Annotated in this window: 61 protein-coding genes (1 of these 61 cut by a window edge); 25 read left to right on the forward strand and 36 right to left on the reverse strand. The window is 68.9% G+C overall.

The window, feature by feature from the left end; all coding sequences use genetic code 11:
• Positions 1-360 precede the first annotated feature (360 nt).
• The 3 genes from ACIBVQ_RS37340 to ACIBVQ_RS37350 all read left to right on the forward strand — a co-directional run bounded on the left by ACIBVQ_RS37340 (position 361) and on the right by ACIBVQ_RS37350 (position 2,620).
• Positions 361-1,557, forward strand: coding sequence for an MFS transporter (locus ACIBVQ_RS37340; RefSeq protein ID WP_399183454.1), 1,197 nt, complete (start codon positions 361-363; stop codon positions 1,555-1,557).
• A 147-nt stretch (positions 1,558-1,704) separates the two neighbouring features.
• Entirely contained in the window at positions 1,705-1,995 is a 291-nt protein-coding gene (locus tag ACIBVQ_RS37345) for an antibiotic biosynthesis monooxygenase (protein ID WP_352014126.1), read from the forward strand.
• 151 nt (positions 1,996-2,146) lie between these two features.
• Positions 2,147-2,620: a diadenosine tetraphosphate hydrolase gene (locus ACIBVQ_RS37350; RefSeq protein WP_399183456.1), complete on the forward strand. Its 474-nt coding sequence runs from the start codon at positions 2,147-2,149 to the stop codon at positions 2,618-2,620.
• Here ACIBVQ_RS37350 and ACIBVQ_RS37355 read toward each other — a convergent pair whose 3' ends face one another.
• A complete protein-coding gene (locus ACIBVQ_RS37355) occupies positions 2,621-3,055 on the reverse strand; it encodes an NUDIX domain-containing protein (RefSeq protein WP_399183458.1) in 435 nt (144 codons plus the stop codon).
• Between the two features lie 393 nt (positions 3,056-3,448).
• On the opposite strand from ACIBVQ_RS37355, the gene ACIBVQ_RS37360 reads away from it, so the two are divergent.
• Positions 3,449-4,366 carry a hypothetical protein gene (locus ACIBVQ_RS37360; protein ID WP_399183460.1) on the forward strand — a complete coding sequence of 306 codons (918 nt, stop codon included), beginning with the start codon at positions 3,449-3,451 and terminating at the stop codon, positions 4,364-4,366.
• Positions 4,367-4,439: 73 nt separating this feature from the next.
• Here the strand turns inward: ACIBVQ_RS37360 and ACIBVQ_RS37365 are convergent, their stop codons facing one another.
• The 11 genes from ACIBVQ_RS37365 to ACIBVQ_RS37415 all read right to left on the reverse strand — a co-directional run bounded on the left by ACIBVQ_RS37365 (position 4,440) and on the right by ACIBVQ_RS37415 (position 10,394).
• Positions 4,440-5,069, reverse strand: coding sequence for a hypothetical protein (locus tag ACIBVQ_RS37365; protein WP_399183462.1), 630 nt, complete (start codon positions 5,067-5,069; stop codon positions 4,440-4,442).
• A 450-nt stretch (positions 5,070-5,519) separates the two neighbouring features.
• Positions 5,520-5,969 carry a DUF3180 domain-containing protein gene (locus tag ACIBVQ_RS37370; protein WP_399183464.1) on the reverse strand — a complete coding sequence of 150 codons (450 nt, stop codon included), beginning with the start codon at positions 5,967-5,969 and terminating at the stop codon, positions 5,520-5,522.
• Positions 5,966-6,463 (reverse strand): 2-amino-4-hydroxy-6-hydroxymethyldihydropteridine diphosphokinase, encoded by a 498-nt coding sequence (gene folK, locus ACIBVQ_RS37375; protein WP_352014132.1) that lies wholly within the window; start codon positions 6,461-6,463, stop codon positions 5,966-5,968. The genes ACIBVQ_RS37370 and folK overlap by 4 nt, the downstream gene beginning before the upstream one ends.
• Positions 6,460-6,822, reverse strand: a complete 363-nt coding sequence (gene folB, locus ACIBVQ_RS37380; RefSeq protein ID WP_399183467.1) for a dihydroneopterin aldolase — start codon at positions 6,820-6,822, stop codon at positions 6,460-6,462. Before folB ends, folK begins: the two co-directional genes overlap by 4 nt.
• Entirely contained in the window at positions 6,819-7,256 is a 438-nt protein-coding gene (locus ACIBVQ_RS37385) for a nuclear transport factor 2 family protein (RefSeq protein ID WP_352014134.1), read from the reverse strand. Before ACIBVQ_RS37385 ends, folB begins: the two co-directional genes overlap by 4 nt.
• Positions 7,253-8,104 (reverse strand): dihydropteroate synthase, encoded by an 852-nt coding sequence (folP, locus tag ACIBVQ_RS37390; protein ID WP_352014135.1) that lies wholly within the window; start codon positions 8,102-8,104, stop codon positions 7,253-7,255. Before folP ends, ACIBVQ_RS37385 begins: the two co-directional genes overlap by 4 nt.
• A gap of 471 nt (positions 8,105-8,575) precedes the next feature.
• Positions 8,576-8,800 carry a BldC family transcriptional regulator gene (locus ACIBVQ_RS37395; RefSeq protein WP_399181432.1) on the reverse strand — a complete coding sequence of 75 codons (225 nt, stop codon included), beginning with the start codon at positions 8,798-8,800 and terminating at the stop codon, positions 8,576-8,578.
• Positions 8,801-8,818: 18 nt separating this feature from the next.
• A complete protein-coding gene (locus tag ACIBVQ_RS37400) occupies positions 8,819-9,052 on the reverse strand; it encodes a hypothetical protein (protein WP_399183469.1) in 234 nt (77 codons plus the stop codon).
• A gap of 357 nt (positions 9,053-9,409) precedes the next feature.
• Positions 9,410-9,766, reverse strand: a complete 357-nt coding sequence (locus ACIBVQ_RS37405) for a hypothetical protein (protein WP_399183471.1) — start codon at positions 9,764-9,766, stop codon at positions 9,410-9,412.
• Positions 9,763-10,179, reverse strand: a complete 417-nt coding sequence (locus ACIBVQ_RS37410; RefSeq protein ID WP_399183473.1) for a hypothetical protein — start codon at positions 10,177-10,179, stop codon at positions 9,763-9,765. Before ACIBVQ_RS37410 ends, ACIBVQ_RS37405 begins: the two co-directional genes overlap by 4 nt.
• Positions 10,176-10,394 (reverse strand): hypothetical protein, encoded by a 219-nt coding sequence (locus ACIBVQ_RS37415; protein ID WP_399183475.1) that lies wholly within the window; start codon positions 10,392-10,394, stop codon positions 10,176-10,178. Before ACIBVQ_RS37415 ends, ACIBVQ_RS37410 begins: the two co-directional genes overlap by 4 nt.
• A gap of 1,130 nt (positions 10,395-11,524) precedes the next feature.
• Between ACIBVQ_RS37415 and ACIBVQ_RS37420 the strand changes: the two genes are divergently transcribed.
• Both ACIBVQ_RS37420 and ACIBVQ_RS37425 read left to right on the forward strand, forming a co-directional pair.
• Entirely contained in the window at positions 11,525-12,334 is an 810-nt protein-coding gene (locus ACIBVQ_RS37420) for a UTRA domain-containing protein (RefSeq protein WP_399183477.1), read from the forward strand.
• Between the two features lie 182 nt (positions 12,335-12,516).
• On the forward strand, positions 12,517-13,518 hold the full coding sequence (locus tag ACIBVQ_RS37425; RefSeq protein WP_399183479.1) for an ABC transporter substrate-binding protein: 1,002 nt from the start codon (positions 12,517-12,519) through the stop codon (positions 13,516-13,518).
• Positions 13,519-13,584: 66 nt separating this feature from the next.
• Here ACIBVQ_RS37425 and ACIBVQ_RS37430 read toward each other — a convergent pair whose 3' ends face one another.
• Positions 13,585-14,205, reverse strand: coding sequence for a DUF6461 domain-containing protein (locus ACIBVQ_RS37430; RefSeq protein ID WP_399183481.1), 621 nt, complete (start codon positions 14,203-14,205; stop codon positions 13,585-13,587).
• Positions 14,206-14,306: 101 nt separating this feature from the next.
• A complete protein-coding gene (locus ACIBVQ_RS37435; RefSeq protein ID WP_386188894.1) occupies positions 14,307-14,981 on the reverse strand; it encodes a hypothetical protein in 675 nt (224 codons plus the stop codon).
• Between the two features lie 109 nt (positions 14,982-15,090).
• Here ACIBVQ_RS37435 and ACIBVQ_RS37440 point away from each other — a divergent pair, with 109 nt between their 5' ends.
• Positions 15,091-15,858: a TetR/AcrR family transcriptional regulator gene (locus tag ACIBVQ_RS37440; RefSeq protein WP_352014760.1), complete on the forward strand. Its 768-nt coding sequence runs from the start codon at positions 15,091-15,093 to the stop codon at positions 15,856-15,858.
• Between the two features lie 97 nt (positions 15,859-15,955).
• Here the strand turns inward: ACIBVQ_RS37440 and dnaE are convergent, their stop codons facing one another.
• Positions 15,956-19,549 (reverse strand): DNA polymerase III subunit alpha, encoded by a 3,594-nt coding sequence (dnaE, locus tag ACIBVQ_RS37445; protein WP_352014761.1) that lies wholly within the window; start codon positions 19,547-19,549, stop codon positions 15,956-15,958.
• Between the two features lie 223 nt (positions 19,550-19,772).
• Between dnaE and ACIBVQ_RS37450 the strand changes: the two genes are divergently transcribed.
• On the forward strand, positions 19,773-19,976 hold the full coding sequence (locus ACIBVQ_RS37450) for a DUF397 domain-containing protein (RefSeq protein ID WP_352014762.1): 204 nt from the start codon (positions 19,773-19,775) through the stop codon (positions 19,974-19,976).
• Positions 19,977-20,102: 126 nt separating this feature from the next.
• Here the strand turns inward: ACIBVQ_RS37450 and ACIBVQ_RS37455 are convergent, their stop codons facing one another.
• Entirely contained in the window at positions 20,103-21,308 is a 1,206-nt protein-coding gene (locus ACIBVQ_RS37455) for an MFS transporter (RefSeq protein WP_399183484.1), read from the reverse strand.
• 72 nt (positions 21,309-21,380) lie between these two features.
• Here ACIBVQ_RS37455 and ACIBVQ_RS37460 point away from each other — a divergent pair, with 72 nt between their 5' ends.
• The 3 genes from ACIBVQ_RS37460 to ACIBVQ_RS37470 all read left to right on the forward strand — a co-directional run bounded on the left by ACIBVQ_RS37460 (position 21,381) and on the right by ACIBVQ_RS37470 (position 23,291).
• Entirely contained in the window at positions 21,381-22,358 is a 978-nt protein-coding gene (locus ACIBVQ_RS37460; RefSeq protein ID WP_399183486.1) for a GlxA family transcriptional regulator, read from the forward strand.
• A 160-nt stretch (positions 22,359-22,518) separates the two neighbouring features.
• Positions 22,519-22,923 (forward strand): YbaB/EbfC family DNA-binding protein, encoded by a 405-nt coding sequence (locus ACIBVQ_RS37465; protein WP_362780942.1) that lies wholly within the window; start codon positions 22,519-22,521, stop codon positions 22,921-22,923.
• A complete protein-coding gene (locus ACIBVQ_RS37470; RefSeq protein ID WP_399183488.1) occupies positions 22,920-23,291 on the forward strand; it encodes a hypothetical protein in 372 nt (123 codons plus the stop codon). Before ACIBVQ_RS37465 ends, ACIBVQ_RS37470 begins: the two co-directional genes overlap by 4 nt.
• Here ACIBVQ_RS37470 and ACIBVQ_RS37475 read toward each other — a convergent pair.
• From ACIBVQ_RS37475 to ACIBVQ_RS37485, 3 genes are all read right to left on the reverse strand, one after another.
• Positions 23,203-24,252 (reverse strand): hypothetical protein, encoded by a 1,050-nt coding sequence (locus ACIBVQ_RS37475; protein ID WP_399183490.1) that lies wholly within the window; start codon positions 24,250-24,252, stop codon positions 23,203-23,205. The two genes, ACIBVQ_RS37470 and ACIBVQ_RS37475, sit on opposite strands and share 89 nt — an antisense overlap.
• Before the next feature lie 6 nt (positions 24,253-24,258).
• Positions 24,259-24,435 (reverse strand): hypothetical protein, encoded by a 177-nt coding sequence (locus tag ACIBVQ_RS37480; protein ID WP_399183492.1) that lies wholly within the window; start codon positions 24,433-24,435, stop codon positions 24,259-24,261.
• A gap of 101 nt (positions 24,436-24,536) precedes the next feature.
• Complete coding sequence (locus ACIBVQ_RS37485) at positions 24,537-25,682, reverse strand: epoxide hydrolase family protein (protein WP_399183494.1); 1,146 nt, start codon at positions 25,680-25,682, stop codon at positions 24,537-24,539.
• Positions 25,683-25,734: 52 nt separating this feature from the next.
• Here ACIBVQ_RS37485 and ACIBVQ_RS37490 point away from each other — a divergent pair, with 52 nt between their 5' ends.
• Positions 25,735-26,736 (forward strand): helix-turn-helix transcriptional regulator, encoded by a 1,002-nt coding sequence (locus ACIBVQ_RS37490; RefSeq protein WP_399183496.1) that lies wholly within the window; start codon positions 25,735-25,737, stop codon positions 26,734-26,736.
• Positions 26,733-27,320, forward strand: a complete 588-nt coding sequence (locus tag ACIBVQ_RS37495) for a DUF3995 domain-containing protein (protein WP_399183498.1) — start codon at positions 26,733-26,735, stop codon at positions 27,318-27,320. The genes ACIBVQ_RS37490 and ACIBVQ_RS37495 overlap by 4 nt, the downstream gene beginning before the upstream one ends.
• A 94-nt stretch (positions 27,321-27,414) precedes the next feature.
• Here the strand turns inward: ACIBVQ_RS37495 and ACIBVQ_RS37500 are convergent, their stop codons facing one another.
• A complete protein-coding gene (locus ACIBVQ_RS37500) occupies positions 27,415-27,876 on the reverse strand; it encodes a peroxiredoxin family protein (protein WP_386188915.1) in 462 nt (153 codons plus the stop codon).
• A gap of 38 nt (positions 27,877-27,914) precedes the next feature.
• Positions 27,915-28,442, reverse strand: coding sequence for an RNA polymerase sigma factor (locus ACIBVQ_RS37505; RefSeq protein WP_352014773.1), 528 nt, complete (start codon positions 28,440-28,442; stop codon positions 27,915-27,917).
• Between the two features lie 76 nt (positions 28,443-28,518).
• Between ACIBVQ_RS37505 and ACIBVQ_RS37510 the strand changes: the two genes are divergently transcribed.
• Both ACIBVQ_RS37510 and ACIBVQ_RS37515 read left to right on the forward strand, forming a co-directional pair.
• Positions 28,519-29,289 carry an aminoglycoside adenylyltransferase family protein gene (locus ACIBVQ_RS37510; protein WP_352014774.1) on the forward strand — a complete coding sequence of 257 codons (771 nt, stop codon included), beginning with the start codon at positions 28,519-28,521 and terminating at the stop codon, positions 29,287-29,289.
• 124 nt (positions 29,290-29,413) lie between these two features.
• Positions 29,414-29,797, forward strand: coding sequence for a peptidase inhibitor family I36 protein (locus ACIBVQ_RS37515; protein WP_352014775.1), 384 nt, complete (start codon positions 29,414-29,416; stop codon positions 29,795-29,797).
• A 7-nt stretch (positions 29,798-29,804) separates the two neighbouring features.
• On the opposite strand, the gene ACIBVQ_RS37520 is transcribed toward ACIBVQ_RS37515, so the two are convergent.
• A complete protein-coding gene (locus ACIBVQ_RS37520; protein WP_362911145.1) occupies positions 29,805-30,917 on the reverse strand; it encodes a winged helix DNA-binding domain-containing protein in 1,113 nt (370 codons plus the stop codon).
• Between the two features lie 45 nt (positions 30,918-30,962).
• Positions 30,963-31,571: a TIGR03086 family metal-binding protein gene (locus tag ACIBVQ_RS37525; protein ID WP_399183501.1), complete on the reverse strand. Its 609-nt coding sequence runs from the start codon at positions 31,569-31,571 to the stop codon at positions 30,963-30,965.
• A 95-nt stretch (positions 31,572-31,666) separates the two neighbouring features.
• Here ACIBVQ_RS37525 and ACIBVQ_RS37530 point away from each other — a divergent pair, with 95 nt between their 5' ends.
• Both ACIBVQ_RS37530 and ACIBVQ_RS37535 read left to right on the forward strand, forming a co-directional pair.
• Entirely contained in the window at positions 31,667-32,644 is a 978-nt protein-coding gene (locus ACIBVQ_RS37530; RefSeq protein ID WP_399183503.1) for a helix-turn-helix transcriptional regulator, read from the forward strand.
• Between the two features lie 12 nt (positions 32,645-32,656).
• Positions 32,657-33,283, forward strand: a complete 627-nt coding sequence (locus ACIBVQ_RS37535; protein WP_399183505.1) for a class I SAM-dependent methyltransferase — start codon at positions 32,657-32,659, stop codon at positions 33,281-33,283.
• Positions 33,284-33,427: 144 nt separating this feature from the next.
• Here ACIBVQ_RS37535 and ACIBVQ_RS37540 read toward each other — a convergent pair whose 3' ends face one another.
• The 7 genes from ACIBVQ_RS37540 to dacB all read right to left on the reverse strand — a co-directional run bounded on the left by ACIBVQ_RS37540 (position 33,428) and on the right by dacB (position 41,669).
• Complete coding sequence (locus ACIBVQ_RS37540) at positions 33,428-34,204, reverse strand: SDR family oxidoreductase (RefSeq protein WP_362911143.1); 777 nt, start codon at positions 34,202-34,204, stop codon at positions 33,428-33,430.
• Positions 34,205-34,569: 365 nt separating this feature from the next.
• The gene (folE, locus tag ACIBVQ_RS37545; protein ID WP_352014780.1) at positions 34,570-35,151 is read right to left on the reverse strand and encodes a GTP cyclohydrolase I FolE; all 582 of its coding nucleotides are present in this window, start codon (positions 35,149-35,151) and stop codon (positions 34,570-34,572) included.
• 2 nt (positions 35,152-35,153) lie between these two features.
• Positions 35,154-37,127, reverse strand: a complete 1,974-nt coding sequence (gene ftsH / locus ACIBVQ_RS37550) for an ATP-dependent zinc metalloprotease FtsH (RefSeq protein WP_352014781.1) — start codon at positions 37,125-37,127, stop codon at positions 35,154-35,156.
• 285 nt (positions 37,128-37,412) lie between these two features.
• Positions 37,413-37,970: a hypoxanthine phosphoribosyltransferase gene (gene hpt / locus ACIBVQ_RS37555; protein WP_399183508.1), complete on the reverse strand. Its 558-nt coding sequence runs from the start codon at positions 37,968-37,970 to the stop codon at positions 37,413-37,415.
• Between the two features lie 13 nt (positions 37,971-37,983).
• Positions 37,984-39,018, reverse strand: coding sequence for a tRNA lysidine(34) synthetase TilS (tilS, locus tag ACIBVQ_RS37560; protein WP_352014783.1), 1,035 nt, complete (start codon positions 39,016-39,018; stop codon positions 37,984-37,986).
• A 116-nt stretch (positions 39,019-39,134) separates the two neighbouring features.
• Positions 39,135-40,253, reverse strand: coding sequence for a zinc-dependent metalloprotease (locus ACIBVQ_RS37565; RefSeq protein ID WP_352014784.1), 1,119 nt, complete (start codon positions 40,251-40,253; stop codon positions 39,135-39,137).
• 51 nt (positions 40,254-40,304) lie between these two features.
• On the reverse strand, positions 40,305-41,669 hold the full coding sequence (gene dacB / locus ACIBVQ_RS37570; protein WP_399183512.1) for a D-alanyl-D-alanine carboxypeptidase/D-alanyl-D-alanine-endopeptidase: 1,365 nt from the start codon (positions 41,667-41,669) through the stop codon (positions 40,305-40,307).
• A 107-nt stretch (positions 41,670-41,776) separates the two neighbouring features.
• On the opposite strand from dacB, the gene ACIBVQ_RS37575 reads away from it, so the two are divergent.
• A complete protein-coding gene (locus ACIBVQ_RS37575) occupies positions 41,777-42,271 on the forward strand; it encodes an inorganic diphosphatase (protein WP_399183514.1) in 495 nt (164 codons plus the stop codon).
• A gap of 34 nt (positions 42,272-42,305) precedes the next feature.
• Here ACIBVQ_RS37575 and ACIBVQ_RS37580 read toward each other — a convergent pair whose 3' ends face one another.
• The 5 genes from ACIBVQ_RS37580 to ACIBVQ_RS37600 all read right to left on the reverse strand — a co-directional run bounded on the left by ACIBVQ_RS37580 (position 42,306) and on the right by ACIBVQ_RS37600 (position 47,885).
• A complete protein-coding gene (locus ACIBVQ_RS37580; RefSeq protein WP_399183516.1) occupies positions 42,306-43,337 on the reverse strand; it encodes a C40 family peptidase in 1,032 nt (343 codons plus the stop codon).
• 399 nt (positions 43,338-43,736) lie between these two features.
• On the reverse strand, positions 43,737-44,540 hold the full coding sequence (locus ACIBVQ_RS37585; RefSeq protein ID WP_399183518.1) for a hypothetical protein: 804 nt from the start codon (positions 44,538-44,540) through the stop codon (positions 43,737-43,739).
• Between the two features lie 117 nt (positions 44,541-44,657).
• Positions 44,658-46,268 carry an ATP-binding cassette domain-containing protein gene (locus ACIBVQ_RS37590; RefSeq protein ID WP_352014789.1) on the reverse strand — a complete coding sequence of 537 codons (1,611 nt, stop codon included), beginning with the start codon at positions 46,266-46,268 and terminating at the stop codon, positions 44,658-44,660.
• Between the two features lie 166 nt (positions 46,269-46,434).
• Positions 46,435-47,037 carry an NAD(P)H-binding protein gene (locus ACIBVQ_RS37595; protein ID WP_362911139.1) on the reverse strand — a complete coding sequence of 201 codons (603 nt, stop codon included), beginning with the start codon at positions 47,035-47,037 and terminating at the stop codon, positions 46,435-46,437.
• Positions 47,034-47,885, reverse strand: coding sequence for an alpha/beta fold hydrolase (locus ACIBVQ_RS37600; protein WP_399183521.1), 852 nt, complete (start codon positions 47,883-47,885; stop codon positions 47,034-47,036). The genes ACIBVQ_RS37595 and ACIBVQ_RS37600 overlap by 4 nt, the downstream gene beginning before the upstream one ends.
• A gap of 83 nt (positions 47,886-47,968) precedes the next feature.
• Here ACIBVQ_RS37600 and ACIBVQ_RS37605 point away from each other — a divergent pair, with 83 nt between their 5' ends.
• The 3 genes from ACIBVQ_RS37605 (at position 47,969) to ACIBVQ_RS37615 (ending at position 49,841) form a co-directional block, all read left to right on the forward strand.
• Positions 47,969-48,538 carry a CGNR zinc finger domain-containing protein gene (locus tag ACIBVQ_RS37605; RefSeq protein WP_352014792.1) on the forward strand — a complete coding sequence of 190 codons (570 nt, stop codon included), beginning with the start codon at positions 47,969-47,971 and terminating at the stop codon, positions 48,536-48,538.
• A 10-nt stretch (positions 48,539-48,548) separates the two neighbouring features.
• Positions 48,549-49,061: an NUDIX hydrolase gene (locus ACIBVQ_RS37610; RefSeq protein WP_399183523.1), complete on the forward strand. Its 513-nt coding sequence runs from the start codon at positions 48,549-48,551 to the stop codon at positions 49,059-49,061.
• 90 nt (positions 49,062-49,151) lie between these two features.
• Positions 49,152-49,841, forward strand: a complete 690-nt coding sequence (locus tag ACIBVQ_RS37615; RefSeq protein WP_352014794.1) for a rhomboid family intramembrane serine protease — start codon at positions 49,152-49,154, stop codon at positions 49,839-49,841.
• Positions 49,842-49,946: 105 nt separating this feature from the next.
• Here ACIBVQ_RS37615 and ACIBVQ_RS37620 read toward each other — a convergent pair whose 3' ends face one another.
• Positions 49,947-50,573, reverse strand: coding sequence for a hypothetical protein (locus ACIBVQ_RS37620; RefSeq protein ID WP_399183525.1), 627 nt, complete (start codon positions 50,571-50,573; stop codon positions 49,947-49,949).
• A 481-nt stretch (positions 50,574-51,054) separates the two neighbouring features.
• Here ACIBVQ_RS37620 and ACIBVQ_RS37625 point away from each other — a divergent pair, with 481 nt between their 5' ends.
• From ACIBVQ_RS37625 to ACIBVQ_RS37640, 4 genes are all read left to right on the forward strand, one after another.
• The gene (locus ACIBVQ_RS37625) at positions 51,055-52,227 is read left to right on the forward strand and encodes an MFS transporter (RefSeq protein WP_399183527.1); all 1,173 of its coding nucleotides are present in this window, start codon (positions 51,055-51,057) and stop codon (positions 52,225-52,227) included.
• 482 nt (positions 52,228-52,709) lie between these two features.
• Positions 52,710-52,943 carry a hypothetical protein gene (locus ACIBVQ_RS37630; RefSeq protein ID WP_352014797.1) on the forward strand — a complete coding sequence of 78 codons (234 nt, stop codon included), beginning with the start codon at positions 52,710-52,712 and terminating at the stop codon, positions 52,941-52,943.
• Positions 52,944-52,961: 18 nt separating this feature from the next.
• Positions 52,962-53,186 (forward strand): BldC family transcriptional regulator, encoded by a 225-nt coding sequence (locus ACIBVQ_RS37635; protein WP_352014798.1) that lies wholly within the window; start codon positions 52,962-52,964, stop codon positions 53,184-53,186.
• A gap of 86 nt (positions 53,187-53,272) precedes the next feature.
• On the forward strand, positions 53,273-54,172 hold the 5' portion of the coding sequence (locus ACIBVQ_RS37640; RefSeq protein ID WP_399183530.1) for a hypothetical protein. Its footprint extends 15 nt past the window's final position; 900 of the gene's 915 nt are visible here — the first part of the coding sequence; its start codon is at positions 53,273-53,275; its stop codon lies beyond the right edge, outside the window.

A 54,172-nucleotide genomic window follows, 5' to 3' on the forward strand; every position in this document is an offset into this window, starting at 1 on the left:
CGCCCCGAGTCGGCGCTTTCCCTCGTCACTCCGTCGCTTCGCTCCTGCGTTCCTCAGTCCAAGCACCGACGCGCCCAAGCCGACACTCCTCACACTTGGGGCCGGTAACCCCAACCCCCTCACCGACGATGAGTTCGGGTCGGCTTTCCTCGGGTGGCGCGGGCTTCGGTGCTGATCGCCCTTGGTTGGTCAACGGCTGCTGGAGACCTCACCCGCTCAGCGACCACGACACCGGACGTCGAAACAGGACCTGACCCCCACTCCCGAGACCGTCACCCCGCCCCGAATCCGTGATCCGGCTTCGGACCGGAAGGCCCGTTCCTACGTAGGATCGAAGATCCATATGAAACGGGAGGGCCTTTGCCGGCGCCGTACCGTTCGATCCTGGCCCTGCCCGGAGCGCTCGCCTTCTGCGGGGCGGGGCTGCTGGCCAGGATGCCGGCCTCGATGATGGGGCTGAGCCTGCTCCTGCTGCTGTCCGCCGAGCGGGGGTCGTACACGTTGGCCGGGCAGGTCACCGCCGCCTACGTCTTCCTCGCCGCCGTCGTCAGCCCCTTCCAGGCGCGGCTGGTCGACCGGCTCGGGCAGCGGGCCGTACTGCTGCCGCTCACCCTGGTCAACCTGGTCGCCAAGGGCGCGATGGTGCTCTCGATCACCTCGGATCTGCCCTCGCCGTTCCCGCAACTGTGCGCGGCGGCGGGCGGCGCCACCTCCCCGCTGGTCGGCGCCTACGCGCGGGCCAGGTGGAGCGCGTTACTCAGGGACCGGCCCGAGCTTCGTGCCGCCTACGCCCTGGAGTCGCTGGTCGAGGATCTCTGCGCGGTCGTCGGCCCGCCGCTGGCCGCCCTCCTGGCCGACGCCTTCTCCCCGCTGGCCGGGCTCGTCCTGGCGATCGGCTCCGGCTTCGCCGGGACGGTGCTGTTCGCGGCGCAACGCCGTACGGAACCACCGTGTAGACCCCCAGGCCAGCGGACTCGCGAGCCGCTGGGTGTGGCGCGGCTCGGCCCGGTCTGCCTCACCACGGCCGGGCTCGGTCTCCTCTCCGGGAGCGTCAACTTCACGGTCGTCGCGTTCTGCTCGGAACAGGGCGTGCGCGGGCTGAGCGGCCTGGTGCTCGGGGCCGTCGCGGGCGCCTCGGTCCTGGCCGCGCTGTTCGTCGGCGCCGTAGGTCTCCCGCCCCGCCGCCTCGTACGGCTCGCCGCCCTGGCGACGGCCGCCCTCAGCGCCGCCCTGCCCCTCGCGGCGGCCGTCCCCTCAGGGGCGGTCGTCCTGGTCGGCGTGGCCGTGACGCTGCTGGCGTTCGCCGCCGCGCCCGCCACGATCGCGAGTTTCACCCTGGTCGAACGGCTCGTGCCCGCCTCACGACTCTCCGAGGGAATCGCCTGGACCACCTCGTTCCTCCTGGGCGGCTACGCCCTCGGCGGCGCGCTCACGGCCGTGGTGATCGACAACTTCCACGCCGGTTTCCTCGTCCCTCCCGCGGTGGCCCTGGCGACGGCCTGTTGCGCCTTCCTGATCCCGCGAACCCCTTCGGCCTCTCTTCAGCCGACTCGCTGAAGCCCGGCCACCCGCCGGAGGGAGCACCTGGACCCGGCGTGTGGTCACCTCGCCACAGAAATTTAGTCAATGATTTTGACTATCAATGATCCTTACTATAGCGTGATCGTCATCACCGGACGTGCTTCACCAGGGGAGAAGACGACAATGACGATCACCGTGGAACTCACCCGCTTCCGTGTCGCCGCCGACCGCGCCCAGGCGCTGCTCGACGCACGGCCCGCGATGCTGACCGACTTCGCCGCCGACCGCGCCGGATTCCTCGGCGCCAGGTTGATCCGCCTGTCCGACGACGAGTGGCTGGACATCGTGGACTGGCGCTCCCCCGAGGACTTCGCGGCCTCACGTGCCAAGGGCGCGAACCTTCCGGGAATCGCCGCCTTCTTCGCGGCGATCGACGAACTGGTCAGCATGGAGGAGGGCCGCCAGGAGACATGACTTCTCGGCGCCGGTGCCCGTACAGGATGGCAGGCCGCACCATGCCATGGCCGACGCACTCGTTGGCTTCGGGAAAGCCCCCAGATATCCCGGACCAACGCGATTCCGGGCGTTCGGGAAACGCATGATCGTGACCGCATAGGGTCCGGGCATGGCTGAGAACTGGCAGACGGACAGGATCGGAAGCGCTCTGCGGAATGAGAACCCCACCGTGCTGCGGCGGCTGGACGCCGGATTCGCAGTGATCGGGGATGTTCAGTTCCTGCCGGGATACTCGGTGCTCCTGGCGGACGACCCGGCCGTGGAGAGGTTGTCGGACCTGCCGAAAGGCAGACGGCAGGCTTTCCTGTCCGACATGGATGACCTGGGGGAGGCCGTCGAGCGGGCCTGCCGACGTCTCGACCCAGCCTTTCGCCGGGTCAACCTGGAGATCCTTGGCAATACCGACGCCTTCCTGCACGCTCATGTATGGCCAAGGTTCGACTGGGAGCCGGCCGACCTTGTGAGCAAACCCGTCTGGCTCTACCCCCGCGGCAACTGGCACGACAACCGCTTCGCCCTCGGCCCGCAACACGCTGCCCTGCGAGAAACGATCAGCGAAGAACTCGACCGACTACGCCTCTAATCAGTCGAAGAGCGCCCTGATCAGGGCGCCCTGGCCGGACTGGAGGACGTGGGCGTCTTCCAGCGGAATCCAGAAGCACTCGAAATCGGTGGGCTCCCGCTCGCCGTCGTGAAGCTCCTGGCTGGCCCACCGCTCCGGTGTGGGCTCGGTGAGCTCCAGTTGGAAGACGTGGCGGTGTTGGATCTCGAATCGGTAGGGGCTGATGTCGTAGACGACCTCGCCCAGCTTCCTGACGATCCCGAACCCGGTGAAGCCCGTCTCCTCCCGCGCCTCGCGAAGCGCGGCCTCCTCCGGAGTCTCCCCCGGTCTGACGCTTCCTGCGGGAACCTGAATTCCGATCTCCTCATAGCTGCAGCCGATGTGCCGGAAGACCAGCAACCGCCCGTCGCGAACGACGTAGCACAGGACCTTGTCTTTCACGACCTTGTCCGTCACCGATTTCCCCTCCATTAATGACGACCATTGGGGACGTCCAGATTAAGGACACCGGCAAAAAGAACTTGAACACCCCGACGCCAAACATGAAGAGTTCCAACCGAACGCCCCGGCCCCATGTGTGAGAAGTGTCGGCTTGGGCGCGTCGGTGCTTGGACTGAGGAACGCAGGAGCGAAGCGACGCAGTGACGAGGGAAAGCACCGACTCGGGGCGCCCAAGCCCGCGACGCCGAAGGCGGAGCAAAGAAACACAACTTGGGCGCGTCGGTGCTTGGACTGAGGAACGCAGGAGCGAAGCGACGCAGTGACGAGGGAAAGCACCGACCCGAAGCGCCCAAGCCCGCGACGCCGCCAGGCGGCGCAAAGAAACACAACTTGGAGAGAGGCGACGGAATGACGAAGGAAAGCTCCGACCCGGAGCACCAAAGGCGTCTGCCCAGGGTGCTCAAACCCATCGACGCCAGCGGGCATCACGAAGAGACGGAGATGCACATCAAGTCCCGGCCTGGGCTCGCGCCCAAGCCCGTGAGGCCTCCTGCCGTCGCCAACAGGCAGGACGAGCCCTTCACCCTCGGTGAGCTGACCCTGTGCACCGATGTACGGCCCGCCGACTGGGCCGTCTCCGCCACGCTCCCCTTCGACTGGAACATCGTGGCGTGCATGCTGCCGCCGGTCTTCGGGGCCTATGCCCGGCTGTTCCATCCGCCGCGCATAACCGTGGGTGACGTCGAGCAGGAGACCTCCTGGAGGAAGGTGGCCCTCGCCAACGGGCGCGTCCCGCATCCCGGGATGCAGTGGCCGTACATCACCGGTGCATGGAGCTTCTTCAACGACGAGCAGCCGGGCATCTGGAGCTATCCGCCCGAGGAGGGAACACTGCCGCTGCGGCAGGTCGCCCGGCTGGTCCACCTGCTCTCCCCGCGCACCACCACCCCCGAGCGGTGCTGGTTCGCCGTCTGGGAGGGCTTCGGCGACCTCAACCTCCCCGTGGAGGACGAGGAGATCCCCAGAGTCGAGATGCCCGCGCGGTCGATGCTGCTTCTGGAGGGTCCGCTGCGGGCCGCGACCACCTCGTTCTCCGACATCCCATGGTCGGGTCGGTACGCCAGCCTGTGGTGGCCGCAGGACCGGGCCTGGTGCGTCGCCACCGACGTTGACCTGATGACCACCTACATCGGCGGCAGTCCGGAGTGCGTCGCGGCCCTGCTGGCCGACGAGGAACTGGAGATCATGGAAATCCCCGTCGACCAACGCCTGTCCTGGGGCAGCGACACCGTCAACCCGCCTCCCACCGGCAAGAGCCCCTGGTGAGACAACACACGGCCGCCACATGGCGAGACGCCCAGCCGAACGTCCGGCTTGGATCAGCGATCTTGGACGACGGCTACGTGCCCTGCCCGTCCGGCGTTTCGGGAAGCCGGCCGACCATCTTGCCCTCGGAGTCCAGCACCTTGATCATCGGGTTGTCGTCGCCGTCGATCTCCAGCACGATCCTCGGGCGTCCTCGCGAGTCGCTGAGCACCAGGAAAGCCCCTTCCGGGGTGCTGTAGCCGAGCTGGACGCGAGGCGGCATGGCGGGCACCCGGTCGATCGGGAGCGCCGGATCGGGCATGTGCTTCATCTCCAGCATCGCCGCGCCGTGAACGCCCTCCCAGCGGGTGGCCAACGTGATCGCCTGCGCGTTGGTGTAGTCGAGCGAGATGCTGGCCCCGACGGAGGAGGAGACGATTCCTCCTTTCTCGTTGCCGTCGCCGTCATTGAAGATCAGGTAGGTGCCTTCTGGTCCCTGGCGCTGGTCGGCGGGATACGTCCTACCTCCGCTGATGATCGGGGGTTTGCTCGAACTCACCAGGAAACGCTGCCGGCCCCGGCGGTCCACCACCCGGAACGACTTCCTGGCCTGCTCCCCGGAGGTCTCCGCCTGGGCGGTTCCGCTGCCCGCCATCACGGTCGTGCCACCCACCAACAGCGCGGCCGCCGCTCCGATCGCAGCCCGCCGATCACACTGCTCCATCTCCCGTTTCCCTTCTCGCCGGAGGGCAACAGTGGATCATCCGGGCGCCGCCGTGTCCCTGCGGCCAGCATGAAGATCACGGGTAGGGACTACCCCCCCTGCGCCTGCCCCTTTGCGCGCTACCAGGCGAAGCAAAGAGATATGCCTTGTGCTTTCCCGGCCCCAAGTGTGAGGAGTGTCGGCTTGGGCGCGTCGGTGCTTGGACTGAGGAACGCAGGAGCGCAGCGACGCAGTGACGAGGGAAAGCACCGACCCGAGGTGCCCAAGCCCGCGACGCCGCCAGGCGGCGCAAAGAAACACAACTTGGGCGCGTCGGTGCTTGGACTGAGGAACGCAGGAGCGCAGCGACGCAGAGACGAGGGAAAGCACCGACCCGAAGCGCCCAAGCCCGCGACGCCGCCAGGCGTCGCAAAAGGACACAACCCGCGACGCCGCAGGCGTCGCAAAGAGTCACCGCTCCTCTTCGGAGTCCTTGGGTACCTTGCAGCAGTGTTCGAGGTAGAGGGCGGCGCCGATCAGGAGGACGCACGAGATGAACGAGCCGCCCGCGATCATGAAGTCCTGGCGGGGGATCTCCTGCTCAAGGAGTTCGGCGGTGTAGAGGGTGAACCCGGCGAACATGCCCCCGAAGACCGCCCCCGCGTACGCCGACGCCTTGGCCAGTGCCGCGAGGCGGGCGACCGCGAGCGGTTCGACGGGCTTGGTGTCCGGCTTCCGTTCGATCCTCGCCCGGGTCATCCACCCGCTGTAGGCCTCACCGATCGCCAGCAGCAAAACCGTGGGGATCGCCGTCCACGGCACCCTCGGCAGGATCGAGTAGAACGGCCTCAGCAACGCCCACGACACGATGGCGCACACGACGAGAACACCGACGAGCACCCCGGGACGGCTCGGCCTCACTCCGGCCTCTGGAGGGTCAGGTCTGGGCGAAGCCGTACAGAGGTCTGATCCAGGTCGGCGAGCAACTCCGTGATCCCACGCCCGCCGAGTACGGCGTCCGGGTCGATCTGGGCCCAGGGGACCAGCACGAAGGCGCGCTCGTGCGCCCTGGGGTGTGGCAGCGTCAGCTCGGGGGTGTCGGAGGTCAGGTCGCCGACCGCGATCAGATCGACGTCCAGGGTGCGCGGGCCCCAGCGTTCGGCGCGGACCCTGCCGAAGACGTTCTCCACGTTCAGAGCACGTTCGAGGAGTGCCCTGGGTTCCAGGGTGCTGGAGGCGATGACCACCACGTTGAGGTACGGCCCCTGCTCGGGCCCCCCGACCGGGTCCGTCTCGTAGACCGGGGAGACCGCGACGAACTCCAGCTCCGAGGAGTCGAACAGCGAGTCGAGCGCGCCCTGCAGCGTGTCGAACCGGTCGCCCAGGTTACTGCCGAGGGCCAGCACGATCTTCATGATCTGCTCCTGATGATCGTCACGACCACGTCGTCGAACGGCAGCGGGATGGGTGCGGCGGGTTTGTGCACACTCACCTCGGCCGACTGAACCGCCTCACGGGCCAGGCAGACGTCCGCCAGGCGCTGGGCCAGCGTCTCGATCAGGTTCACCGGCTCACCCTCGACGACCTTGACCAGGTCCTGGGCGAGCTCTCCGTAGTCGACGGTCTTGTCGAGGTCGTCGCCCTCGGCGGCCGGGGCGGTGTCGAGGAGGAGCGTGACGTCCACCACGAACTCCTGGCCGAGCTCCCGCTCGGCGGCCAGCACGCCGTGGCGCCCCCGCGCCCTCAGGCCCCTGACGCTGATCCGGTCCGTCACGCGGCTTCCTCCTCCTCGTCGTCGTCGGTTTGCAGAACGGGAGATCCGTGGTGCAGCCAGAGCCGCCATCCACCGGAGGTCCTGACGAAGGTGTTGCTCGCCACGACCTTTCCCGCCGCGAAGCTGGAATCACCCTCGTCGCCCGCGGTGAGGATGTTCTCCTCACAGGTGAGGATCGCCACGTCCCCGAGCACCATGACGCGGACGTCGGTCAGCACGAACTGGATGTAGGGCGTGTTGGCCATGATGAGCGCCCAGGAGCGCAGCACCTCCTGGCGGCCGTTGATGATCGGCCACCCCGGGTGCACGCAGCTCACCTGGTCACCTTCGAGGTCCTCGGCCCAGATCTCGGTCATGCGGTCGAGGTCGGCGTTCTCGATCGCGGTGTAGAACGCCTGGTTGACCGTCTCGACGGCGGTGGTGTCGACGCTCATGATCTCGCTCTCTGAACTGCTGCGGCCACGCGGACGGCGTCCGCGTTCGGGCGTACGTCGTGCACTCGAACGCACCAGGCCCCCGCCTGCGCGGCGAGGGCGGTCACGGCGATCGTGGCGTCGTCGCTCTGGCCGAAGGGTCGGGGGGTACCGTCCTGGTCGGCCAGCAGACGGCCGAGAAAACGCTTGCGTGATGCTCCGATGAGCAGGGGGTATCCCAGCTCGGCGAGGTGGTCGATGCCCGCGAGCACGGCCCAGTTGTGGTCGGAGTTCTTCGAGAAGCCGATCCCGGGGTCGAGCACGATCTGACTCTCCGCGACCCCTTCGGCGAGCACGGAGGCGACCCGCTTCGACAGCTCCTCGCGAACCTCGGTCACAACATCACCGTAGATCGCCCGGCTGTCCATCGAGTGGCTGTGGCCGCGCCAGTGCATCACCACGTACGGCACGCCGGCGGCGGCCACCACTCTCGGCATCTCCGGGTCGGCCAGGCCGCCGCTGACGTCGTTGACGAGCTTCGCACCCGCGTTGACCGCCGCCTGCGCGACCTCGGCCCGCATGGTGTCGACACTGACGGTGACGCCTTCTCGGCTCAACGCCCTGATGACCGGTTCGACCCTGGCCAGCTCCTCGGCGAGCGAGACCCTGGCCGCACCGGGCCTGGTGGACTCGCCGCCGACATCGACGATGTCCGCACCCTGTTCGACCAGCTCAAGCCCATGCCGTACGGCCGTCGCCACGTCGAACCACTGTCCTCCGTCGGAGAAGGAATCAGGGGTGACGTTGACCACGCCCATCACCAGGCAGCGGCCCTCGCTGGGCAGCCCCGGCACACTCCACGTAGTCATGCGGACAAGCCTAGGCGTTGTCCGCCCTTCGCCCATATCGCGGGTCCGGCTTGTGTCATACCAAGGGATCCCGCCCGGTGTGCGACGGGTGGCACAAGGTGCGAAGTGTCCGGACTGGAGGGGCTGGAGCAGGCTGGACCTTGGCAAGTCTGGCGATATCAGCCCGAGCACGATCAGAGACTAGCCTTCCCTCCCCCGCCTCGTCCTCCTTTCCCGCACCCCTTCCTTGGGCTCCGAAACAGATGCTGTTGATCCCGACGAACCGCTGGAAAACCTTGTGAACTTCCCCAGATCTCCCGTGGGGTAGCCCCGTTTGCGCAGGGAGCCCTCCGGTAGGGCGACTCACCGTGTTCCTTGCGGGGGACCATCCCCGCGTGCGCGGGGAGCACAGACGCCCCCCGCGGCCGTCACCACGACCCGCGGGACCATCCCCGCGCACGCGGGGATTGATCCGCCACCATCCAATGACGATCAAGGTGTGGTGTTGAGGAGGGCGTTGATGTCGGTTTCTCGGTAGCGGCGTTGGTTGCTGGGGGTTCTCACCGAGGGGATGCGGCCGGTGAGGGCCCAGCGGTTCACGGTCTTGGGGTCGACGCCGAAGATGCGGGCCACTTCGCCGGGGGTGAGGAGGCGTTCGGTGGTGCCGGCTCCGGTGGTGAAGGTGCCGTCCGGGGCGACGGCCTTGAGTGGGGACACGGGAGGCTCCAAAAGGGGTCAGGGGCGGGTGCGGTGGAGGATTTCGTCGTGGTGGGCCAGGGCGTCGGCGAGGCGGTGGAGGGTGGTTCGGCCGAGCATGTCCCGGGCTCCGGCCACGCGTTGGTCAGGCCGGAGCGGCTTGTAGCGGATGGCCCACCATCGGGGCAGGCCGGGCAGGTGGAGATGTTCGTAGCGCCAGGCGGGGTGGGCGCTGATGAGCAGGTCGATCAACCGGCGTTCGTACTCGGTCATGGTCGTCCTGGTTCAGAGGGCGGACAAGAAACCCGGACCGCAGGCCGGGGGCACTGGACCTTTCTTCGTGCAGGTCATGAGGGCGGTCGTAAGGCCCTTCAAGTCATAAGGCCCTTCGAGGGGGCGGGTGCCCGGCCCCGAGCCGGGGAGCACGACGGCCAGGCACCCTGGAGGAGGACCGGCCCCACACACTCGGGGCCGGTGCGCCGGACGACTCCCCTTCCCCAACACGCTCAGAACGTGCGTGGAAGCCGCCTTGCGAAGATGTGCGGCCCAGGTCCCTCCCACCTGAGCCGCACGCTTATGAGGTACGGCGAGCGACGGGTGGGATGACGTTCCACCGCCCGCCGTACCGGCTCAAGAGCGCAGCAACCTGCGCAACACCGTAGGTCGGCCGGGCGTGGCGGCCTGACCAGGGCATATAGCCGGGGAGGTCCGGGCCGACTGCCTATCCCGGGCGGTCTGCAGAGCGCGGGCGACGGCGACGGCCCGGATGCTCGGCGGCACCGTCGGAGACGCCTGGGCGGCCAGTTTGCGGTCCAGTTCCTCAGCCGACCCGGCCCGCACCAGCGGCGTGTCCCCGGGATCCGGCCTGCCGGGAAGAACGCGACGGTAGGCGCTCCACAGCCCGGTCGCCGAGTTGTGGAAGACCAGCCATCCGGAGTGGACCCGCTGCACGGCGTCGCAACTCCGCCGCGCGACACCCGACGTCATGCCGCCCTCCCACCCGGCGAAGGCCGTACCCCGACGGACACCGTCTCCTCACCCGGCGAACCCCGCTCCCCGCCGACCTCCCCGTTCCGCGCCCCGGAAGGCGGACGGCCGGTACCGCCCCTCCTACGCCGAACCGGCGCCGGGGAGGACTGCGGCGAGAGCCGGATGGCTCGGATCATCTCGGCCTCCCGCATCCGCTCCTCCAACCCCTCGGAGGTGGGATCCTCCACGATCACCGGCCGGGGACCGTCCCAGGCGGCCACCGCGTAGAAACAGCGTCGTCCCAGGCTGTAGAGCACCGTCCAGTCCGCCCAGGCCTGGTCGATCCGCTCGGCCTCCGCCCGCGCCGGGCCGTCCCACACCCGCCTGTACACCGGCGCGTACGGCAGGCCGTCCCTGTGCCGTCCGGTCACGGGGTCACCCCCGCGACGGCGTCGCGGGCGGTCCTCTCCTGCTCGGCCACAGCCGCCCGGACCTCCTCGAAGGTGTCGGCGTCCACAGCCGACTGCGCCCCGGCCCGTACGGCGATGCGGGGAAAGAGGTGGGTGCGGAAGGCCCAGAACCGGCCCGCGTCACTGATGATCAACCGCCAGCCCGGGATCACCGGAGCCGTGGGGATGTCGTGCATGATCTGGACCTCCGTGATCCGACCAGAGGCATGCCTGGCACGGGTGTTCGCCAGACGGGCCTGCCCTGCGGGACAAGAAAGAAGCCGCGCGCCGTACGGCACAGCCGAAGACCGAGGACCGCGAGCACCAGGCCGACAGGCCGTACGAGCATGGGGAACGCGACATCGGTCTCCACGCCGGTATGGCCCGCCGCTCGCAGGCCGTACACCATGGCGGTTGGGCTGGCGCGCCCTCGTCCAGGTGATCCCGGATCGAGGAACCCGGGGGAACGGACGCCGAACCCACCTGGGCAACGGCGGCCGGACAGGCCGCACCGACGCGACAGGCGTGGGCTCCAGAGCCGGAACCGGGTCATCCGCAGGAACCGGCTCCACGACACCATCCGGTACAGCGGCCGGGACCGGCGCGGGCGCTTCCACTCCAGGAGCAGACCGACCCTGACCAGGCACGACCGCCCCCACAGGACCATTCGGCACGGCGTTCGCGGCCGGAGCCATCGCAGGCGCCACCGGCTCAGGATCGGGACGACGCTGAGCAGGTACCAGCGGAATCACCTCGGCGGGCGCCACCTCCACCGGAGGCCGAGGCGAGGGAAGAACCTGCGGGCCGTACGCACGACGGGCCTGAAGACGGGCGTTCATCAGCAGCCCGGACGGCTGCACATACTCGTGCTCGTCCTGGTGCGGACATCCGTGGGCGTAGGGGGAATGGCCGCAGCGAGCGCATCCCATGGGCAGGGGTACGGCACCGGCGAAGCAGCCACAGCCGTCCCGGATCGACGTGTCCGGGCCGAAACCCGGAGCACTAGTCTTGCTCACGTCAGGAGTGCCTTCCTGATCAAGGCCCCGGCCGGTGTTGCCTCACCGCGATTCCGGGGCCGATCTCATGTCGAAGCTGTGACCGCGCGGCCGGTGACCGCCAAGTCCTCGGCCGCGCGGCGTATCACTCGCGAGTGCGACAGACTGGACGACGTGACCGCCACCAATCCACTCGCATTTGTCCGTTATGGTCTTAATGCCCTCTTGTTTATGGGGGCTAAAGTCCATGTGCTCGGACGATAGCCCGCCGTCGACAGGGACGCAATAGGGGGGCTAAATTTCGAGTGGACGCGATGTGAAGGACCGATACCTTGGATGCCAGGACGCTGCATGACATCGCAGCCATTTCCGACCCACTTGACCGTGCGCGCGCCGCATCCGCCGCTATGGCAACGCTGCAAGGCCAATCCGTAGAACTCTCCCGAATCCGCCGCGCCGCGATCATCGAGGCCCAGGAGTCCGGCATGAAACAGGACGACATCGCCCGCCACCTGGGAGTGACCCCGGGAAGGGTGAGCCAGATGAAGAAAGCCGGAGCCCCATCCCACCAGGCTCCGACAGGACTCATCGAGCCACGCCCGCGCGTCATCGTGGAGCGGGCGATCCCCACACCACCGGCGGTACGCGGCTCGAAATCCCTCTACCTCACCGAAGCCGCCAGCCAGGGGCTCAAACCAGAGCGCAAGATGCTCTTCATCGGCCCCGAGCCGGCCAGCGAACACGTGGCCGTCGCCCTACACGTCGCACCCGGCGACACCGTGATCGCCCGCCGCAAGATGTTCTGGGCCAACGACGTGCCCGTACGGATCTCCACCAGCTACTTCCGCCTCGACGTCGCCCAGGACACCAGGCTGGACAAGCAGGAATTCGTGCTGCCCACCCTCCAGGCCGCGATCGAAGACCTCGGTCACCGCTTCAGCCACGCCACCGAGACACTGACCTCCCGGCCACCGACACCGTACGAAGCCGACCTGCTGGAAGTACCCGGCGAATGGGTGGTACAGGTACTCCGGATCAGCATCAGCACCGACGACATCCCCATCCACGCATTGGAAACTGTCTGCGCGGCCAGCAGACACGTGTTCGTCATCGGACAAGTAGCCGGATTCGACCACTTCTGAGCATCCATCCATCGCCAGACCATTACGGCGGCCGAACAACACCATAAACAGGAGCCAAAACCGCTCCTCCGTGTTCGCCGCAATGCGGAGGGGCCTCTCAACACCGCCAAACGGTCACGCCTATGGGTCTCTGGAAGTCCAGCCGCAGACAGTCACGAGTTCCGATACGAGGTGAAAATGCGGTGACAACCCTCACCCTCGGCGCTTTCCTATCGCTGTCCGGCAAACACGCCCGCTTCGGACGCCAAGCCCGACTCGGCCTGGAGATCTGGCACACCGCCAACCCCGCCCTGAACCTCCTCATCCAGGACGACCACAGCGACCCCGCGGTCCTACGGGCGGGGTTCCGCGACCTGACCAACCGGTGCGACCTCCTGCTCGGCCCCTACTCCACCCACCTGACCCGCACCGCCGCCCACCTGGCCGCCGACCACGACCGCCTCCTGTGGAACCACGGCGGATCCGGCGACGACGTCGAAGCCTCCCACCCCGGCCACCTCGTCTCGATCCTCACCCCCACCAGCCAATACGCCACCCCCTTCCTGCACCACCTGGCCACCACCACACCCCTGCCCCTGTGGATCGCCACCGGCAAGGGCAGCTTCGGCCGACAGGTCAGCGACGGCGCCGAAACCACCGCCCACACCCTGGGCCTGCCCACCGTACGGCTCGCCCCCTCAGACGACCTGGCCAACGCGACCACGACCCAACCGTGGGCGCTGCTGTGCGCCGGAGCCTTCGAAGAAGACATCGAAACCATCGAACGCGCCAGGGCACTGCCCGTACCACCCCAGGTGGTGTGCGCGGTCGCGGCGGGCGTCCACGAGTTCGGCCAGGCCCTCGACAACCCCCAAGGGACCTACGGCATCGGGCAGTGGTTCCCCGGCACCACACCCACACCCCGCCTCGGCATGGACGAACCCACCTTCCTGACCGCCTACCACGACCGCACCGGAGTACTCCCCGACTACCCCGCCGTCCAGGCCGTGGCCGCCGCGACCATCGCCACCCACTGCGCCACAACCGCCGGAAGCCCCTCACGCACCGCTCTATGGCAGGCCGCCGCCGACCTGGAGACCACCACCCTGTTCGGCGCCTTCAAAATCGACCCCCACACCGGCACCCAACACGGCCACCAACCAGCCCTCATCAAATGGGGCCAAACCGGCCCAAACCCCCTCTGAACCAGCACCCCAGCCTGGCCGTCGTCAACCACAGCCAATTCACGGGACCGTGAAGGCGGGTTCCGCTCACCTCGATCTGGAAATGCCTCCCCACAGATAGGTGGACTCCTCCAGCAGTTGCGGCGTCATCGTGATCCCGGTGAGGCGTTCGGCCAGGAGGAACGCCGGTCCTGCGTGGGGGTCGGCGATCGGATAGACGGGGGAGTCGACCCGTTCCATGACTTCTGCGAGTTCGTCCGGCATCTCCTCCGAGTAGCCTTCCTGGGGCGGGAACTCAAGCTGGACCTTCCCGTCTTTGATCCAGTGGGAATAGCCCTCCTGGTGCAGAAACTCGAACCGGATCTTTCCGTCGTCGATCCAGTGGAAGTAGTCCATGCCCTCGATTTCGAGGTAGAAGTGGGAGACAAGACGGGTGCCCGCCGACAGCGGCACGATGACCTCTTCGGTGACGCCAAGCCCACTGTTGGCCTCGACGAGGAGCACCCAGTCTCCAACGGAGGCGGCGCCGAAGGTCTGCCGCCGGATCAGCTCATCAAGTGTTATGCGAGAGCAGTTCTCAACCCGGGCGCCGAGCCGGGCCATCAGTTCCTCGGGCGTCAGGCCATGGACGTAGGTGAAGCAGTAGGCGTCCGCCAGGTCGGGGAAGCGCTGGGAGAACCAGGAGTGGTCGCCAGGAGTCGTGATCATCCCACCAGACTCGCAGCGCCCACCGACACAACGTGATTGATCGTTCCTGAGATGACAGAACGAGTGGCGAGGCCCCCGTGGGCTCGCCACTCGTGTGGTGCCTAGGCGTGGGCGGCCAGTCTCCGCGGAGTCCTCCTCCTCAGCGTCGCGACGCCCACGGCCGCCAGCCAGGTGGCGGCGATGCCGTTGAACATCGCGACCGCGCCCCAGCCGTTGGAGGCGTAGAACTCGTCGGAGTTGAAGCCGAAGAACATCGACGGCACCCCGGCCAGGTGCAGGGCGGCGATGGCGAACGACGACCAGCCGACCCAGCCGGGAAGGGCGCGGGAACGCAGCACCGCGTATCCGAAGGCGACGCCGAAGACGACCAGCATCAGATGGGTGATGGAGCCGTAGAGCAGGTAGGTGGGCACGGTGCGGGTCGGGTCGATCTCCTCGACGGCCTTGATGGCGCTGCTGCCCTCGATCCCCTTGGCGACCATGTCGACGATCGTCCACGTCACGCCCGCCGTACCGGCGACCGCGCCGAACCATTCGAACCGGGCGTCGGCCTGCGCGATCAGGGGCCGGACGCCGGCCATGAACACCAGGAACAGCGTGAGGGCGAGGAAGTTGAAGAGCGTACGGGTGAGGATCAGCCAGTCCGGCATGAGGCTGCCGGTCTCGACACCGCAGGCCGGGGGGTCACAGGTGGGGACCACGAAGTACAGGGGGAGTTCGGCCATCGCGAAAACGGCGCCGAGGACCGCGGCCAGGCCGATCCAGCGGCGCGCCACAGACGGGAACTGAATCTGTGCATGCCATGAAGTGTTCATGGCATGCACAGTAGCAACAACTGTGTAAGCCGTCTACTATTTCTCTTGGATCTTCGAGAGGACGCAGGCCATGACCCCACGCAAGAGTCACGACCCCGTACCCGCCGACCTTGAGGCGCTGCCGCCGGGCCTGGCCGCGGCCTGGGGCGTGGTCGACACCGGGGGACGGCGCGGCCCCAAACCGGCGCACAGCGTCGAGAAGATCATCGCGGTGGCGACGGAGCTGGCCGACGAGGAGGGCATCGCCGCCGCCTCGCTGCCGAAGGTGGCCGCCCGGATCGGCGTGACCACCAACGCCCTGTACCGCTACGTCAGCTCCAAGGAGGAGCTCATCGTGCTCCTGGCCGACCGCGCCTGGGGCGACCCGCCCGCGTTGCCGGACGGCGACTGGCGGGAGGCGGCGGCGCTGTGGTCACGCCGGCTGTTCGAACGCTTCATCTCCCGCCCATGGCTGCTGGACGTGCCGACGACCGTCTCCCTGACCCCGCACAACGCGGCCTGGCTGAACGCGCTGATCACCGTGCTCGGATCGACCGGCATGGCGGCGCAGCAGACGCTGAACTGCGCGTATCTCCTCGACAGCCACGCCCGGTACGGTGCCAACCTGCGGCGCAACACCCCGACACCGGCCGCGTTGCGCCGGGCGAACCCCGACCAGCAACGGGCGGTGCGCGCGGTCCGCGTCTTCCTGGACGGCCAGCTCCGCTCCCGCGACCTGAACGCCGTCGCGGACGCGATGGAGGACCCGATGTTCCTCTCCGACGAACCCCCGCTCGACGGCTTCGAGTTCGGTCTCGCGAGGATTCTCGACGGCATCGAGGCATACGTGCGGCGATGAGAATGCCGTCACGGCCGGCCTGCCGGATGGGACGCCGTCGAAGCACGCAGGCCGTACGGCCTCCTCAGCGAACCGAGGAGGCCAGGCCGGTCAAGGGTCAGTAGTCGGCCAGGGCGTTGGGGCCCAGGAGGACCTTGAGGTCTCCGGCGAAGGCGCCGTTGGCGAGGTTGACCTTGTACTCCGGGGCGAGACCGACGAGGACCTTGCGCCGGTTGAGCCGTTCGACCATGAACTGGACCGGGGTGTCGCCCTTGTGGGTCCGGAACATCTGCTTCAGCTCGTCGACGAGCTTTCGGTCGATCTTGCTCTCCTGGAGGGAGATGACGATCGGGTCCTTGTCGCCGGGCTGGGGGACCTTGGAGATGTCGAGGAACTCGAAGGCGACGGCGTTGAAGCTGACGCTGGCGTCCTCGCCGTTCTCCCGGATACGGATCTTGCCGGTGCACGCGACGACGAGGTCGGGGGCGAGGTTGTCGCCGTAGAGCTGGTAGGTGGTCGGGAAACAGGGGACCTCAAGGCTGCCGTCGTGGTCCTCGATCTTGAGGATGGCCCAGACGTTGCCCTGTTTGGTGACCTTCTTCTCGACGCCGGAGATGATGCCGGAGATCTTGATCTCACCGCGTTCCCGGTCGGCGTCGCCGTTGAGGACCTGCGCGATCGAGTGGGTGCGGTTCTTCTCCAGAACGCGTTCCGCGCCGTTGAGAGGGTGGTCGGAGACGTAGAGGCCGAGCATTTCGCGCTCGAAGGCGAGCTTGGTCTTCTTGTCCCACTCGTTCGGCGGGACGACGACGGCGAAGGCCGCGTCACCGTCACCGGAGTCCTCGAAGGCGCCGAACAGGGAGTCCTGCCCCATCGCCTCCTTCTTCTTGACGTCGATGACGGAGTCGATGGCCTGTTCGTGGACCATGACGAGCCCGAATCGCGGGTGGTCGAGGTCGTCGAAGGCTCCGGCCTTGATCAGTGATTCGATCGTGCGCTTGTTGCAGACCTGGACGGGGACCTTGGTCAGGAAGTCATTGAAATCGGTGTACTTCCCGTGTTCCTTGCGGGCCGAGATGATCCCCTGGATGGGGCCGTCGCCGACGTTCTGAATGGCGCCGAGGCCGAACCGGACGTCCTCGCCGACGGCGGAGAACCGGAGGTTGGACTCGTTGACCGACGGCGGCAGGACCCTGACCTTCATCCGGCGGCATTCGGCCAGGTAGATGGCCATGCGGTCCTTGTTCGTGCCGACCGAGGTCAGGAGCGCCGCCATGTACTCGGCGGGGTAGTTGGCCTTCAGATAGGCGGTCCAGTAGGAGACGAGTCCATACCCGGCGGTGTGGGACTTGTTGAAGCCGTAGGAGCTGAAGGGTTCGAGGACGTCCCAGACAGCCTTGGCGTGTTCCTCGGTGAAACCCTTACTGATCATGCCGGAGGAGAACGTGGCCCACTGTTTGTCCATCTCCTCCTTCTTCTTCTTGCCCATCGCGCGCCGGAGGATGTCGGCGCCGCCGAGGGTGTAGCCGGCGAGCTGCTGGGCGATGGCCATGACCTGCTCCTGGTAGACCACCAGGTGGTAGGTGTTGCCGAGGATCGGCTCCAGGGCGTCCTTGAGGTCGGGGTGGATCGGCTCGACCTTCTGCGTCCCCGCCTTGCGCAGCGCGTAGTTGACGTGCGCGTTCGCGCCCATGGGTCCGGGACGTCCCAGCGCGAGGATCGACGAGACGTCCTCGAACTCCGTGGGGGCGATCAGCTTGGTGAGGTCGCGCATCATGGACGAGTCGAGCTGGAACACGCCCAGCGTCCACCCGGCGGCCAGCAGCTCGTAGGCCTTCTTGTCGTCCAGCGGCACCTTGAGCATGTCGAGTTCGATGCCGCGGTTGGCCTTGATGTTCTCGACCGCGTCCCCGAGCACGGTGAGGTTGCGCAGGCCCAGGAAGTCCATCTTGAGCGCGCCCATGCTCTCGCTGGACGGCCCGTCGAAGCCGGTGATGCGGGCGCCGTCGTCCTGCCGCATGAAGATCGGCATGACGTCGACCAGCGGCTGGGACGACAGGATGACGCCGGCGGCGTGGACACCGGTGCCCCGGGTCAGCCCCTCAAGGCCGAGCGCGGTCTCGATGACCTTCTTGACGTCGGCGTCCTCCTCGTACAGCTTGCGGAGTTCGCTGGCCTCGGCGTATCGGGGGTGGTCCTTGTCGAAGATGCCGCTGAGCGGGATCTCCTTGCCCATGACGGCGGGCGGGAACGCCTTGGTGATCTTCTCGCCGACGGCGAAGGGGTAGCCCAGGACGCGCCCCGCGTCCTTCACGGCCGCCTTCGACTTGATCGTCATGTAGGTGATGATCAGCGAGACGTTGTCCTCGCCGTACCGCTCCGTGACATAGCGGATCATGTCACCGCGCCGACGCTCGTCGAAGTCCAGGTCGACGTCGGGCATCGAGATTCGTTCGGGGTTGAGGAACCGCTCGAACAGCAGCTGGTGCTCGATGGGGTCGAGTTCGGTGATGCCGGTGACGTAGGCGACCATCGACCCGGTGGCCGAACCTCGTCCGGGGCCGACCCAGATGCCGTTGTCGCGGGCGTACTGGCAGATGTCGGCGACGACGAGGAAGTAGCCGGGGAAGCCCATCGTCTCGATCACGCCGAGCTCGTACTCGATGCGTTCGAGGACCTCGGCGGGGACCGGGTCCCCGAACCGGCGCACGGCGCCGCGGGCGCACTCCTTGCGCAGCCAGCTCATCTCCGTCTCCCCTTCGGGGACGGGGAACTTGGCGGCGAGGTCCCGGTGGGCGAACACCTCTTCGTAGGACTCGACCCGTTCGGCGATCAGCAGGGTGTTGTCGCAGCCCTGCCTCCACAGCTCGTCGTGGTCGAGTCCGCGCATCTCCTCGGCGGAGCGGATGTAGTAACCGGCTCCGGAGAAGCGGAAACGGTCGGGCGCGTCGATCTGGGAGTTGGTGCCGACGCACAGCAGCGCGTCGTGGGCGGTCGCCTGGTCCTCGGTGACGTAGTGGGAGTCGTTGGTGACCAGCGGCGGGATGTTGAGTATCCTGCCGATCTCCAGAAGCTGGTCGCGGACGCAGGTCTCGATGAGGATCTTCCCGTGGTCCATCAGCTCCAGGAAGTAGTTCTCCTTGCCGAAGATCTCCTGGTACTTCGCCGCGTGCTCCAGCGCCTTGTCGAACTGGCCCAGCCGCAGCCGTGTCTGGACCGCGCCGGACGGGCAGCCGGTCGTCGCGATGATCCCCTCGTGGTACTGGTCGAACAGCTCGTCGTCCATGCGGGGGTACTTCTTCATGTGGCCTTCGAGCGAGGCCAGCGAAGAGATCTTGAAGAGGTTCTTCAGGCCCTGGGCGTTGTAGGCCCACATCGTCTTGTGCAGGTAGGTGCCTGACGCCGACACGTCACCGCCGACCCCGCGCTGCTCGTCGAACTTGCGCTGGTGCGGCTCTCCCCAGAAGACGGGCTTCTTGTGGAAGCGGGACTCGGGGCTCACGTAGCCCTCGATCCCGATGATCGGCTTGATCCCGGCGCCGGTGACCTTCTTGTTGAACTCGTAGCTGCCGAACAGGTTGCCGTGGTCGCTCATCGCGATGGCGGGCATGCCGAGCTGACTGACCCGATCGGCCATCTTCCCGATCTTCGCCGCGCCGTCCAGCATGGAGTACTCAGTGTGAACATGCAGGTGCACGAACGAATCAGCCACGGTTGATCTTGGCCTTTCGGGGTCGAGCGGTCGGTGCCCCAACCTTATCGACGCGGCTCAGTGGGTGACCCTTGTTACTCCCGGAAGCGCATGATCGACTTGTATGTCCGGCCCCGCCCTTCCATGAGCCCCGGTATGCCCATACGACATGGAGGTCTTGCGCGTGTCGGGACCACCTCGCAGAGTGAGGACCAGACCGCCCGCCCTAAGGCAAGGAGCCCCCATGATTCCCGATCTGACCGGCGCCGAGTTCCACAAGAGCAGTCTCAGCGGCACCCACGACGACTGTGTCGAGGTCGCCGTGAACCTCCCCGGCCTGGTGGCCGTCCGCGACAGCAAAGATCCCTCCGGCCCGGCCCTGGCCTTCGGTGTCTCCGGATGGGACGCCTTCATAGGCCACGTGAAAATTGGAACGTTCGATTTCTGATCGGCGACAACGTCTTCGCCGGGTTCCGGCCGAACAGCGGGCCGTACCCCGGGCCACCGCGGACCACCGCGGGCCACCGTGGGCGCCCCCGCGTACCACGATGGCCCGGTCCTCCCGGGGCACCTGCTACGTCAGCGACTCGGCCGGGGCCACGATCGACGGGCCGCCGGTCTCCTCGGGGGCCCGGCCGAGCTGCCTGATCGGCCTGATCAGCAGGAGCGCCGCCGCCACGCCCAGCGTCACCAGGGCGGACCCCATGATGAAGGTGCGCGGTTCGATCAGCGTGGTGACCGGACCGGCGATCGCCTGCCCGACCGCCATGCCCGAGACCGACCCGGCCACCTGGTAGGCGTTGACCCGGTTCATCACGTCCGGTGCGACCTTCGTCTGGACGCTGGTCGACCACATCACCGACCAGAACGCCATCGCGACCCCGCCGACCAGGTGCCCGGCCATCAGCATCGGCAGCGGCAGCCCGAGCGCGACCGACAGGGGCGCGGCCATGTAGCCGCTCAGTGCCGTCGCCCCGGCGGCCAGCGGCTTGGCCGGTCTGAGCCTGATCGCCACCAGCCCGCCCAGTACGGTGCCGAGGCCGAGCGCCGCCATCACCCAGCCGTAGTCGGCCCCGATGACCTGCGACGACAGCGGCACGTACGGCCCGATCACCAGAACGCCCCAGAAGACCCAGACCAGGATGGTCGACCACATCCAGTTCATGGCCCTGAACTCCTCCCAGCCCCTGCGCAGGTCGCCCAGCACGTTGGAGGGGCCCGGCTTGGGTACGGCGACCCGGATCAGCAGCAGGGCCACCCCGCTGACGAGGAAGGTCGCGGCGTCGACCGTGTAGACGAAGACCGGGCCGGTGGCGACGATGAGGACTCCGGCCAGCGCGGGACCCGCCAGCTGGGTGATCGCCTCGGCGATCTTCAGTGTCGCGTTGGCCCGTTGCGGGTCCTTCGCGACCAGGGGGACCATGCCGTTGATGCACGGTTCGAACGTCCCGGCGCCGATGCCGGAGAAGAACGCCATCGTCAGCAGCAGGGCGAGCGGCGGGGCGCCGTCCAGGAAGGCGACGGCCACGCATCCCTGGGTGACGACCCTGAGCGCGTCCGCGCCGATCATCAGGCGCCGGGCGCCGATCCGGTCGGCGAAGACCCCGCCGAACAGCATGACCAGCACGGCTGACGTGGTCCAGATCGCGAGCGTGTAGCCGACACCCGCGATCCCGTAGACTTCTCCGACCGCCAGCGCCGAGGCGACGGGCATCATCGCGTCGCCGAGCAGTGAGATCGTACGGGCTCCGAAGTAGAGGCTGAAGTTCCTCGTCCACATAAATCCTCATTCTGAGTTTCTCCAATCCAGGGCGCCGGTGTCCCGAATGACATCATTGGGTACATTTGAGCCATGTCCCTGGACTGCCCGGAACCACCCCCGGCCTCTCTCAGCCTGCATCGTGTGGTCGCCCTGGTCGCTCCGAAGCAGGAGCTCTACCCGGTCACCTCCGCCTCGGCCGTCTTCGGCTACCACGGCTCGGCGATCCCCCAGCACTACAGCTTCAGCCTGTGCGCCGAGCACCCCGGCTCCCTGCCCACCACCCTCGGCGTCCCCATCCAGGTCGACAGCGGACTGGAGGCCGTCGAGGACGCCAAGACCGTGATCATCGCGGGCTGGAGCTGGGCTCTCACCCCCTCGCCCGCCGTACTCCGCGCGGTGTCCCAGGCCCACGCACGAGGCGCCCGCATCGTCGCCGTCGGCTCCGGGATCTTCGTCCCCGCCACCCTGGGGCTCCTGGACGGCCGCCGGGCCTCCGTCCACTGGGAACTCTCCCGCGAACTCGCCGCCCGCCACCCCCGCATCATCCTCGACGACACCATCATCTACGTCGACCACGGCGACGTCGCCACCGCCGGAGCCTCGGCCGCCACCCTCGACCTCTGTCTCCACCAGGTCCTCCAGGAGTACGGCGCCGCCCACGCCATGCGCATCGGCCGTCAGCTCGCCGCCGGTCCGCACCGCGAGGGCTGCCAGCGGCAGTACCCTCCCCTGCCGACCACCGGCCCCATGCCGGCTCCCCTGGCGCCCCTGCTCGAATGGCTGCTCTCGCGCCTGCACGACCCGATCACCGTCGAGGACATGGCCGCCTACTCGGGCGTCTCCCCCCGGACCCTCACCCGGCAGTTCGCCGACCAGCTCGGCGTCCCCCCGGCCCGCTGGCTGCTGGAACGCCGCCTGGCCGCAACCCGCGCCCTGCTTGAGGAGACCGACCTGCCCGTCGAGACCATCGCCACCCGCGTCGGCCTCTCCTCGGCGGTCAACCTCCGCCGCCGTTTCCACAGCGCCCTGCGAACCACCCCTGCCGCCTACCGCCGTTCCTTCCGCTGACGCCGTACGGCGCGGACCAGGACGCGCGGTGGCCGGTGCGCCAACGGGAGAGCGTCGTCCAAGGAGCCCTCGGGCGGCAGCGGGCCGGTAAGCGGCACGTTGGAGGTCGTTCATCCGGGCGACGGCCTGTCGTAGGGCGCCGTCCTTATGGTGATGGTTCATGACAGCGGGTTTCGAGGACTTCGACCGGTTCCTGGAGGAGGCCCGCCGGGCGCTCGACGCGGCCGACCGGCCGCCGTCCGAGGACGAGCCCCCGGGTGGGAGGGGAACGGCCGCGGACGGGCGGATCGTCGCCGAGGTCTCGCCGGACGGCCTGCTCAGCTCGCTGAGGGCCGACCCCCGGGTCATGCGGATGGGCCTGCAGGAGCTGTGCGACCAGGTCGTGCACGCCGTCAACGCCGCGCTCAACGACCTGCGCTCGAACCTCGACGCCCGTCACGGGGCGGTGGACGTGACGGGGCTGACGGAGACGCTGGGCACCGTCCAGGAGGAGTCGATGCGGAGGATGAACCTCTTCGTGGAGGAGATCGGCGAGCTGGCCCGCCGGATCGAAGGACGCGGATGAAGCCCCTTGAGGTCCGCTCACCCAGCCTCCGTACGGCGTCCGGCGGACTCGGCGGCGTGGGCGGAGATCTGGCCGCCCAGGGGCGCGACCTCGGGTCCTCGACGGCCGCGTTCGGTTCCGGGCCCGTCGGCGGGCTGCTGGGCGACCTCCTGGGCCGGACGCTCGGCGCGATCACCGAGTCGCTGGAGTCGGTCGTGGCCGACCTGGGCGACGCCGGGCAGGCGCTCGGCCGGATGGACGCCGGCTACCGGCGGGCGGAGAGCCTCAGCGAGGAGGCCGTCAGCCAGGCTTCGCGTGGGGGTTCTCCAGCCAGTCCCCCACCGTCACATCGCCCTTACGGGACACCTGGTACGGCCTGGCCCGCATGACGTACTCCGGGGAGACCCCACCGGGGAAGACGACCTCGTCGTAGCTGGAGTTCGGCAGGCGGAGACCGGTGCCGCCGGGGGTTCGGATGTCGTACACCCAGCCCTGGCGACCGTACTCGTGCCACTGGAGATGGATCCTGTCGGAGTAGCTGGTGCTGACGTAGGCGGTCTGGCGTGAACTCGGGTCCAGGTGCTCGACGTATCCGTTCAGGTCGGTGTTGTGCGGGTTCTTCGGCCGGAAGCCCGCGGAGAAGATCTCGTCGGGATGCCGGGTGTCCGACCGGTAGACGGGTTCGCTGTCCCGCCGCCACACCGGCCGGGTGCTGTTACGGAAGGGCGAGCCTCGGAAGCCGGGACGCGGCCGGATCGCCGAGATGTTCACCTCGCGGTTGGCCGCCGCCCTGAGCGGGTCCCAGTCCGCGGGCCGCCCACGCAGCCGGCCCGCGCCGGTGCGCAGCAGCGCCATGGCGCGCCTCATCGGTTCGACCACGCCGCGCGAGAGGAAGCGGACGATGTCGTCCAGCAGCGTGCGCAGGGCTCGGCGGGTCCTGGCGACGGCCGCGGGCAGCGTCGCCGGCGAGGCCACGGCTCGGGCTGCGACGACCACCAGCGCGACGAGCTGGGCGATCACCCCCAGCTTCCACAGCAGCGTGGCCACGGCCGCCGTCAGGAGGGCCAGGCCCACCAGCTCGGCGGCGTCGGCCAGCCGGTTCGCCCGGTCGGCGGGCGCGTTCTCCGCCATCCACGAGCGGTAGGCGTCCACCCCGTCGCCGGTGTTGTCCCGCCACACCTGGCTCGCGTACGCGTCGGTGTCGCGGACCGAGCCCCGCAACCGGGCGGCCATCGCCGTGTACCGCGTGCCCTCCGCGTGCAGGAGGTCCTCGTCGAACCCCTCCGGCCACGCCGCCACACCGGTCCAGGCGAGCGGGGCCGCCAGCGCCTGCGGTAACTGGAGGGACATCGACGCTCAGCGGTCGTTCGGGCCGCGGACGCCCGACGGGCCCTCCGCGCTGTTCCGCCGGGAGCCGACCACGCCGTCCGGGTCGAAGGACGCGTCGATCGCGACGACCGACCTTCCGGCCTCCGAACGCGCCTCGGCACGCACACGGTCAGCGATCAGGGATGATTCGGGCCTCTCGGACATCGCGTGGAGCCTACTGGATCGGCCGTCCATGATCCACGCCACCGGAGACCTTGGAAGGCTCCTTCCCCGCCTGAGCCGTGGTTCCGAAGGGAAGGGCCAAGTCAGCGCAGGGGGCGGAAGAAGGTCCTGATGTCCTCCGTCAGAAGGTCGGGGGCCTCCATCGCGGCGAAGTGGCCGCCTCTGGAGAACTCCGACCAGTGCACGACGTTGTGCTCGCGTTCCGCGATCCGCCTGACCCCCGCGTCGCCTGGGAAGACCGCCACCCCGTGGGGCAGCGCCGAGTGCTCGGCCGCCGCGCCCCAGCTCTTCTGCTCCTCCTTGTAGAGGCGGGCGGCCGAGGCCGCGGTCCCGGTGAACCAGTAGACGCTCACGTCGGTGAGCAACTGGTCGATGTCCACCGCGTCCTCGGGGAGTTCGTGGGCCGGGTCGGTCCACTCCTTGAACTTCTCCACGATCCACGTCAGCTGCGCCGCGGGTGAGTCGTGCAGCCCGAAGGCGAGGGTCTGCGGCCGGGTCGCCTGGATGATCGCGTAACCGGCCTGGTCCTGGTTCTGGTACTGGCCGAGACGGGCGAGTTCCTCAGGGGTGAGGCCCACGAACTCGGCCGGGTCGCCGGTCGGGAAGCCGAGCGCGCCGTTGACGTGCACGCCGACGACGTTCTCCGGAGCGGTACGGCCCAGCATCGGCGAGATGACCGCGCCGCTGTCGCCGCCCTGCGCGCCGTAGCGCCGGTAGCCGAGCCGGTCCATCAGCTCCGCCCAGGCCCGCGCGACGCGCCGCAGGTCCCAGCCGGTCTCGGTGGTCGGGCCGGAGAAGCCGAAGCCGGGGATGGACGGGGCCACGACGTGGAAGGCGTCGGACCGGGCGCCGCCGTACGACACCGGGTCGGTCAGCGGGCCGATGATCTTCATGAACTCGGCGACCGAGCCCGGCCAGCCGTGCGTGATGATCAGCGGAAGAGCGTCGGGTTCGGGTGAGCGGGCGTGCAGGAAGTGGATGTTCTGCCCGTCGACCTCCGTCGTGAACTGCGGGAACGCGTTCAGCCGCGCCTCGGCGGCACGCCAGTCGAAACCGGTGCGCCAGTAGTCGGCCAGCTTGCGCGCATAGGCGACGGGAACCCCGTACGACCAGCCCACACCGGGCAGTTCGTCCGGCCAGCGGGTCGCCGCGAGCCGACCGCGCAGGTCGTCCAGCCGGGTCTGCGGGATGTCGATCTGGAACGGGTGGATTCGCAGGTCGTTGTTCATGCCTCTCACCGTAGGCAGCGCCTAGGACAGCTTCGGTCCTAGGCTGGACGTCATGTTGGAGACATCGGCGCGGCTGTTGCGGTTGCTTTCGTTGTTGCAGACCCCCAGGGACTGGTCGGGCACCGAACTGGCCGTACGGCTCGGCGTCTCATCCCGCACGGTCCGCCGCGATGTCGAACGCCTCCGCGACCTCGGATACGTCGTGCACGCCACCGCGGGCGCCCCCGGCTACCGGCTCGGGGCGGGGGCCGGGCTTCCTCCGCTGCTGCTCGACGACGAGGAGGCGGTCGCGGTCGCCATCGGGCTCGGCACCGCCGCCGTCTCCGGGGTGACGGGCATCGAGGAGACCTCCGTCCGCGCCCTGGCCAAGCTGGAACAGGTTCTTCCCGCCCGGCTGAGGAACCGCGTCGGCGACCTGCGGTCGGTCACGGTCCCGCTGACGGACCGGGCCTCCGCCGTGGACCCGGCCACGCTCACCGCGATCGCCGCCGCCGTCCGTGCCCGGGAGAGCCTGCGATTCGACTACCGCTCCCACGACGGCACCGAGGACCGTCGTGCGGCCGAGCCGTACCGGCTGGTCAACTCGGGGCGCCGGTGGTATCTGGTGGCGTGGGACACCGGCCGGGGCGACTGGCGCACGTTCCGCATCGACCGGCTGCGGCTGCGCACCCCGAACGGGCCGCGTTTCACGCCCCGCGAGCCGCCCGGCACCGACCTCGTCCAGTACGTCGCGGAACGGATCTCCGTCAATCCGTACCGCTACCGCGGCCGGTTCACGGTGCACGCCCCGGCCGACGTCATCGCCGCCCGGATGCCGCCGACGATCGCGGTGGTCGAGCCGACCGGTGACGACACGTGTGTCCTCAGCACCGGGTCGAACTCCCTGGACGAGCTGGCCATGTGGGTCGCGGGGCTCGGTGTCCCCTTCGAGGTGCACGACCCTCCCGAACTCGTCCGGCACATCCACGCCCTCGCCGCCCGCCTCAGCGAGGCGACCCGGTACGGCCCCCGGCCGCCGACGGCGTCAAAGGATCAAGCAGAATCGCCGTCATGAGTCTGAGCCTTGACGCAACAGGCCATCCGGCACGATGGCCGGGATATGCCACCGCCTTCTGGGGATTCGCCTTCGCCGTCCCGAGTTTCTGCTGGGCGCTCGGTATCGGCCTGGCGGGGGCCTCGACCACGCTCTCACCCCAGCTGGTCGAATTGGCCGCGAGGCAGGACTCCGGCTTCATCACGGCGTTGTGGGTGACGGGTGCGCTCAAGGTCGTCGGCGCGGTGCTGGGCCTGGCGCTCATCCGCCGTCGTCCCTGGGGGCACGGCATGAACCTTCTCCTGCAACTGACGGCGTGGGGCGCGGGGGTCCTGCTCATCTGCCATGGCGCGGGATTCGTCGTGAACGGAATTCTCGTCGAGACGAACGTCGTCGGCATCGATCCCGAGCTGCGGTCGATCAGCCGCTGGTACACCTACCTGTGGGGACCGTGGTTCGTGGCCGGAGGGGTCGCCTTCCTCCTCGCCGCACGGGCCCACCTGCGCGGAGTCGCCGAACGCCGGAACGCCGTGATCGCGGGGATCATCGGCGGCCTCGGCGCGCTGGCGATCTCCGTCATGCTCCTGATATGGGGCCTGGGATAGTCCCGTTCCCTTGACGAACATGCCCAACCGGACAATGGCGATGACCGTCACCGGGCAACGATTCAACGACCGCGCCCTCGCGGGCGACCGACCCTCACACCCCGAGGGACCGTACGGCCCGCATGACACCCTTTCTGTCGTAGCCGCCGGTGGGGAGGGTGGCGCTGTGGACGTGCCGGATGACGCCGTGGACGTCGACGAGCAGGCTGCCCGACCGCTGCATCGCGCCGAAGACCCTCCTGTCGAGACCGACCATCTCGTGGGGGGTGCCGCCGCGGGCGGTGAGCACGGGGAACGGAACACGCTGCCTGGCCTTCCAGGTGGCCGCCCGCTGCCTGCTCTCGGGGACCGCGATGAGGACGCGGACGTTCTCGGCCTCCAGGTCGTCGCCGCTCCTGACGAGGTCCTGGACGTTCCTGTTGCAGACAGGGCACGAGGTGGAGCGCACGAAGTAGAGCAGCACGGCGTGCTCGCCCCGGTAGTCGGACAGGCGGACGGTGTCGCCCACGGTGTCTTCGAGCACCATCTCCGGGGCGGGCGATCCGGTTTCGAGCATGGTGGAACTTCCCTTCGAACGTTCGGGGTCTTCAGGAGTCACGGCCTCAGGCTGGTCCGGAGGGCGGTACGGGCTCGGTGCAGGTGGGACTTCATCGCCGGGGTGCTCAGGCCGAGCGAGGTGGCGACCGTACGCCCCGGGTAGCCCAGCACGTCCCGCATGATCAGGACACGGCGCTGGACGTCGGGCAGCTCCTGGATCGCCTGCGCGAGCAGGCCGGCCTCCAGCCGCCGGAGGACCTCCTCCTCGGCGGACGCGGCCAGACCCGCCCCGACCTCCTCGCCGTGGTGGTCGAGCAGCCGCCGGGCGCGGCGGACGCACTCGTTCCTGACGATCCTGAACATCCAGGACGCCAGCGCCGCCGAGGCCCGCAACGAGCCGATCTTGCGGAACAGGACGATCAACGCCTCCTGCGCCGCGTCCTCGGCGTCCTGCGGGGACGCGCACAGGTGCTCGGCGAACCGCCGTACATGCGGGTGGGCGCCGTAGACCACCGCGGCGATCGACTCCACGTCACCGCCCTGGGCGGCCTCGATGAGCTGCTCGCTCGCCCAACCACCGTCCACCTGGAACCCCCTTTCGGAAAAGGCCGTCCCCCATAAGAGGCTCCGACGTCCGAAAAGGATTCGCGAAACTGATGGGATGAACCAACTTCGGGAGATCGTGGGTCTGGTCGGCGACGTGCTGGGCTCCGGGGTCGTCGGCGGTTACCTCCACGGCTCCGCGGTGCTCGGCGGCCTCAGACCGGCCAGTGACCTCGACGTTCTCGTCGTCTCCCGGCGGAGCATGGACGACCGGGAGCGCGGCGCGCTCCTGCGGGGGCTGCTCGGCCTCTCGGGTTTCACCGCCGGGCTCCGGCCGGTCGAACTCACCGTCGTCGTCCAGTCAGAGGTCCGCCCGTGGCGTTTCCCGCCGACCGGTGACTTCCTGTACGGCGAGTGGCTGCGTGCGGAGTTCACGGCCGGTACGGTTCCCCGGCCGGAGCCGATGCCGGACCTGGCCCTGTTGGTCACCATGGTCCTGGCCGGTGACCGCCCGCTGACCGGCCCGCCACCGGCGCGGGTCCTCGACCCCGTCCCCCACGCGGACCTGGTCAGGGCGAGCCTGGCGGGCCTGCCCGGTCTGCTGGCGGAGCTGGAAACCGACACCCGCAACGTCGTGCTGACCCTCGCCCGGGTCTGGAGCACGCTCGCCACCGGTGAGATCAGGCCGAAGGACACCGCCGCGGACTGGGCTCTGCCCCGCCTCCCGCCGTCTCACCGTCGCGTCCTGGAGCACGCCAGGAACCTCTATCTCGGCCACCGCTACTCCGAGGAGACCTGGCCGGAGGGCCTGAGAACCCAGGCGGGGCCGTACGCGGAAGAAGTGCTCGCCGAGATCGACCGGCTTTCTCCCCGCCCGAACTCACCGTGAGGGCCGGGCCGTGCAGGAATCGTCAACAACGACTACCGGAGGCGTCAACGACACCCCGGTCGTATATCGGCAAAATGATTCTCCGTACGGCATGCGACATGGGTGAAAAAAGGGAGTGACACGGGTGAGAAAGCGAAGGGTTCTGGCCGCCACGGTGATGGCGGTGTCCACGATGACCACCGTGGTCACCGCGACGCCGGCGCAGGCCAAGGCGATGGACTGGGACAACTGCCCGGAGGGTTATGTATGCCTTTACGGCGACACCTACGGCAGAGGCCGTTACAGCAACACGCCGGGAACCGACAAAGCCAATGTCGGCGCATTCATCAACGACCTGACGAGTTCCATCTGGAACCGCACCAATGACGCTGTGTGTTTCTACGAGCACACGAACTGGGGCGGTAGGACCCTGATAGGCGTCGGGCCGGGAGAATGGGTGGACAACGTCGGGGCCGCCGCCAACGACAAGATCTCCTCATATCGCGGAAATGTGTGGTGCAGCTGGTGACGGCGGCTCACGGCCAACGCACTTCGGGGGTGCGTTCCACGAACCGCGCGTACCGCTCGAACGCCCGCTCGACCTCCGCCCGGTCGCTTCGGTGGAGTGGGGTGAGCGGCAGGACGGCGACCCGCACCTGGTTCTTCACGAGGGTGCGTTTCCAGGTGGCCACGACCCGGCCTGCGCGGACCACGGTGGCCTGGAAGACCCCGTTGTTACCGGGGATGATGGCCGCCTTGTGCTCGTCGGCGACCATGAGCGAACGGTCCTTGTAGCCCAGGAGGTATTCGTCGAAGCCCGGCAGCACGAGCACCTCGTCGTCACCGGCCGGGGTGGGGGCCGTGTCGAGGAGCGCGGCGTCGGCATATGTCTCCACCCCGTCGACGGTCACCCTGGCCAGCGCGTCACCGGCCACGGCGATGCCGCGTTTGGCGTCGGCCGCGGTCAGGCCGGTCCAGCCCGCGAAGTCCTGCCTGGTGGTCGGCCCCCGGCCACGGAAGTAACGCAGGGCGACGGTGCCCAGCGCCTCGTCACGCTCCGGCCGGTGCGGGTCGGGAACCCACTCGTCGAGCAGCACGAAGCTCTGCTCGTTGCCGATGTTGGGAGCGATGCACAGCACGCCCCGCTGGCTGGCGTACCACAGCAGGTGGTAGCCACGCTGGCCACCGGTGTCGATGCCCTTGTCCTCCAGCACGGCCAGGCACTCCGACCGGCTCAGCCGTCCGCCCCCGGCCAGGGCCGAACCCAGCACCTCCATGGCCTGGACGGCGGTCTCCTCCGAGAGGCCGAGTTGCTCGCGCCGCCTCGCCGCGCCGTTCAGCACCCGGACGCCCATCAGCTCGACCATCCAGCGGGCGTCGCGGGGCGGGACGAAGTGGATGGTGCCGCGCATCGGCCACGTGCGCAGTGCCTCACGCCGCTCCAGCGCGGCGGTGACGTCGGTGACGGTGTGCTCGGGCAGCCGCGCGCCGAACGACCACAACCCGCTGGCCAGGTCTTGAGCCTGCATCGCTCCGAGCCAGGTCACCACCTCGGCCACGGTCGTCGCCCGCGCCGCGCCGCCGGACGACCCGCGGAGCAACAGGCTGGACAGCCGCAGGCCGAGCGCCTGCCGAGGGGTGAGTTCCACCCGATCACCGTAGCCTTCGCCACCGACAATCCCGCCACCACACCGTCAGCGCGGGACACGGCCGAGGTAGCGGAGCAGGTCGTCGACGACCGGGGTGGCGGAGGGTCCGCCGACGGCCTCGACCACGGGGCCGTAGGCCCCCCACTGGCGCAGCGGTTCGACGATCTCCCGCGCGGCGGCGAGAAGGTGGCCCGCGAGCTCGTCGTCGAGCGGGGACGGCCTGCCCGTGGCGATCGCGATGTCCCACGCGTGCACGGCGGCGTCGAGCGCGCACATCACCGCGGCGACCGGGGTGGGCAGCTCACCGTGCGGCAGCGGCGTCGGGACGCTCTCGCTGTCGTCGGGCACCGCCGCCCACGCCGCGCCGGTCCTCTCGACGGCGTCCCTCACCAGCTCCGCCGCGGTGCCGTCGACGGCTCCTGAGGGCGTGAAGGGGTCGTAGGCCGGACCGTCTCCGACGCCGAGCATCTTCGCGTAGGCGAGCTGGTCGCCCGCGGCGTGCTGGATCACCTGGGTGACCGTCCACTCCGCACACGGGGTCGCGTTGTCCCATTCGCCGTCCCGCACACCCGCGACGCTGTTCTCCAGCGCCCGGTACGAGGCGGCCAGCACCTCACGCCAGACGGGCCGCAGGGAGGTGACGGTGACGTTCATGATCTTGCCCTTCGGTCTCTTCCTTGCCTGTGACATCAGCCTATGAGCCCATTAGGCTAGTTTTATGCCTAATTAATGCCGGGGGTGAGGGATCAATGGCTTCGACGACGGCCCGGGTTCTGCGCCTGCTGTCCCTGCTGCAGGACCGGTCCCACACGGGCCGTGAACTCGCCGAGCGCCTCGGTGTCGCCGAACGCACGCTGCGGCAGGACGTCCAGCGCCTTCGCGAACTCGGCTACCCGGTGCACGCCACACGCGGGGCGGTCGGCGGATACCGGCTCGGACAGGGCGCGAAGATGCCTCCGTTGCTGCTCGACGACGACGAGGCGGTGGCCGTCGCGCTGGCCGTCGGCCTGGCCGAGGACGGATCGACCGGGATCGAGGACATCGACGCCAGCCTCACCCGGGCGCTCGCCAAGCTCCAGCAGATCCTGCCGAGACACCTGCAGCGCAAGGTGACCGCCCTGCGTTCCGCCACCGCGGTCGGGCCCGCCACGGTCGGCTCCCGCGAGCCGGACGCCCCGGTGCCCGCCGCCATCCTCACCGTCGTCGCGGCCGCGATCCGTGACGGCGTGACCCTGCTGGTGACCCGCGACGGCACCGAGACCGAGGTGGAGCCCTACCGCCTGATCAGCTGGCGCCGCCGCTGGTTCCTGGTCGCCTACGACCTCGGCGCGCACGCCTGGCAGGCGTTGCCCGTCGCCGGCCTGGCCCGTGTCCGGTCCGCGTCCCGCCACTTCGCCGCCCGTTCCCTGCCCGACGACGACCTCGTCGCCTTCGTCCTGCGCGAGGTCGCGCGGACCGGCTGGAAGGTCCACGCCCGTGTCACCGTCCTGGCCCCCGCCGAGACCGTGATCGCCCGCATCAACCCGGCCGTCGGCATCGTCGAGGCCGTCGACGCCCACACCAGCGTCCTCGTCACCGGTGCCGACGCCCTGGAGACCATCGCCGTCTACCTCAGCATGCTGATGATGGACTTCCGCGTCGACGGGCCACCCGAACTCGTCACCCACACCCGCACCCTCGCCCGCCGCTACGCCGAAGCCCTACCAGGCGACGGCGAAGCCTCATAGGCTCTGGTGCCCGTGGCCGAATCCTCCTCATACCTCGACACGACGGCGAACGCCTACGACGCCGTCGCCGTCCTCTACACCGAACTCACCAGGAACTACCTCGACCCCCTTCCGCTCGACCGCGCGGTGCTCGCCGTGTTCGCCGAGCTCGTACGGGACTCCGGCCCCGTCGCCGAGCTGGGATGTGGTCCGGGGCGGACGTCCGCGCACCTCAGAGACCTGGGGGTGGACGTCTTCGGCGTCGACCTGTCACCGGTGATGATCGACATCGCCCGTGAGGCGTATCCGGACATGCGGTTCGAGGTCGGTTCCATGGACGCCCTGGCCCTGGCCGACGACGAGCTGCGGGGCGTCCTGTCGTGGTACTCGATCATCCACGTCCCGCCCAGGGAGGTGCCCGCGTACTTCGCCGAGTTCCGGCGGGTGCTCGCGCCCGGCGGGCACCTGCTGCTCGGCTTCTTCGAGTCAGAGGGCGATCCGGTCACACCGTTCGACCACAAGGTGACGACGGCCTACCGATGGCCGATCGACGACCTCGCGAAACTGGCCACCGACGCCGGATTCCTCGAAATAGGCCGAATGCTCCGTGAACCCCTCGAAGGCGAACGATTCCGCCGGGGCCACCTGTTGATGCACTAGTCACCTTAGAAAAAGACTTAAGGCCATATTTCGGGATTCGAGGCATGGGGCTGCCGGCTCAGCCCAGGTCGTTCACACCGCCACGGCCGAGATACGCCCGGCGCGGACACGGTTCCTACCGGGTCAGAACCGTATCCGCGAACTCTAGGGGCGCAGCACGGCCTCGGCGCCGCCGTCGGCGTAGAGGATCTGCCCGGTCATGAACGCGTTGCCGGGACTCACCGTCCAGGCGAGCAGCGAGGCGACGGCCTCGACGGGGCCGGGGAAGCCCAGTGGCTGCGGCATCAGGGCCTCTATCAGCTCCCTGGCGGCCGGGTCGTCGATGACGAACCTCCTGGCGGTCTCGGTGTCCACGACGCCCGGGGCGACGGCGTTGAGCGGGATACCGGCGCCCGCCCAGTCGGGGCCGACCGCGGCGCGGCGCAACCACCGGTTGAGCGCCAGCTTGCTCGACGTGTAGACGGTCTGGCCGTTCCCGGCCTCGACGATCTTGGCCGCCTCCTCGGCCGCGGCCTCCTCGTCCAGCGACAGGCAGGCCTCGACCAGGCCCTCGTCCGCCGCGACGATGGCGCCCAGCGAGGAGACGACGACGGCGCGGGGCCGTTCCGAGCGGGCCAGCAACGGCCGGACCGCGTCGAGTGTGGCGAGGGTGCCGAAGAAGTTCACCCGTACGGGGGCCGGGCTCAGGTCGCCGACCCCGGCCACGGCCACCAGGCCGTGCACGGTGCCACCGGAGGCGGCGGCGACGCCTTCGGCCAGTCGCTCCCGGCCTTCCCGCGTGCTCAGGTCGGCGAGCACGTCGGCGTCGTTCAGGTCACAGCGGATCACCCGATCGCCTCCCGCGGCGAGGAGGTCGGCTGTGACGGCGCCGATGCCGGAGGCGGCGCCTGTGACTACGTAGGTACGCGGTTCGTTCTTCACGTGATCACGGTAAACACATATTCACGTTGCCGGAGCAACTAGAACGGCCGAGGCTCCGTTGCCGCCTTCGTGAAACCGGAAACCCGTCCGGTCACGGCCATCGCGAAAAGGACTCACGCCGCTTATTCAAAAACCATGCCCGGGAGGTCAGGCGCCTCGGCCAAAGGAACGACATGGGCGATCACCCGGGAAGCCGGGACCCCGGGCCAGGCCTTTCGAGACACCGGCCGGCCCGCGTCCCGACAACGACTCCTGACATCGGCGACCTCCGCCCCCGAGAAAAGCCGAAGCCTCCGAGAAACGCTGAAGCCTCCGAGAAACGCCGAAGCCCCCGCCAGGAAGACAGGGGCTTCGGTGCGGAAAGATCAGCGGAGGATGAGGGCCATCGCTTCCGCGCGGGTCTTGTCGCTGCTGCGGAAGTCGCCGCGGACCGCCGAGGTGATCGTCTTCGCCCCGGGCTTGCGGACACCGCGCATGGTCATGCACAGGTGTTCGCACTCGATGACGACGATGACGCCCCTGGGCTCCAGCACGTTCATGAGCGCGTCGGCGATCTGGGAGGTCATCCGCTCCTGCACCTGGGGGCGCCGGGCGTAGACGTCGACGAGGCGGGCGAGCTTGGACAGGCCGGTGACCTGCCCCTTCTCGTTGGGGATGTAGCCGATGTGGGCGACACCGTGGAACGGGACCAGGTGGTGCTCGCAGGTCGAGTAGACCTCGATGTCCCTGACGAGCACCATCTCGTCGTGGTCGACGTCGAAGACCGTGGTCAGGACGTCCTCGGGGGTCTGCCCGAGCCCGGCGAACTGCTCCGCGTAGGCTCGCGCGACCCGTGCCGGGGTGTCCCGGAGGCCGTCACGGTCGGGGTCCTCTCCGATGGCGTAGAGGATCTCGCGGACGGCCTTCTCCAGCCTTTCGGAGTCGACCTTGAGGGGATTGACGCTCACACTCAGTTCCCGTCCCTGGGGACCACAGAGTCGGTGTGCCCGGCGCCCGCGGGGAGCGCTCCGTTACCCGACTGCTCCTTCGGGGTCAGGATAGGCGGCCGGTTGGAGGGCAGCCGCTTGCCGTACCCCGAATAGGAGGGGCGCTTCTCCTTGACCACGACGGGCGCGAAGATCTGCAGCACCTGCTCGCGGGAGAGGGTCTCCTTCTCCATGAGTTCGAGCACCAGGTTGTCGAGCACGTCACGGTACTCGACGAGGATCTCCCACGCCTGGTCGTGCGCGGACTCGATGAGGCGGCGGACCTCCTCGTCGATCGCGGAGGCGATCTTCTCGGAGTAGTCGCGCTCGTGACCCATCTCACGTCCGAGGAAGACCTCGGCGTTGCCCGCGCCGAACTTACGGGCGCCGAGCTGCTCGCTCATGCCGTACTCGGTGACCATGCGGCGGGCGATGGAGGTGGCCTTCTCGATGTCGTTGGAGGCGCCGGTGGTGGGCTCGTGGAAGACGAGCTCCTCAGCCGTGCGGCCGCCGAGCAGCATCGCGAGCTGGTCCATCATCTCGGAGCGGGTCGCCAGGAACTTGTCCTCCATGGGCAGCGTCATCGTGTAACCGAGGGCGCGTCCACGGGACAGGATCGTGATCTTGTGGACCGGGTCGGAGTTGGGCAGCGCGTGCGCGACCAGGGCGTGTCCACCCTCGTGGTACGCGATGATCTTCTTCTCCTGGTCCGACATGACGCGCGACTTGCGCTCGGGACCGGCCATCACGCGGTCGATGGACTCCTCAAGGGTCTCCATCGTGATGAGCTTCTGGTCGGCGCGGGCGGTGAGCAGCGCGGCCTCGTTGATCACGTTGGCCAGGTCGGCACCGGTGAAGCCGGGCGTCCGGCGGGCGATGACGTCGAGGTCGACGCCCTCGGCGAACGGCTTGCCCCTGCCGTGCACCTTGAGGATGCCCTTGCGGCCCTCAAGGTCGGGGCGGTCGACGGTGACCTGGCGGTCGAAACGCCCCGGGCGCAGCAGCGCCGGGTCGAGGATGTCGGGCCGGTTGGTCGCGGCGATCAGGATGACGCCGCCCTTGACGTCGAAGCCGTCCATCTCGACGAGGAGCTGGTTCAGCGTCTGCTCGCGCTCGTCGTGACCGCCGCCGAGACCGGCGCCACGGTGACGACCGACCGCGTCGATCTCGTCGATGAAGATGATGGCCGGAGCGTTCGCCTTGGCCTGCTCGAACAGGTCGCGCACCCGGGAGGCGCCGACACCGACGAACATCTCGACGAAGTCGGAACCGGAGATCGAGTAGAACGGGACCCCGGCCTCACCGGCGACCGCCCTGGCGAGCAGGGTCTTACCGGTTCCGGGCGGGCCGTAAAGCAGGACGCCCTTGGGGATCTTGGCGCCGATGGCCTGGAACTTGGCGGGGGCCTGGAGGAACTCCTTGATCTCCTGGAGCTCCTCGATGGCCTCGTCCGCGCCCGCGACGTCGGCGAAGGTGGTCTTGGGGGTGTCCTTGGTGATGAGCTTGGCCTTCGACTTGCCGAAGTTCATCACCCGGGAGCCGCCGCCCTGCATCTGGTTCATGATGAACAGGAAGAACAGCACGACGAAGACGATCGGCAGGAAGCTCATCAGCAGGCCGAGAAGGAAGTTGTCCCTCGGCACGTCGACGGTGTAGCCCTTGGCGAGCTTCCCGGCGTCCTTGGCGGCCTGGAGCTGGCCGGTGAGCTGGACACCCTGGCCGGTCACCCACGAGGAGTAGTAGCGCTTACCGTCGGTCAGAGTGACCTCGATGCGCTGGTCCTTGTCGATGACCTTCGCATTGGAGATCTTGCCCTCGTTGATCCAGCTGACGATCTGTGAGGTGTCGGCCTTGTCGATGCTGCCGTCGCTGTTCCACATCGTGGTGACGAGCAGGAGCAGCACGACGATGCCCAGGATCCACAGCAGTGGCCCACGTGTAAATCGCTTGAGATCCATCCGATGCGGAACCCCGGCGGGCCCGTCCCTTCCTGACCATGGCCTGGCAACCCCGGACGGAGCCCGGGGCTCGCGGTCTCCCTAACCGCTCCAACTGACGACCAAGAGTTGGCGGGCGAAGCCGCCCTCTTGATCGTCCGAAGGTACACCGGTGTGCCGCACGGAGTAACCGCCCGGACAGCACCGGCTTTGCCCTACCAACGTACGTCAGGTGGGCGTGTGTTCCCCTCCCCTATGGCGAATGTCGTACGCAGGAGGGGCAGACTTCGCCCAGGGCGTACTTTTTCAGCTGGCCCCATACACATGGGGCGCGAGGGTCCCAATGAAGGGAAGATTGCGGTATCGCTCTGCGTAGTCGAGGCCGTAACCGATCACGAACTCGTTCGGAATGTCGAATCCGATGTATTTCACGTCGAGCGGCACCTTGACCGCGTCCGGCTTGCGCAGAGCCGCGCAGATCTCCACCGAGGCGGGGTTTCGGGACTTCAGGTTGTGCACCAGCCACGAAAGGGTCAGGCCGGAGTCGATGATGTCCTCGACGACCAGCACGTGCCGCCCGGCGATGTCGGTGTCCAGGTCCTTGAGAACCCGGACCACGCCCGAGGTCTTGGTGCCCGCGCCGTAGGAGGAGACCGCCATCCAGTCCATCTGGACCGGCAGGTGGAGTGCTCTCGCCAGGTCGGCCATGACCATGACCGCGCCCTTGAGCACGCCCACGATCAGCAGGTCCTCTCCCGCGTAGTCCTCGTCGATGCGGCCCGCCAGCTCCTTGATCTTTGCCTGGAGCTCTTCTTCGGTGATGAGGACCCTTTCGAGGTCCTTGCCCATGTCGGCTGCGTCCACCTGGGATTTTTCCTTACGAGATGGGGCTTGCTGGGTGTCTGGCGAACACCAGGGTGCCATACCGGCGCACCACCCCAATCCCTCCGGGGACCTCTACGCGGCGCTGCCCCCGCCACGCGGTGACCAGGCGGTCCACCTGGAGGACGTGGGCGGCGGCGAGCGTCCCCGGCGGCGATCCGGCCTCGATCGCCGCCCTGCGCAGCACCCGGCGCCGCACCGCGGAGGGCAGATCCACCACCTCCCGTACGGCAAGCACCACCGCCCCGGGTTCGTCCGCGATATCGCTAAGAGCTGAATCGCCCGCGCCCCGGGCGACCGCCTCCGCGTACGCCCGTCCGGCCCAGCCGTCAAGGGCGTCGGCGTCGTCCCGGCACAGGTCGGCGGTCCTGGCGAGCGCCTCGGCGACGCCGGGCCCCAGTTCGTCCTCAAGGGCGGGCAGCAACCGGGTCCTGACCCTGACCCGGGTGTAGCGGGGATCGCGGTTGTGCGGGTCCTCCCAGGGGCTCAGCCCCATCCCCGCGCAGGCGGCCGCGGTCGTCCGCCTGCCCAGCCCGAGCAGCGGCCTCAGGTACAGCCCCGCCCGCGCCGGCATCCCGGCCAGTGAGCGGGTGCCGCTCCCCCTGGCCAGGCCGAGCAGGACGGTCTCCGCCTGGTCGTCCCTGGTGTGTCCGAGGAGCACGGCCGCCGCCCCGAGGCGCTCTGCGGCCTCGGACAGCGCGGCGTATCTCGCCTGCCTGGCCGCCGCCTCCGGCCCCCCTTCCGTCCCGACGCGGACGCGCACCGCCTCAGCCGGGTCGAGACACAGCGAGGGGGCGAGCCGTACGAGGTCGCGGGCGCGGTCGTCGGAGCCGGGCTGCAGGTCGTGGTCGACGGTGAGCAGTCCGGCGCGCAGCCCCGCGCGGGGGGCGACGAAACCGGTCGCCGCGGCCAGCGCCAGGGAGTCGGCGCCGCCGCTGCACGCGACCAGCACGAGAGAGCCCGGCGCCGTGCCGTCCAGCGCGAGCCGTACGGCCCGGCGGACGTCGGCGACGGCGGGAGGCGGACCCATGCCCGCCATTGTCCGCCCTGTGACGCCTCTCCCACGCCAGGCCGGGCCCGGGAACACTCCAGGCGAAGCTCGGGAGCACTCCGGGCGGGGCCCGGGAAGGGCTCAGGAAGGGCCTGTCAGGCCGCCGGGCCCTCCTCCGGGGCGACGGCGGTGCCGTTGGCGCCGGGCAGGGCCCGGGTGCCGACGACCCTGGCGATCCAGCGGCCGGGGTCGCCGATCTCGTCCTGGGTCGGAAGCGTCTGCGGGGAGGTCCAGATCTTGTTGAAGTCGTCCATCCCGACCCGCTCGACGACCGTGCGGACGAAGGTCGAGCCCTCGGCGTACTGCTTCATCTTGAGGTCGACGCCGAGCAGCTTGCGGACCGTGCGGTCGAGCCGGGAGCCACCCTCGCGGCGGTGCTGGAACTTGGCGCGGATGTCGGCGACGGTCGGCACGACGGCGGGGCCGACCGCGTCCATCACGTAGTCGCCGTGCCCCTCGACCAGGGTCATCACCGCGGTGAGCCGGTCGAGGATCTCCTTCTGCTCGGGGGTCTGGATCGCGTCGATCAGGTTGCCCTCGCCGCCCCTGACGGCGTCGGCGACCGCGTCGGCCGCCGAGCGGAGCCGGTCGAGGAGCGTGCTCAGGTCCATGTCGGAGGCGAGCAGGAAGTCCGTCATCTGGGAGCGGACGTACTCCCTGAGCCAGGGCACACCGGTGAACTGCACCCGGTGGGTCTCCTCGTGCAGGCAGACCCACAGCCGGAAGTCACGCGGGTTGACGTCGAGCTCCTGCTCGGCGTGGACGATGTTGGGCGCCACCAGCGTCAGACGGCCCGCGGGCTGCCTGCCCGAGGGGTCGGGGGGCAGGAACAGCTCGTACTGCCCCAGGACGCGGGAGGCCAGGAAGGCCAGCACCGCGCCGACCTCGACCCCGGTGATGCGGGAGCCGACCGCGGTCACGATCGCGGGCGTCTGCTCCTTGCGGGCGGCCATCCGCTGGGTCAGCGGTTCGAGCACCACCCGGAAGCCCTCGACGTTGGCCTTGATCCAGCCCGGCCGGTCGACGACGGTCGCGGCCACGGGCGCGGTCTCGGTGTCGATCCGGGTGAACTCGCGGACGTGTCCCTCGGCGATTCTGGAGAGTTGCCGCAGCTCGGCGACCGCCCTGCGGGCCTCCTCTCGGCTCACTTGCGGCCCGGGGCGCACCAGGCGCGTTCCGGTCGCGACGGCAAGGTCCCAGTCGATCACCTGCATACCGTCCACCGTACGTGGTATCCGTACCGCCCGCGCGGTCAGTGTCGTCAATCAGCCTGCGGCGACGATGGCGGCGAGCCTGTCGAGGGCCGCCTCCGCCTTGCCCCAGCCGGGCGGGACCTTGTCGGCCATGAAGGCGAAGGTCACCAGGCGTCCGCCGCGTGTCACGGTCGTCCCGGCCAGCGCGTTGACCCCGTCCAGGGTGCCGGTCTTGGCGCGGATGAGGCCGTGGACCGCGTCGTCCTTGACGAAGCGGTGCCCCAGCGTACCGGTGAACCCGGCGACGGGCATGCCGCTGATCACCGAGTGCAGGTGGGGGTTGGCCGGGGAGGTGGCCGCGGCGACGAGCCTGGCCAGGGCGGCCGGGGCGATGCGGTTCCTCGGGGACAGGCCGCAGCCGTCGAAGACCCGCACCCCCTGGGCCAGCTTCAGCCTGCCGAGCACCCCGAGCACGGCCTGCGCCGCCCCCTCGAAGGAGGCGGGCCTGCCCTCCTTGAGGGCCACCTGCCTGGCGAGGGCCTCGGTGAGGTCGTTGTCGCTGAGCGTCAGGGCCCGTTCGACCAGGGCGTAGACGGGAGCCGAGTCGACCCTGGCGATCTCCTGGGCCTCCTTGGGCGCCCTGACCCTGGCCTTGGTGACCTTGGCGGCCTTCACGCCGTACTTCGTCAGCAGCGAGACGAACGTGGCGTATGCCGTACGGGAGGGGTCGGAGACCCGCTGGTGGCTGCCCGGCGCGACCTTGCCCTCGTCGATCGCGAGCGCCGTCACGGGGGCGACGCTGCCCTCGGGCACGTAGCCGGGCTTCCAGGTCGGGGCGGTTCTCGGGCCGGTGTAGAGGCTGTCGTCGTAGGTGACGTTCACCGTGGTGATCCCGGTCGCCTTGAGCGCCCTGGCCGTACGCATGGCCAGGGCGGCCAGCGAGGCGGGCTGGGGGTAGACGCCGGGGGCCTTCCTGGCGCTCAGCGTGGGATCGCCCCCGCCGACCAGGGTGATCGACTTCGACGTCGGGCCGCGCACGACGCGGGTGCTGATCGTGGCGTCGGGGCCCAGTGAGGCCAGCGCCGCGACGGAGGTCGCGACCTTGGTCGTCGAGGCCGGGGTCACGCCCGTCTCGGCTCCGCTGCCGAAGAGCAGGGCGCCGGTCTCGACGTCGACGACCGCGGCGCCGACGCTGTCGCCCAGTGCGGGGTCCCCCAACGCCTCGGTGAGCTTCGCCGCCAAAGTACCCTTGGCAGGGAGAGGTCCGTTCCCCCGCGCGGCCAGCACCGGACCCGCGGTGATGACCGGGACGGGTGGAGGCGGCTCTGCCGAAGCGACCGGTTCGGGCGCCTTCTCAGTCAGCTCGTCGCTGGTGAGCAGGTGAGCACCGGCCGCGACGACGAACAGTTGCAGCAAGACGAGAGTGACCAAGGCCACCCCCCGCTCGCGCCGCATTATGTCGCCGACCTCTCATCATTCGATACTTCTACGAGACATTAACGCCCATCCGGGGGTGCCCGGGGGCTTGAGCGGAGGAACACGCGGTGGAGTTCGACGTTCTCGTTGAGATTCCCAAGGGGCAACGGAACAAGTACGAGGTGGACCACGAGTCCGGCCGCATCAGGCTCGACCGGATGCTGTTCACCTCCACGCAGTACCCCGCCGACTACGGCTTCATCGAGGACACCCTCGGCGAGGACGGAGACCCCCTCGACGCTCTGGTGCTGCTTCAGGAGCCGACCTTCCCGGGGTGCCTGATCAAGTGCCGCGCGGTCGGGATGTTCCGCATGACGGACGAGAAGGGCGGTGACGACAAGGTGCTGTGCGTCCCGGCGACCGACCCGAGGATGGAGCACATCCGCGACATCCACCACGTCCCCGAGTTCGACCGCCTGGAGATCCAGCACTTCTTCGAGGTCTACAAGGACCTGGAGCCCGGCAAGTCGGTCGAAGGCGCCAACTGGGTCGGCCGCGTCGAGGCCGAGGAGGAGATCGCGCGGTCGATTAAGCGCGCCGAGGAGGCCAGCCACCAGCACTGATCCGCCGCCTGTCTGACACTGCGGATCCGCGCCCTCAGGCGGGGCGGGTCGCGCCGATGAGGTCCTTGCGCCACATCGGCGCGACCCGGACCACGTCCCCGGTCTGCGGGGCGTGCACCATCATGCCGTTTCCGATGTAGATGCCCACGTGCCGGATGTCGGCGGGTCTACGGGTACCGCGGCCGAAGAAGAGCAGGTCCCCACGCTGCAGCCGGTCGTACGGCACGTGCCTGCCCGCGGTCCACTGGGTGCCCGTCCAGTGGTCCATCTTGACCCCGACCCTGGCCCAGGCCTGCATGGTGAGCCCTGAGCAGTCGTAGCCGGACGGTCCAGCGCTCGCCCACACGTAGGGCTTGTCGATCTGGGTCAGCGCCCAGTCCGCGACGACGTTCCCGCGTGTCTGCTCCGTGAGCGCGACGGCCTGGGTCGTCTGGACCGGCTGAACGACCTGGGCCGTCTGGGCCTTCTGCGCCTGCTGGGCCGCCGCGCGCGCCCTGGAGCGCCCCTTGGCCGCCCTTCGCCTCTTCCTGGCCGCCTCCCGCTCGGCGACCAGTCGCTGCGCGGTGGTCAGCGCCGTCTCGGCCTCCGTCCTGAGCCGGGCGCGTTCCAGGCTGAACCTGCGCACCTCGGCCGCCTGCCCGACCACGTCAGGGCCGAATCCGGAGACGGTCGTCCCGCTCTCGCCGTCCGGGCCGACGTTCCGCGCCTGGGCCAGGATCTCGTCCTCGTCCACCTCGGGGTCCGGCCTCACGGCCGTTGCGGCGGAGGCGCCAGGGGCGTCGGGGAGGGCCGGGGGCGCAGGGGTCGGCCCTCCCGCTCGTTCCAGGGCGACCAGTTCCTCCAGACGCCGTCTGGCCTCGTCCAGCCTGGCCGTGGCGTCGTCCAACTGTTTACTTCGCTCGACGGCCGCGGAGCGCGCCTCGGCGACCTCCTCGGCCGTGGGGCCGGTTCGGGTCTGGGACCAGGCCGTGGCTCCTGAACCGGCTTCCACGCCCGCGACCAGGCAGCATGCCAGTCCGGAGACCACCGCGACGACGTGACAACGCCTTCCGCGTACGGAGTGCATATTTCACCTCTCCCATAACGCCAACGAATCAGCGCATATCGCTATGTGTCACTGCATGACAGCTCGCTTGACTCCAGATTCCCCATAGTCACTCTTCGCACACATGTAACACACATAACGCGATCGGCGTCGTTCAGTGGGATTTCCCCTCAGGCGCATCAGGCATGGAAAATGCCGGGAACAACGCCCGAAGAAGGACCTTTCCCGCACAGATCACCTGGTTCTCCCCCAGCCTTCATTACTCCCACATTCCCCGAAATTTCCCCCACCTTTTAAAAAGGCCAGAAAGTCTGGAAAAATCACATCGAAAAGCGGGCACAAAAAAGGGCTCCGGGTCTGCGGAAGACCCGGAGCCCCACCAAAAAGGTGAAACACACTAAATGCCCGAAAGGCCCAACGTCACGGTCTGGCGTCCCCTGCGGCCATTCCCTGCCTGCCCCGGTCCCTGGCGAAGGCGGCCGTCGTCGGCTTGACCGTGTGCATCGGCACGCTGCCGCCCAGCGCGAGCTGCTCGTAGGGACGGCTGCTCGACCCCCAGGTGTGCGCCTCGACCTCGGCCTTCGCGATCTGCTTGGTGTTCGGGACGCTCTCGATGTGCATGACGAAACGCCGCGTACTGTCCGAGCGGACGTCGTCGACGAACGCGCTCCCGCCGCCGAGCAGCTTGCCGTCCTTGTCCCGCAGCAGCGCGGTGACCTCCAGGCTGCCCGCGGGCAGCCGGTACGGCGTGCCGACGTAGCCGACGACCACGTAGCCGTTCTCCCTGCGCACGGTCATCACGTCGGTGACCGGGAACGGCTGGAAGGCCGAGACGATCCGCCCGGCGAGCCGCCACTCGGCGGGCCGGTAGTCGATGTCGACCCGGGTCGGCTGCTCGGTGGCGACCACCTCACCGCTGAACGGCAACAGCCCGGCGGGCGGCACGGCGTCCAGGGGCTGCTGCAACCGGATGATCTCCTTGCCCGCGGCGTCCTTGGCGATCACCGTGGCCACCACGTTCTCCCCGAAATGCCAGGGATTGCTGTTGGCGAGCACGCCGGCCCAGTTCACCACGTACCCCCCGTCCTTCTTGACGACGGACGAGACCTGCTCCTTGACCGTGAGCGGCTTGAGCGGAGCCGCCTCCCGCTGTTCGGGACCGGTGGAGCATCCGGCCAGGAGCAGCAGGGCGATGGCGCCGACGATTCGGGTACTGTGCGTCACATAGCCGTGATAACCCGTGGTTATTCGGGCTCACACCGGACACGCACGCCTCGGGGGAATTCTTTAACTGAGATTCCCTATGCCGGATTATTTGTACAGAATCCCCAAAGGCATGTTTCAGCGCTTCCTGACCACCCGGGTCTCGTCCCAGACGGGCTCCGACGACTCGTAGACCCTGCCGTCGGAGCCGAAGACCAGATAGCGGTCGAAGTCCTCGGCGAACCAACGGTCGTGGGTGACGGAGAGCACCGTCCCGTCGAAGGCGTTGAGCCCCTCCTGCAGGGCCTCGGCACTGGCCAGGTCGAGGTTGTCGGTCGGCTCGTCGAGCAGCAGCAGGGTGGTCCCGGACAGTTCGAGCAGCAGGATCTGCAGCCTGGCCTGCTGTCCGCCGGACAGCGTCTCGAACCGCTGGTCACCCACGTCACCGGCCAGCTCGTAGCGCGAGAGCGCCTTCATGGCCTCGTTGCGCAGCTTCGCGTGCTCGGTCATGACGATCTCGCAGGGCGTCTTGCCGAGCAGCTCGGGACGGGCGTGGGTCTGCGCGAAGTGACCGGGCACGACCCGGGCACCGAGCCTGGACAGCCCGGTGTGCCGGATCTCCTCCCCGGCCAGCAGGCGCAGGAAGTGCGACTTGCCCGAGCCGTTCGAACCGAGCACTGCGACCCGCTCGCCGTACCAGACCTCCAGGTCGAACGGCTTCATCAGGCCGGTCAGTTCGAGGCTCTCGCAGATCACCGCGCGTTTGGCGGTACGGCCGCCGCGCAGGCGCATGCTGATGTTCTGGTCCCTCGGCGCGACCTCGGGCGGCCCGGCCTCCTCGAACCTGCGCAGCCGCGTCTGGGCGGAGTGGTAGGCGGCGGCCATGGTGTCCATGTACTTCGCCTTCTGGCCGAGCATGACGACCAGGCGCTTGAGCTTGGCGTGCTCCTCGTCCCATCGGCGCCGCAGCTCGCCGAGGCGCTCATTGCGGTCCTTCCTGGCCTGGGCGTAGGTGGCGAAACCGCCACCGTGGATCCAGATGTTTCCGGACTCGACGGTGACGATGCGGTCGGCGGCGTTGGCCAGGAGCTGCCGGTCGTGGCTGACCAGCAGGACCGTCTTGGGCGTCTCGCGCAGCGCCTGCTCCAGCCAGATCTTGCCCGGCACGTCGAGGTAGTTGTCCGGCTCGTCCAGCAGCAGCGTCTGGTCGGGCCCGCGCAGCAGCGCCTCAAGGACCAGCCGCTTCTGCTCACCGCCCGAGAGCGTGTTGACCTCGCGGTACTTGCACCGGTCGTACGGCACGCCGAGCGCGGCCATGGTGCAGGTGTCCCAGAGCACCTCGATGTCGTAGCCGCCGGCGTCCCCGTAGTCGGAGATGGCCTGCGCGTAGCGCATCTGGGCCTTCTCGTCCTCGCGTTCCATCATCACCAGTTCGGCGGCCTCAAGCTTCTCCGCGGCCTGCCGTACGCCCAGGGGGGAGACGCCGAGGAGCAGGTCGTGCACGGTGCGTCCGTCGCGGATGCTGCCGATGAACTGGCGCATCACCCCCAGGCCGCCCGAGCTGGCGACGCTGCCCTCGACGGGCTGGAGGTCGCCGGAGATCAGGCGCATCAGCGTCGTCTTGCCCGCCCCGTTGGGGCCGACGAGCGCGGCCTTGACCCCCTCGCCGACACGGAACGACACGTCGTCGAGCAACGGCCGTCCGTCCGGGAGAACATAGGTCAGATGGCCAACCTCAACGTGCCCCACGCAAACCCCTCCTCAGGTCCTCGCGCAGGGTATCCGCCGATGTGAGAGGTTCGCACATCATTAATCCGCCGGGTACGGCGCCCGTACCCGGCGGCGGTCGGAGACCCTCGTCCCTGATGACCTCGGGGACCGTCTCCCGGCGCCCCCGCAGGCCGGAGAACAGGCCCTAGTAACCGGTGCTGAAGCGCTCCCTGACGAAGGAGCCGTTCTCCAGGACGTCGATCAGGGCCGCGGCGTAGTCGGGAACGGTGATGCGGGTGGCGATGCCGTCGATCGGGGTGTCGCCGCCCCTCACCTGGTAGACGCCGGTCCGCTCGCCGTCGACCAGGTAGGCCGGGGGCGGGCTGCCGTAGGACCAGTCGAGCGCGTCGCCCTCGGCCCGCAGCAGGTCGAGCGCCTTCGCCTGGGACGTGGCCTCCTCCAGATACTCCTTGGGGAAGTCGGGGCCGTCGACGAAGCGCTGTCCCGGGGCGGCCTCAAGGCTGCCGCCGCCGCCCACGACCAGCACCCGTGTCACACCGGCTCCGGGCAGCACGTCGATCAGGTTCCGTACGGCCCCCGGCACGTCCCCCTTCACGGCGAGGACCACCGCGTCGTAGCCGGACAGTTTCTCGGCGACCGAGGCGGGGTCGAGCACGTCGATCGCGACGCCGTTCTCCAGCCCGGAGACGTTCCTGGCCAGACCCACGGCCTCGTGGCCACGGTCACCGGCCTCCTTCAGTACGGCCGAGCCGATGTGGCCGGTCGCTCCGACGACTGCGATCTTCATCCGTTGTCCTTTCCGACACGCTCAAGGAAGTCGGCGATAAGAGGGGTTATTTCCGGAAGTTTCTCTTCGAGAGCGAAATGGCCGGTATTGAAAAGGTGCAGCTCGGCCTCGGGCACGTCCCGCAGGTACGCCCTGGCCCCCTCCGCGACGAAGAAGGGGTCGTTGCTCCCCCAGACGACCAGCGTCGGCGGCCGGTTGGCGCGCAGCCACTCCTGCCACTCGGGGTAGCGCGCCACGTTGCTCCGGTAGTCGAAGGCCAGCGCGACCTGCGCCTCCTTGCGACCGGGCAGATCGAGGAAGTGCTGGTCGAGGGTCCAGCCGTCAGGAGAGATCGTCTCCGGGTCCGACGTCCCGCCCTCGTACTGCCCCCTGGTCGCCTCCAGGGTCAGCAGCCCCCGGACCTGGTCCTCCTGACCCGGGCCGAGCGCGATGAACCCGCGCGCCTGCTCGCTCAGCCCCTCCTCGTAGGCGTTGCCGTTCTGCACCACCAGGCCCGCGACCAGTTCGGGACGCCGTACGGCCAGCCGGAAGCCGACCGGCGCGCCGAAGTCGAACATGTAGACCGCGAACCGCCCGAGCCCGAGCCGGTCGACGAAGCCCTCGACCACGTCGGCGAGCCGGTCGAAGGAGTAGACGAACCCGTCGGGGGCCTGGGTGTGCCCGAAGCCGGGGTAGTCGGGAGCCACGAGGTGGAACCGGTCTCCCAGGGCGTCGATCAGCCTTCTGAACTGGTGTGACGCCGACGGAAAACCGTGCAGCAGGAGCAGCGTCTGAGCGTCGGCGGGACCGGCCTCACGGTAGAAGACCCGCACCCCGTCCACGTCGACGAACCGGTGGGCGATGTTCATCACATGCTTCTTTCGCTCGAAGACGCATTAGTTATAGCGCTCGATCATCTAATGCGTCAACGCGACGAAGTACCATTAGAGCCATGGACCTCCCGCTGACCGGCGAGCCCCTCGCCCTCGACCTGATCAACACCAAGGGCGGCTCCCCCGAAGGGCCCGTCGACCACCTCGCGACCCTCGACGGCCTGCGCCGGTGGCTGGCCTCGCAGGAGCACCGCCTGCCCCAGCCCACCGCCGCCCTGACCGAGGCCGACCGCGCGGCCGTCGTCGAACTGCGCGAGGCCGTCGCGACCGTGGTGGATCTGGCGCGCCGGGGCCTCGAACCGCCGGAGCGGGCGCTGCGGGCGCTGAGCGACGCCGACCGGCTGGCCTCGCCGTACCGGACGTTGGACTGGCGGGAGGGGCGGGTGGTCGTGGGGGCCGAGCGGGAGGGCGACTACCGCTCGACGCTGCTTTCGCTGCTGGCGGGCGCCACGATCGACCTGCTCGCCGGGCCGATCGGGACCGTGCGTGACTGCGACGGGCCGGGCTGCTGCATGCTGTTCCTGCCCGCGCACCCCCGGCGCCGCTGGTGTTCGCCCGAGCTGTGCGGCAACCGGGTGCGGGTCGCGCGCTACTATCGCCGCCACGCGGGCCGGGAGCCCCAGGCGTAGGATCACCGGCATGCCCGAGGTGATCGTCCGGCCGTCCGCACGGATCCTGCTGGTCGACGACCGCGACCGCGTCCTGCTCTTCCACGGACCCGGCATGGGGAAGGACTCCAGCCACGCCTGGTTCACCCCCGGCGGGGGCCTCGCGGACGGTGAGACCGCGCCACAGGCCGCGGCCCGCGAGCTGTTCGAGGAGACCGGGCGGCGGGCCTCGCCCGAGGACTTCGGCCCCGTCGTGGCCACCAGCTCAGGGCACTGGGTCCACAAGGACGGCAGGCTGTTCCTCTCCCAGGACTCCTTCTTCTTCCTGCGGACCGGCGGGGGCGAGATCGACGACTCCGGCATGGAGGACCTCGAACGCTCGATGATCGACCGGTCCCGCTGGTGGTCGCTGCCCGACCTGCGCGCGACCCGGGAATCGGTCATCCCCCTCGGTCTGGCCGCCCTGCTCGGAGACCTGCTCGCCGGCGCCGTGCCCGCCGAGCCCGTCGTCTTCCCCTGGCACCACCCGGAGCCGCCGCTCTGATCCTCGCCCCGGATCATCCAGGCGAAAACTGACATACCTGGCTATTACAGTGTTGATCCTTGTCGGGTGATCGCCTCGGGGAGACGTCAGATGCAAGCCAAGGGGCAGTCAGCCGAAATCATGGTCGCCGAGGCCCGCAAGGCCTTCTGGACGATGGTCGGCTTCCTGGCCCTCATCTGGGCGGTCCAGGTCGTCAACTGGATCTCCGGTTACGCCCTGAGTTACCAGTACGGCGTGCGCGGCTGGACCCCCTCCACCCTGCCCGGCATCGCGACGTCGCCGTTCCTGCACTGGAGCTGGGAGCACATCGAGGCCAACTCGGGACCGCTGTTCGTCTTCGGTTTCCTGTCCGCCTACCGGGGAGTCGTCAGGTTCCTCGGCGTGACCGGCCTCATCATCCTGGTCAGCGGCCTGGGCGAATGGCTCACCGCCGGCTCGACGAGCGTCGCCGTGGGCGCGAGCGGCGTCGTCTTCGGCTACTTCGGTTACGTGCTGGTGCGCGGCGCCTTCGACCGGCACCTGATCGACATCGTGGTCGGCGTCGTCATGGCGCTGTGCTTCGCCTACCAGATCACCGGGGGGCTGCTGCCCCAGGAGGGCGTCGCCTGGCAGGGCCACGTGTTCGGCTTCCTGGGCGGTCTGCTCGGCGGCTGGCTGTTCCGGAACCGTGCCCACGCCGCCGCCTCCGCTCCCGCCTCCAGGGCGGGCGCCGCCAAGCCCTCCTCCCCTGAGGACTCCCGAGCCGCCCTGCTGAAGGAACTGGACGACCTCGGCCTCTGAGACACCCCGCCGGGCGTCGTCGTGCGCATGGTGGTCAAGGGGTTCCCCATCGTCACGAAGACCAGGGGTCGCCTGGCCGGCGTCACCCGCCCGGACCGTCGCCGGTCATTCGGTCACCTCGATTTCCCCCGTCTTCCAGAAGCGCCGCAGCGGGCCGCAGCAGTACCACACCAGGAAACCGGCCGCCGCGCACATGAGACCGGCCGTCGGCACGTCGCCGCTGAAAAGCGTGACGATCCCACCGATGGCCAGGCCCAGCGTCATCGGCACCAGGAGAAGGAGAGCGAGCACGACCCAGAACCGCCGCATGCCGCGCACGGTGTCGCCGGTCGTGGATTTCACCGCCGCCCAGACCTCCCCGTGATCCGTTCGCTCGGAGAGACCGTCCGGGGAGGCGGAAAGCGGTGAAGGGTTCCCGGGCGGCGACGGGGGATTCGTCGGCGCCCGAAGCGCGGAGTCAGGGAGAGTGGGCGGGGCCGGCTGGGCGGTGACCTGCGCCTGCGGAGAGCCGGGCTTTCCCAGAAGGGCCTGGAAGCCCTTCCAGGTGAAGGACGCGGCACCGAACCACAACACGAGTTTTCCGAACAGGTCCAGCCACCAGAGCCAGCCTGCCAGGGCACATATTCCGGCCAGCCCGAAAAGCGAAAGGCCGATGTAAACCCGTTCCTTCTTCACGCCGCACCCCTCAAAAGAGTCGGGACCTTCCTGTTGAGACGAACGGCGGCCGCTCATTGTTCTGAGAGAGCGGGCAATGACCGACAGCGTTTCTGAGGGCCGGTCGTGAAGCCGCCCCACAGCGGGCAGAAAACGGAAACGACACGACGCCCTTTTCCATCCCCCTGATCTCACGGATGAGCGGTGGGCGCTGATCGAGGCACCGCTCCCGGCGCGCGCCGGACGGCCGCGGGCGCCGGGACATCGTGGATGCGACCCCGTCCGCGGTGCGGACCGGTCGCGCCCGGCCGATGCCCTGGGCCAAGCCGGGGCAGGGGTTCGCGACCCGGGCCACGGTCGCTCGAACGGGTCCGACGAGACCGGCGATCGACGCCCGAACGCCCCCCGGCCCGGCGGGACGAACCGGGGTGCAAACCACCGCCAACCCCATCGAACTGGTCGAGTTGCCCTGGCCTCACTAAGGCCGTCAACAAAGCGGTCTCTCCAAAGACACGGAAAAGAACGCGCCAGTACTTGGTCAGGTTCTAACTTGCACCCCATGCCTCCACGCGAAGAAACCGCCCTGCTCCTTGATGGGCGGCCGCCATTACTGTCCAGAGCGCTTTTGTTGCGCTTTGTAACCGTGGTCGGCGCTCTGGGAAGTCTGTTCCTCCTGATGTCGGTCGTGCCGCTGCGCGCGACGGCCTCCGGTGGGCAGGACGCCGCCGGGCTGACCACGGGAGCGCTGATGCTGGCCACGGTGGTCGGCGAACTGGCCGCCCCACGCGTCGTCACCCGGTACGGCCACCGCCTCCCCCTGGCCGCGGGACTCGTCCTGCTCGGCGTGCCCGCCCTGCTGCTGACCGTCTCCGACGACCTCACGTGGACCGTGGTGATCTGCCTGCTGCGCGGCCTGGGGTTCGCGCTCACGATCGTCGCGGGCGGCACGCTGACCGCCGCGCTGATCCCGCCGGAGCGCCGCGCCGAAGGGCTGGGGCTCGTCGGCGTCGTGTCCGGGGTGCCGTCCCTGGTGGGACTGCCGCTCGGGATCTGGCTGGCCAACCGCGTGAACTACGAGACCGTGTTCGTCCTGGCGGCCCTCGTCGCGCTGGCCGCGCTCCTGGCGGTGCCCGGCCTTCCCGAGGGCCGGGACCTGCCGGGGCCGACGATCGGGGTGGCCGCGGGCTTCCGCACCGGCGCCCTGGTCAGGCCCGCGACCGTCCTGGCCACCACCGCCCTCGGCTCGGGGATCGCCGTCACGTTCCTGCCGCTTGCCGTACCGGACGAGCTTGACGGTCTGGTGGCCACGGCCCTGTTCGTACACCCTGCCGCCGCCACCGTCGCCCGCTGGCTCGCCGGCCGTCACGGCGACCGGTACGGCTCCGCCGGGCTCGTGGTGCCCGCCCTGCTGGCCTCGGCCGCCGGGATGCTCCTGACCGCGCTGACCAACGACGCCGTCGCCGTCGTCACCGGGGTCGTGCTGTTCAGCGCGGGCTTCGGGATCGCCCAGAACGCCACCCTGACGTTGATGTACGCCCGGGTCACGGCCTCCGGGTACGGCACGGTCACCGCCCTGTGGAACTTCGCCTACGACGCGGGCATGGGGATCGGCGCCGTCGCCTTCGGCATGGTCGCCCAGCGGACCGGCTATCCCCTCGCCTTCGCCCTGACCGCCGTCCTCACCATGACCGCCCTTCTACCCGCCCTCACCGATCGCGCAGCCAACGGCTGAGCCGGAGACCCCCGCGCCGGACGAGCCCGTCAAGCCTGCCGCGCGGGGCTGAGGAGACCCTCCCACCGTTCGACGGGTACGGCACGGCCTGGCCCTGCCGCCGCGCCGTCGATCTCTCTCATCGGCCCCGGACGCCTGTGCGCTCACCCGTAGACGGCGGAGAGCGCCCCGCCCCGGGAACGCACGCCGTACCTCGTGAGAACCACACTCCGCCACGGCGATTTCCGTGCGCCGAAACTGGGGTTTTCGGTGCGTCCAGGGAAGGAAACCGCCCCATCGTTTCTTTAGTGGCTGTTCGGGAGGGTTCAGCGGATTCTCACACTTTTGCCTGGTGTCTGCCGTGTTCGCATGACTTGGCCATCGGATAAATCCATATGTGTCCCATTACACACGCCATATCCGGCAACCCTCACCCGGGTGTCAACCGTCCGTCTTCTGGCCCCTGCCCGCCCCTGCCCCATGCCCCGCGAACGGAGACGACCATGACCGACCATGAGCGGCGGCTGATCGACCTGCTCGGCAGCATTCATCGCGGCTGGCGCTACGAGGCACGCGACCTGCCCGGCCTGCCCCGGTGGTGGGCGCACCGCTACCAGCCGGTCACCCCCACCCAGCACGCCGCGGGGGCGCGTGACTCCGTCGCTCGCACCACCATCCACCGTCTCGCCCGGGCCCTCGGCCACCAGGACGAGATCATCCACCTCATCCGCAACTGACCCGTACAGGAACCCTTCATGACCAGCATCGTCAGCCCCGACGGAACCTTCACCACCGAAACCGGCGCCACAGAACGGCTTCTCACCCCCGCCGAGGTCGCCCGCGTCTTCGGCGTCGACCCCAAGACCGTCAACCGATGGGCCCTGACAGGAAAGATCCCCTCCGTCCGCACCCCCAGCGGCCAACGCCGCTACCGCGAAGGCGACATCCGCGCCCTGCTCCACCCCGACCGCCAGGGGTGACCGCCGGAACGGCCGCAGAACCGGATCGCGGCTGACACAAAAATCGATGTTCATGAGCGTCGAAAGAATGCGCTGACGCCGGAGAATTGAGCGGGGCCCGCTCGGGTGACCATGGGGGGAGCCCACGAGTCGCGCCCCGCGCAATCATCGTCCGGCAGACATCCTCACGAATCCAGAATATGAGTTGCCGAAGCCGCCGGGAGAACCGCAGGATTTTCCCTGTTCCCCTCTCCTCGAAAGGCGTCGAGATGGCACTGTCGTGTTCTTTTCTGGTCGCGACGACGTCGCTGACCCTGCTCGCCCCACACCAGACGGCCCTGGCGTCACCGGATCCGGTGACGGTCATGGAAAAGCTCATGACCCCGGGAAACGGGGTGACCATCTCGGCGAAATGGAAGTTCTGGCTGCGTGACAGACCGGCCACATCGACGGTCGTCCTCCACACCACGGGGGTCCTGGCCTTCGGAAAGGGCCGGGTGGTGGCAGCGGACGCCACCCGCCTCTTCAAAGGCGGCAGGAAGGTCAGGTTCCGCGTCGCCGGAGGGAGGACCTACGCCTCGGGGGGAGCCTGGTCGGACATGCTGCCCCAGGGAAAGACGTGGGCCCGCAGCTCGATTCTCGATTACCAGCCGTACGAGTTCACCGAGCAGGACATCAACATCTTCGAACCCACGACCCTGCGTGAACTTCTGAAATCCGCCCGGTCCGACAGGGGAACCACCACGACACGCTATTCCGGTTCCATCACCGTGAAAGCGCTGTGCGCGGTCTCACCCTCATGCAGGTCGGAGTACGGCAAGAAGGTCAACGCCGATATCTCCTGGCGGCTCTGGACCAACGAAAAGGGTCAGGTGGTGCGGCTGTTCGCGAAGTGGGTTCTTGCGAAGACCGCCAAGAACCCGGTCAACGGCACCACCGAGATCGACACCTCCTACAGCGGCTGGGGAAGCCGGGTCTCCGTCAGCGTTCCTCCCGCGAGCCAGGTG

The sequence above is a fragment of the Streptosporangium sp. NPDC049376 genome, from assembly GCF_044466505.1.
GTDB lineage: Bacteria > Actinomycetota > Actinomycetes > Streptosporangiales > Streptosporangiaceae > Streptosporangium.

Bases quoted from the DNA above. Each gene is read 5' to 3' on its own strand.
- folK (WP_352014132.1), bottom strand. From the start codon at position 6,463: ATGAAGATCGTGCTGGCCCTCGGCAGTAACCTGGGCGACCGGTTCGAC.
- ACIBVQ_RS37490 (WP_399183496.1), top strand. From the start codon at position 25,735: ATGTTGGAGACATCGGCGCGGCTGTTGCGGTTGCTTTCGTTGTTGCAG.
- ACIBVQ_RS37630 (WP_352014797.1), top strand. From the start codon at position 52,710: ATGACCGACCATGAGCGGCGGCTGATCGACCTGCTCGGCAGCATTCAT.
- ftsH (WP_352014781.1), bottom strand. From the start codon at position 37,127: ATGGATCTCAAGCGATTTACACGTGGGCCACTGCTGTGGATCCTGGGC.
- ACIBVQ_RS37580 (WP_399183516.1), bottom strand. From the start codon at position 43,337: ATGCACTCCGTACGCGGAAGGCGTTGTCACGTCGTCGCGGTGGTCTCC.
- ACIBVQ_RS37415 (WP_399183475.1), bottom strand. From the start codon at position 10,394: ATGCACGACATCCCCACGGCTCCGGTGATCCCGGGCTGGCGGTTGATC.
- ACIBVQ_RS37500 (WP_386188915.1), bottom strand. From the start codon at position 27,876: ATGCTCGAAACCGGATCGCCCGCCCCGGAGATGGTGCTCGAAGACACC.
- ACIBVQ_RS37400 (WP_399183469.1), bottom strand. From the start codon at position 9,052: ATGACCGAGTACGAACGCCGGTTGATCGACCTGCTCATCAGCGCCCAC.
- ACIBVQ_RS37365 (WP_399183462.1), bottom strand. From the start codon at position 5,069: ATGGAGCAGTGTGATCGGCGGGCTGCGATCGGAGCGGCGGCCGCGCTG.
- ACIBVQ_RS37510 (WP_352014774.1), top strand. From the start codon at position 28,519: ATGAACCAACTTCGGGAGATCGTGGGTCTGGTCGGCGACGTGCTGGGC.
- ACIBVQ_RS37385 (WP_352014134.1), bottom strand. From the start codon at position 7,256: ATGAGCGTCGACACCACCGCCGTCGAGACGGTCAACCAGGCGTTCTAC.
- ACIBVQ_RS37470 (WP_399183488.1), top strand. From the start codon at position 22,920: ATGAAGCCCCTTGAGGTCCGCTCACCCAGCCTCCGTACGGCGTCCGGC.
- ACIBVQ_RS37345 (WP_352014126.1), top strand. From the start codon at position 1,705: ATGACGATCACCGTGGAACTCACCCGCTTCCGTGTCGCCGCCGACCGC.
- ACIBVQ_RS37620 (WP_399183525.1), bottom strand. From the start codon at position 50,573: ATGAGCGGCCGCCGTTCGTCTCAACAGGAAGGTCCCGACTCTTTTGAG.
- ACIBVQ_RS37600 (WP_399183521.1), bottom strand. From the start codon at position 47,885: ATGAACATCGCCCACCGGTTCGTCGACGTGGACGGGGTGCGGGTCTTC.
- ACIBVQ_RS37475 (WP_399183490.1), bottom strand. From the start codon at position 24,252: ATGTCCCTCCAGTTACCGCAGGCGCTGGCGGCCCCGCTCGCCTGGACC.
- ACIBVQ_RS37605 (WP_352014792.1), top strand. From the start codon at position 47,969: ATGGACCTCCCGCTGACCGGCGAGCCCCTCGCCCTCGACCTGATCAAC.
- ACIBVQ_RS37595 (WP_362911139.1), bottom strand. From the start codon at position 47,037: ATGAAGATCGCAGTCGTCGGAGCGACCGGCCACATCGGCTCGGCCGTA.
- ACIBVQ_RS37480 (WP_399183492.1), bottom strand. From the start codon at position 24,435: ATGTCCGAGAGGCCCGAATCATCCCTGATCGCTGACCGTGTGCGTGCC.
- folP (WP_352014135.1), bottom strand. From the start codon at position 8,104: ATGACTACGTGGAGTGTGCCGGGGCTGCCCAGCGAGGGCCGCTGCCTG.
- ACIBVQ_RS37440 (WP_352014760.1), top strand. From the start codon at position 15,091: ATGACCCCACGCAAGAGTCACGACCCCGTACCCGCCGACCTTGAGGCG.
- ACIBVQ_RS37615 (WP_352014794.1), top strand. From the start codon at position 49,152: ATGCAAGCCAAGGGGCAGTCAGCCGAAATCATGGTCGCCGAGGCCCGC.
- ACIBVQ_RS37405 (WP_399183471.1), bottom strand. From the start codon at position 9,766: ATGACGTCGGGTGTCGCGCGGCGGAGTTGCGACGCCGTGCAGCGGGTC.
- ACIBVQ_RS37350 (WP_399183456.1), top strand. From the start codon at position 2,147: ATGGCTGAGAACTGGCAGACGGACAGGATCGGAAGCGCTCTGCGGAAT.
- ACIBVQ_RS37430 (WP_399183481.1), bottom strand. From the start codon at position 14,205: ATGATCACGACTCCTGGCGACCACTCCTGGTTCTCCCAGCGCTTCCCC.
- ACIBVQ_RS37530 (WP_399183503.1), top strand. From the start codon at position 31,667: ATGGCTTCGACGACGGCCCGGGTTCTGCGCCTGCTGTCCCTGCTGCAG.
- ACIBVQ_RS37450 (WP_352014762.1), top strand. From the start codon at position 19,773: ATGATTCCCGATCTGACCGGCGCCGAGTTCCACAAGAGCAGTCTCAGC.
- ACIBVQ_RS37565 (WP_352014784.1), bottom strand. From the start codon at position 40,253: ATGCAGGTGATCGACTGGGACCTTGCCGTCGCGACCGGAACGCGCCTG.
- ACIBVQ_RS37485 (WP_399183494.1), bottom strand. From the start codon at position 25,682: ATGAACAACGACCTGCGAATCCACCCGTTCCAGATCGACATCCCGCAG.
- ACIBVQ_RS37525 (WP_399183501.1), bottom strand. From the start codon at position 31,571: ATGAACGTCACCGTCACCTCCCTGCGGCCCGTCTGGCGTGAGGTGCTG.
- ACIBVQ_RS37625 (WP_399183527.1), top strand. From the start codon at position 51,055: ATGCCTCCACGCGAAGAAACCGCCCTGCTCCTTGATGGGCGGCCGCCA.
- ACIBVQ_RS37460 (WP_399183486.1), top strand. From the start codon at position 21,381: ATGTCCCTGGACTGCCCGGAACCACCCCCGGCCTCTCTCAGCCTGCAT.
- ACIBVQ_RS37455 (WP_399183484.1), bottom strand. From the start codon at position 21,308: ATGTGGACGAGGAACTTCAGCCTCTACTTCGGAGCCCGTACGATCTCA.
- tilS (WP_352014783.1), bottom strand. From the start codon at position 39,018: ATGGGTCCGCCTCCCGCCGTCGCCGACGTCCGCCGGGCCGTACGGCTC.
- ACIBVQ_RS37610 (WP_399183523.1), top strand. From the start codon at position 48,549: ATGCCCGAGGTGATCGTCCGGCCGTCCGCACGGATCCTGCTGGTCGAC.
- ACIBVQ_RS37635 (WP_352014798.1), top strand. From the start codon at position 52,962: ATGACCAGCATCGTCAGCCCCGACGGAACCTTCACCACCGAAACCGGC.
- ACIBVQ_RS37495 (WP_399183498.1), top strand. From the start codon at position 26,733: ATGAGTCTGAGCCTTGACGCAACAGGCCATCCGGCACGATGGCCGGGA.
- ACIBVQ_RS37360 (WP_399183460.1), top strand. From the start codon at position 3,449: ATGACGAAGGAAAGCTCCGACCCGGAGCACCAAAGGCGTCTGCCCAGG.
- ACIBVQ_RS37465 (WP_362780942.1), top strand. From the start codon at position 22,519: ATGACAGCGGGTTTCGAGGACTTCGACCGGTTCCTGGAGGAGGCCCGC.